43 protein-coding genes and 2 tRNA genes (1 of these 45 running past the window's edge) are annotated in these 48,016 nt (G+C 61.0%); 31 read left to right on the top strand and 14 right to left on the bottom strand.

Annotation, left to right across the window (positions count from 1 at the left end; all coding sequences use genetic code 11):
• On the bottom strand, positions 1 to 207 hold a 207-nt coding region (locus SOP95_RS15175), incomplete at its 3' end, for a hypothetical protein (RefSeq protein ID WP_323607468.1).
• A 64-nt stretch (positions 208 to 271) separates the two neighbouring features.
• Here SOP95_RS15175 and SOP95_RS15170 point away from each other — a divergent pair.
• The 6 genes from SOP95_RS15170 (at position 272) to SOP95_RS15145 (ending at position 7,506) form a co-directional block, all read left to right on the top strand.
• The gene (locus tag SOP95_RS15170) at positions 272 to 880 is read left to right on the top strand and encodes a YqiA/YcfP family alpha/beta fold hydrolase (protein ID WP_274076779.1); all 609 of its coding nucleotides are present in this window, start codon (positions 272 to 274) and stop codon (positions 878 to 880) included.
• A 43-nt stretch (positions 881 to 923) separates the two neighbouring features.
• A complete protein-coding gene (parE, locus tag SOP95_RS15165; RefSeq protein WP_274076780.1) occupies positions 924 to 2,831 on the top strand; it encodes a DNA topoisomerase IV subunit B in 1,908 nt (635 codons plus the stop codon).
• Positions 2,831 to 3,820 carry an esterase-like activity of phytase family protein gene (locus tag SOP95_RS15160; protein WP_274076781.1) on the top strand — a complete coding sequence of 330 codons (990 nt, stop codon included), beginning with the start codon at positions 2,831 to 2,833 and terminating at the stop codon, positions 3,818 to 3,820. Before parE ends, SOP95_RS15160 begins: the two co-directional genes overlap by 1 nt.
• Positions 3,817 to 4,341, top strand: a complete 525-nt coding sequence (locus SOP95_RS15155) for a retropepsin-like aspartic protease family protein (protein ID WP_046819858.1) — start codon at positions 3,817 to 3,819, stop codon at positions 4,339 to 4,341. Before SOP95_RS15160 ends, SOP95_RS15155 begins: the two co-directional genes overlap by 4 nt.
• A gap of 7 nt (positions 4,342 to 4,348) precedes the next feature.
• Complete coding sequence (parC, locus tag SOP95_RS15150; RefSeq protein WP_323607467.1) at positions 4,349 to 6,616, top strand: DNA topoisomerase IV subunit A; 2,268 nt, start codon at positions 4,349 to 4,351, stop codon at positions 6,614 to 6,616.
• Positions 6,617 to 6,792: 176 nt separating this feature from the next.
• The gene (locus SOP95_RS15145) at positions 6,793 to 7,506 is read left to right on the top strand and encodes a PqiC family protein (protein ID WP_274076783.1); all 714 of its coding nucleotides are present in this window, start codon (positions 6,793 to 6,795) and stop codon (positions 7,504 to 7,506) included.
• A 248-nt stretch (positions 7,507 to 7,754) separates the two neighbouring features.
• On the opposite strand, the gene SOP95_RS15140 is transcribed toward SOP95_RS15145, so the two are convergent.
• Positions 7,755 to 9,269 carry an AhpA/YtjB family protein gene (locus SOP95_RS15140; protein ID WP_323607466.1) on the bottom strand — a complete coding sequence of 505 codons (1,515 nt, stop codon included), beginning with the start codon at positions 9,267 to 9,269 and terminating at the stop codon, positions 7,755 to 7,757.
• Between the two features lie 135 nt (positions 9,270 to 9,404).
• Between SOP95_RS15140 and serB the strand changes: the two genes are divergently transcribed.
• Positions 9,405 to 10,619, top strand: coding sequence for a phosphoserine phosphatase SerB (gene serB / locus SOP95_RS15135; protein WP_095192149.1), 1,215 nt, complete (start codon positions 9,405 to 9,407; stop codon positions 10,617 to 10,619).
• 99 nt (positions 10,620 to 10,718) lie between these two features.
• Here serB and asd read toward each other — a convergent pair whose 3' ends face one another.
• Genes asd through SOP95_RS15120 form a run of 3 tightly spaced genes read right to left on the bottom strand, consistent with a single transcriptional unit; the run spans position 10,719 to position 13,994 of the window.
• A complete protein-coding gene (asd, locus tag SOP95_RS15130) occupies positions 10,719 to 11,579 on the bottom strand; it encodes an archaetidylserine decarboxylase (RefSeq protein WP_323607465.1) in 861 nt (286 codons plus the stop codon).
• A gap of 18 nt (positions 11,580 to 11,597) precedes the next feature.
• On the bottom strand, positions 11,598 to 12,413 hold the full coding sequence (rhdA, locus tag SOP95_RS15125; RefSeq protein WP_323607464.1) for a thiosulfate sulfurtransferase: 816 nt from the start codon (positions 12,411 to 12,413) through the stop codon (positions 11,598 to 11,600).
• A gap of 42 nt (positions 12,414 to 12,455) precedes the next feature.
• Entirely contained in the window at positions 12,456 to 13,994 is a 1,539-nt protein-coding gene (locus tag SOP95_RS15120) for an HDOD domain-containing protein (protein ID WP_274076787.1), read from the bottom strand.
• 166 nt (positions 13,995 to 14,160) lie between these two features.
• Between SOP95_RS15120 and motA the strand changes: the two genes are divergently transcribed.
• Complete coding sequence (motA, locus tag SOP95_RS15115; protein WP_008063575.1) at positions 14,161 to 15,012, top strand: flagellar motor stator protein MotA; 852 nt, start codon at positions 14,161 to 14,163, stop codon at positions 15,010 to 15,012.
• A 3-nt stretch (positions 15,013 to 15,015) separates the two neighbouring features.
• A complete protein-coding gene (motB, locus tag SOP95_RS15110) occupies positions 15,016 to 16,062 on the top strand; it encodes a flagellar motor protein MotB (protein ID WP_274076788.1) in 1,047 nt (348 codons plus the stop codon).
• Between the two features lie 48 nt (positions 16,063 to 16,110).
• On the opposite strand, the gene SOP95_RS15105 is transcribed toward motB, so the two are convergent.
• The 4 genes from SOP95_RS15105 to rsgA all read right to left on the bottom strand — a co-directional run bounded on the left by SOP95_RS15105 (position 16,111) and on the right by rsgA (position 19,202).
• Positions 16,111 to 16,602, bottom strand: a complete 492-nt coding sequence (locus SOP95_RS15105; protein ID WP_274076791.1) for a toll/interleukin-1 receptor domain-containing protein — start codon at positions 16,600 to 16,602, stop codon at positions 16,111 to 16,113.
• The gene (locus SOP95_RS15100) at positions 16,602 to 17,561 is read right to left on the bottom strand and encodes a caspase family protein (RefSeq protein ID WP_323607463.1); all 960 of its coding nucleotides are present in this window, start codon (positions 17,559 to 17,561) and stop codon (positions 16,602 to 16,604) included. The genes SOP95_RS15105 and SOP95_RS15100 overlap by 1 nt, the downstream gene beginning before the upstream one ends.
• Positions 17,562 to 17,563: 2 nt before the next feature.
• Positions 17,564 to 17,971, bottom strand: a complete 408-nt coding sequence (locus SOP95_RS15095; RefSeq protein ID WP_274076793.1) for a TIR domain-containing protein — start codon at positions 17,969 to 17,971, stop codon at positions 17,564 to 17,566.
• A gap of 199 nt (positions 17,972 to 18,170) precedes the next feature.
• Positions 18,171 to 19,202, bottom strand: coding sequence for a small ribosomal subunit biogenesis GTPase RsgA (rsgA, locus tag SOP95_RS15090; protein ID WP_008064125.1), 1,032 nt, complete (start codon positions 19,200 to 19,202; stop codon positions 18,171 to 18,173).
• A 107-nt stretch (positions 19,203 to 19,309) separates the two neighbouring features.
• Here rsgA and orn point away from each other — a divergent pair, with 107 nt between their 5' ends.
• Both orn and SOP95_RS15080 read left to right on the top strand, forming a co-directional pair.
• Positions 19,310 to 19,852, top strand: coding sequence for an oligoribonuclease (gene orn / locus SOP95_RS15085; protein ID WP_179057346.1), 543 nt, complete (start codon positions 19,310 to 19,312; stop codon positions 19,850 to 19,852).
• Between the two features lie 200 nt (positions 19,853 to 20,052).
• A complete protein-coding gene (locus SOP95_RS15080; RefSeq protein WP_274076794.1) occupies positions 20,053 to 20,664 on the top strand; it encodes a trimeric intracellular cation channel family protein in 612 nt (203 codons plus the stop codon).
• Here SOP95_RS15080 and queG read toward each other — a convergent pair.
• Positions 20,646 to 21,725, bottom strand: a complete 1,080-nt coding sequence (gene queG, locus SOP95_RS15075; protein WP_323607462.1) for a tRNA epoxyqueuosine(34) reductase QueG — start codon at positions 21,723 to 21,725, stop codon at positions 20,646 to 20,648. The two genes, SOP95_RS15080 and queG, sit on opposite strands and share 19 nt — an antisense overlap.
• 63 nt (positions 21,726 to 21,788) lie before the next feature.
• On the opposite strand from queG, the gene SOP95_RS15070 reads away from it, so the two are divergent.
• The 12 genes from SOP95_RS15070 (at position 21,789) to SOP95_RS15015 (ending at position 36,791) form a co-directional block, all read left to right on the top strand.
• Complete coding sequence (locus SOP95_RS15070; protein WP_323607461.1) at positions 21,789 to 23,288, top strand: NAD(P)H-hydrate dehydratase; 1,500 nt, start codon at positions 21,789 to 21,791, stop codon at positions 23,286 to 23,288.
• Positions 23,276 to 23,746: a tRNA (adenosine(37)-N6)-threonylcarbamoyltransferase complex ATPase subunit type 1 TsaE gene (gene tsaE / locus SOP95_RS15065; protein WP_274076797.1), complete on the top strand. Its 471-nt coding sequence runs from the start codon at positions 23,276 to 23,278 to the stop codon at positions 23,744 to 23,746. Before SOP95_RS15070 ends, tsaE begins: the two co-directional genes overlap by 13 nt.
• Complete coding sequence (locus SOP95_RS15060) at positions 23,747 to 25,177, top strand: N-acetylmuramoyl-L-alanine amidase (RefSeq protein WP_323607460.1); 1,431 nt, start codon at positions 23,747 to 23,749, stop codon at positions 25,175 to 25,177.
• On the top strand, positions 25,174 to 27,084 hold the full coding sequence (gene mutL, locus SOP95_RS15055; protein WP_442967740.1) for a DNA mismatch repair endonuclease MutL: 1,911 nt from the start codon (positions 25,174 to 25,176) through the stop codon (positions 27,082 to 27,084). The genes SOP95_RS15060 and mutL overlap by 4 nt, the downstream gene beginning before the upstream one ends.
• Positions 27,084 to 28,055, top strand: coding sequence for a tRNA (adenosine(37)-N6)-dimethylallyltransferase MiaA (gene miaA, locus SOP95_RS15050; RefSeq protein WP_274076799.1), 972 nt, complete (start codon positions 27,084 to 27,086; stop codon positions 28,053 to 28,055). The genes mutL and miaA overlap by 1 nt, the downstream gene beginning before the upstream one ends.
• Before the next feature lie 94 nt (positions 28,056 to 28,149).
• The gene (gene hfq, locus SOP95_RS15045) at positions 28,150 to 28,410 is read left to right on the top strand and encodes an RNA chaperone Hfq (protein WP_007902656.1); all 261 of its coding nucleotides are present in this window, start codon (positions 28,150 to 28,152) and stop codon (positions 28,408 to 28,410) included.
• A 12-nt stretch (positions 28,411 to 28,422) separates the two neighbouring features.
• The gene (hflX, locus tag SOP95_RS15040) at positions 28,423 to 29,724 is read left to right on the top strand and encodes a ribosome rescue GTPase HflX (protein ID WP_274076800.1); all 1,302 of its coding nucleotides are present in this window, start codon (positions 28,423 to 28,425) and stop codon (positions 29,722 to 29,724) included.
• Positions 29,725 to 29,820: 96 nt separating this feature from the next.
• The gene (gene hflK, locus SOP95_RS15035; protein WP_323607459.1) at positions 29,821 to 30,993 is read left to right on the top strand and encodes an FtsH protease activity modulator HflK; all 1,173 of its coding nucleotides are present in this window, start codon (positions 29,821 to 29,823) and stop codon (positions 30,991 to 30,993) included.
• Positions 30,993 to 31,862 carry a protease modulator HflC gene (gene hflC, locus SOP95_RS15030; RefSeq protein ID WP_008064109.1) on the top strand — a complete coding sequence of 290 codons (870 nt, stop codon included), beginning with the start codon at positions 30,993 to 30,995 and terminating at the stop codon, positions 31,860 to 31,862. Before hflK ends, hflC begins: the two co-directional genes overlap by 1 nt.
• A gap of 311 nt (positions 31,863 to 32,173) precedes the next feature.
• Positions 32,174 to 33,361, top strand: coding sequence for an ATP phosphoribosyltransferase regulatory subunit (locus SOP95_RS15025; protein WP_090328525.1), 1,188 nt, complete (start codon positions 32,174 to 32,176; stop codon positions 33,359 to 33,361).
• 54 nt (positions 33,362 to 33,415) lie between these two features.
• On the top strand, positions 33,416 to 34,705 hold the full coding sequence (locus tag SOP95_RS15020; protein WP_016984782.1) for an adenylosuccinate synthase: 1,290 nt from the start codon (positions 33,416 to 33,418) through the stop codon (positions 34,703 to 34,705).
• Between the two features lie 151 nt (positions 34,706 to 34,856).
• Complete coding sequence (locus SOP95_RS15015; RefSeq protein WP_274076803.1) at positions 34,857 to 36,791, top strand: methyl-accepting chemotaxis protein; 1,935 nt, start codon at positions 34,857 to 34,859, stop codon at positions 36,789 to 36,791.
• Positions 36,792 to 36,888: 97 nt separating this feature from the next.
• Here SOP95_RS15015 and SOP95_RS15010 read toward each other — a convergent pair whose 3' ends face one another.
• The 4 genes from SOP95_RS15010 to SOP95_RS14995 all read right to left on the bottom strand — a co-directional run bounded on the left by SOP95_RS15010 (position 36,889) and on the right by SOP95_RS14995 (position 40,086).
• Positions 36,889 to 38,454 carry an ABC transporter permease gene (locus SOP95_RS15010; protein WP_323607458.1) on the bottom strand — a complete coding sequence of 522 codons (1,566 nt, stop codon included), beginning with the start codon at positions 38,452 to 38,454 and terminating at the stop codon, positions 36,889 to 36,891.
• A complete protein-coding gene (locus SOP95_RS15005; protein ID WP_274076805.1) occupies positions 38,454 to 39,464 on the bottom strand; it encodes an extracellular solute-binding protein in 1,011 nt (336 codons plus the stop codon). Before SOP95_RS15005 ends, SOP95_RS15010 begins: the two co-directional genes overlap by 1 nt.
• Positions 39,465 to 39,723: 259 nt before the next feature.
• A tRNA-Leu gene (locus SOP95_RS15000) sits at positions 39,724 to 39,810 on the bottom strand.
• 189 nt (positions 39,811 to 39,999) lie between these two features.
• Positions 40,000 to 40,086: transfer RNA gene (locus tag SOP95_RS14995), tRNA-Leu, on the bottom strand.
• Positions 40,087 to 40,311: 225 nt separating this feature from the next.
• Between SOP95_RS14995 and rnr the strand changes: the two genes are divergently transcribed.
• The 8 genes from rnr to SOP95_RS14955 form a co-directional block, all read left to right on the top strand.
• Positions 40,312 to 42,939, top strand: a complete 2,628-nt coding sequence (gene rnr, locus SOP95_RS14990) for a ribonuclease R (protein ID WP_274076806.1) — start codon at positions 40,312 to 40,314, stop codon at positions 42,937 to 42,939.
• A complete protein-coding gene (gene rlmB, locus SOP95_RS14985; protein ID WP_007973273.1) occupies positions 42,936 to 43,703 on the top strand; it encodes a 23S rRNA (guanosine(2251)-2'-O)-methyltransferase RlmB in 768 nt (255 codons plus the stop codon). The genes rnr and rlmB overlap by 4 nt, the downstream gene beginning before the upstream one ends.
• A gap of 307 nt (positions 43,704 to 44,010) precedes the next feature.
• The gene (rpsF, locus tag SOP95_RS14980) at positions 44,011 to 44,433 is read left to right on the top strand and encodes a 30S ribosomal protein S6 (protein WP_003217491.1); all 423 of its coding nucleotides are present in this window, start codon (positions 44,011 to 44,013) and stop codon (positions 44,431 to 44,433) included.
• Between the two features lie 28 nt (positions 44,434 to 44,461).
• Positions 44,462 to 44,692 carry a 30S ribosomal protein S18 gene (rpsR, locus tag SOP95_RS14975; RefSeq protein ID WP_002551829.1) on the top strand — a complete coding sequence of 77 codons (231 nt, stop codon included), beginning with the start codon at positions 44,462 to 44,464 and terminating at the stop codon, positions 44,690 to 44,692.
• A 36-nt stretch (positions 44,693 to 44,728) separates the two neighbouring features.
• Entirely contained in the window at positions 44,729 to 45,622 is an 894-nt protein-coding gene (locus tag SOP95_RS14970; protein WP_046819829.1) for a hypothetical protein, read from the top strand.
• A 19-nt stretch (positions 45,623 to 45,641) separates the two neighbouring features.
• Positions 45,642 to 46,088: a 50S ribosomal protein L9 gene (gene rplI / locus SOP95_RS14965; RefSeq protein WP_008058981.1), complete on the top strand. Its 447-nt coding sequence runs from the start codon at positions 45,642 to 45,644 to the stop codon at positions 46,086 to 46,088.
• A 135-nt stretch (positions 46,089 to 46,223) separates the two neighbouring features.
• Positions 46,224 to 47,621, top strand: coding sequence for a replicative DNA helicase (dnaB, locus tag SOP95_RS14960; protein ID WP_008058980.1), 1,398 nt, complete (start codon positions 46,224 to 46,226; stop codon positions 47,619 to 47,621).
• Between the two features lie 190 nt (positions 47,622 to 47,811).
• On the top strand, positions 47,812 to 48,016 hold the 5' end (the start) of the coding sequence (locus tag SOP95_RS14955) for a YgiQ family radical SAM protein (RefSeq protein ID WP_274076807.1). Its footprint extends 2,099 nt past the window's final position; 205 of the gene's 2,304 nt are visible here — the first part of the coding sequence; its start codon is at positions 47,812 to 47,814; its stop codon lies beyond the right edge, outside the window.

The raw sequence follows: 48,016 nt of genomic DNA, 5'->3' as shown, positions 1-48,016 counted from the left end.
TTGGCCAGAAGCCGAAGACGGCTTCCACGAATAGGCCTTATACATAGATGCAACGGGGCGACGGTTTTTTAAAAGCGGGTAGACAGTGGGGGCGAGTCCATACATAGGAGCTGGCTTGCCAGCGAAGAGGCCGTCACGATCAACATCAATGTTGTTTGATAATCCGCTTTCGCTGGCAAGCAAGCTCCTACAGGCATCGCATTTCATCGGCACCCAACGTGCCAAAGTCCCTGTAAACTCCGCCTCTTTACCCGAAGCTCAGGGAGTTCAAATGTCCGGCTCGATCCTTTATATCCACGGTTTCAACAGCGCGCCTGCGTCGAAAAAGGCCACCCAGTTGAGCGAAGTGATGGAACGCCTGGGCTTGAGCGACCAATTGCGCGTGCCGGCCCTGCATCACCACCCCCGCGAGGCCATCGGTCAGCTGGAGCAGGCGATTGAAGCGCTCGGACGGCCACTGCTGGTCGGCAGCTCGCTCGGCGGCTACTATGCGACTCACCTGGCCGAGCGCCATGGCTTGAAAGCCCTGTTGATCAACCCTGCCGTCAGTCCGCACCGGATGTTCGACGGGTTCCTGGGTACACAGAAGAACCTGTATACCGACGAGGCCTGGGAAATGACCCACGACCATGTGACGGCCCTCGCCGAGCTGGAAGTGCCGGCACCCCAGGACCCGCAGCGCTATCAGGTATGGTTGCAGACCGGTGACGAAACACTGGACTATCGCCTCGCCCAACAGTATTACCGGGCCTGTGCCTTGCGCATCCAGGCCGGTGGCGACCATGGTTTCCAGGGTTTTGCCGAGCAGCTTCCGGCCATGCTGAGTTTTGCCGGCATTGGCGCAGATTTGTATCAGGCGATTGATTTCACCGCGCTGTGAAACCTTGCCCCTATTTTCAATGAAAGACTGACGACGAGACCCCATGGCCACTCCCAGCGCTAGCTCTTATAACGCCGACGCCATCGAAGTCCTCTCGGGCCTCGACCCGGTGCGCAAACGCCCCGGCATGTACACCGACACCAGTCGGCCGAACCACCTCGCCCAGGAAGTCATCGACAACAGTGTCGACGAAGCCTTGGCCGGGCATGCCAAATCGGTGCAGGTCATCCTCCACGCCGATCACTCGCTGGAAGTCAGCGATGACGGCCGTGGCATGCCAGTGGACATTCACCCCGAAGAAGGCGTTTCCGGGGTCGAACTGATCCTCACCAAGCTTCACGCGGGTGGCAAGTTTTCCAACAAGAACTACCAGTTCTCCGGCGGTCTGCACGGGGTGGGTATTTCGGTGGTCAACGCCTTGTCGACCGAAGTCCGGGTGCGTGTAAAACGTGACGGCAACGAATACCAGATGACCTTCGCCGACGGTTTCAAGAAAACCGAGCTGGAAATTCTCGGTACGGTCGGCAAACGCAATACCGGCACCAGCGTGTTCTTCGCGCCGGACCCGAAATACTTCGATTCACCGAAATTCTCCATCAGCCGCCTCAAGCACGTGCTCAAGGCCAAGGCCGTCCTGTGCCCGGGGCTGCTGGTCAGTTTTGAAGACAAGGCCAGCGGCGAGAAAGTCGAATGGCATTACGAAGACGGCCTGCGTTCCTATCTGGTCGACGCGGTCAGCGAATTCGAGCGCCTGCCGGACGAGCCGTTCTGCGGCAGCCTGGCCGGTAACAAGGAAGCCGTGGACTGGGCGCTGCTGTGGCTGCCGGAAGGTGGCGACGCGGTGCAGGAAAGCTACGTCAACCTGATCCCGACCGCCCAGGGCGGTACCCACGTCAACGGTTTGCGCCAAGGCCTGCTCGACGCCATGCGCGAGTTCTGCGAATTCCGCAGCCTGTTGCCACGCGGCGTGAAGCTGGCGCCGGAAGACGTCTGGGAACGCATCGCTTTTGTGCTGTCGATGAAAATGCAGGAGCCGCAGTTCTCCGGCCAGACCAAGGAACGCCTGTCGTCCCGTGAAGCGGCGGCGTTCGTCTCCGGTGTAGTCAAGGATGCGTTCAGCCTGTGGCTCAACGCGCACCCGGAAACCGGCCTGGCGCTGGCGGAACTGGCGATCAACAACGCTGGTCGTCGCCTCAAGGCCAGCAAGAAGGTCGAGCGCAAGCGCATCACCCAGGGGCCGGCGTTGCCGGGCAAGCTCGCCGACTGCGCCGGGCAGGACCCGATGCGTTCCGAGCTGTTCCTGGTGGAAGGTGATTCCGCCGGTGGTTCTGCCAAGCAGGCGCGGGACAAAGAGTTCCAGGCGATCCTGCCGTTGCGCGGCAAGATCCTCAATACCTGGGAAGTCGACGGCAGCGAAGTGCTGGCCAGCCAGGAAGTGCACAACATTGCCGTGGCCATCGGTGTCGATCCGGGTGCCGCGGACATGAGCCAGTTGCGCTACGGCAAGATCTGCATCCTCGCCGACGCCGACTCCGACGGCCTGCACATTGCGACCCTGCTCTGCGCGCTGTTCGTCCAGCATTTCCGCCCGCTGGTGGATGCCGGTCACGTCTACGTCGCCATGCCGCCGCTGTACCGCATCGACCTGGGCAAAGAGATCTACTACGCCCTCGACGAAGCCGAGCGCGACGGCATTCTCGATCGCCTGGTGGCCGAGAAGAAGCGCGGCAAGCCGCAGGTCACCCGATTCAAGGGCCTGGGTGAAATGAACCCGCCGCAGCTGCGCGAAACCACCATGGACCCGAACACCCGGCGCCTGGTGCAACTGACCCTGGGCGATAATTTCGACGCGACCTCGGAAATGATGGACATGCTGCTGGCGAAAAAACGCGCTGGCGACCGCAAGACCTGGCTGGAGTCCAAGGGCAACCTGGCGGAGGTGCTGGGCTGATGCGGCTGGGCTTTGCCCTGGCGTGTGCGTTGCTGCTGACCTCGATGACGGTGTCTGCCAAGCCGACACCGCAGCTGCGCCTGTTGTCCGAGCACGCCGTGGACGGCATGCGCGGCGGCAACCTGTCCGGGCTGGCCCAGTGCGGCACGGAGTTGTGGACGGTCTCCGACCGCGACGACGACCAGATCTACCGCCTCGAGACGGGCGCGGGTGTCTGGCGTGCGGAAGCGGTGGGCATCGGCGTGCCGCCCGTGCCGGAAAGCGGCTTGCCCTGGGGCCTGCGTTCGCGGGCCTGGGTGTCGTCGTTCGTGCGTGGCGGTGACCTGGATTTCGAAGGGATCACCTGCGACAGCGCTGGCAATCGCTACGTGGTCAGCGAGTCCCATGCGGCGGTGCTGCAAATTCCGCCAACCGGGCCAACCTTCTGGCTGAAGATTTCGCCGCTCATGGTGCGCGAGGCGCGGGCCAGCGGTATGTTGCTGCGCTTTAATGCATTGTTCGAAGGCCTGGCGATCAATCCGCAAGGTGACCAGTTGTGGTTGGCTGCCGAGCGCGAGAGCCGCGGGTTGCTGCTGGTCAAGCGCAAGCAGACCGTCTGGGACTGCGATGGCGGCTGTGTGCTGCTGAGCGAAGGCGCAAAGGAGATGCAACCGGCACAATTTCCCAGCGCCAGGCCGATGCCCCGGGATTTTGCCGACCTGTCATGGTTCGACGGCAAGCTGTTTACCCTCGAGCGCAATGCGTACCAGATTTGCCGTCGTGATGCGGTGACAGCCAAGGTCGAGCGCTGCTGGTCGTTTGCCGATGAGGCGTTGCAGGAAAATCGTCGTTATCCCCAGGACTTTGCCCTGACGGAAGCCTTGATCGTGGACGCCGAGGGCGCCTGGATCGGCATCGACAACAACACCGGCGCCCGCGCCGATGGCGAGGTCCGTCCGATCGTCTGGCGCTTTGCTGTACCTGAAGGTGGCTGGAGTGCCAAGTCATGAGCCAGCAAACGCCGGGCAAACGTGCCGGTCGGGTATTGATGGTACTGGCCTGGTGCGCCGCTTTGTTTCTGGCGACGCGGTTTTTCGGCCAGTGGGAAGAGCGTCAGCAAAATCCGAATGTGGTCGTCAGCTCGGAACGCGGCGAGGGTTTCGTCGAGGTGAAACTGGTCAGCAATGGCCAGGGGCATTTCGTTGCCAGCGGCCATATCAATGGCCAGCCGGTGAATTTCATGCTCGATACCGGGGCGACCGATGTGGCGATCCCGGCGCAAATGGCCGAACGGCTGAAACTGGAACAAGGCTTCGGGGTGACCCTGAGCACCGCCAACGGTCGCACCGAGGGTTATCGAACCCGGGTCGACCGGCTGCAACTGGGCGATATTGTGTTGCGTGATGTGCGCGCCATCGTCGTGCCAGGCCTGGATGGCGAGCAAGTGCTGCTCGGTATGAGCGCGCTGAACAAACTTGAATTTACCCAGCGCGGTGGCACCATGCTGCTGCGCCAGACAACGAACCGATGAGGCCCGCATGAGCGACTCCCTTGATCTCAGCCTGGACGGTGTAGAACGCCGGTCACTGGCTGACTTCACCGAAAATGCCTACCTCAACTACTCCATGTACGTGATCATGGACCGTGCCTTGCCGCATATCGGCGACGGCCTGAAACCGGTACAGCGCCGCATCATTTATGCGATGAGCGAGTTGGGGCTGGACGCCGATTCCAAGCACAAGAAATCGGCGCGTACCGTCGGTGACGTGCTCGGTAAATTCCACCCCCACGGCGACTCGGCCTGTTACGAAGCCATGGTCCTGATGGCCCAGCCGTTCAGCTATCGCTATACGCTGGTGGATGGCCAGGGTAACTGGGGTGCGCCGGACGATCCCAAGTCCTTCGCCGCCATGCGTTACACCGAGGCACGGCTGTCGCGCTACTCCGAAGTGCTGCTCAGCGAACTGGGCCAGGGCACGGCGGACTGGGGCCCGAACTTCGACGGCACCCTCGACGAACCGCTGGTGTTGCCGGCACGTTTACCGAATATCCTCCTCAACGGCACCACCGGTATCGCCGTGGGCATGGCCACCGACGTGCCGCCGCACAACCTGCGCGAAGTCGCCAGCGCCTGCGTGCGTTTGCTCGACGAGCCCAAGGCCACGGTCGAACAGCTCTGTGAACACATCCAGGGTCCGGATTACCCGACCGAAGCGGAAATCATCACGCCGCGCGCCGACCTGCTGAAAATCTACGAGACCGGCCGCGGTTCGGTGCGCATGCGCGCCGTTTATTACATTGAAGACGGCGACATCATCGTCACCGCGCTGCCACATCAGGTTTCCGGCGCCAAGGTGTTGGAACAGATCGCGGCGATGATGCAGGCCAAACCCTCGAAAGCTCCGCAAATTGCCGATTTGCGCGACGAGTCGGACCACGAGAACCCGTGCCGGATCGTGATTATTCCGGGCGCCCGGAAAAACTTTGACCACGATGCGTTGATGCAGCACCTGTTCGCCAGCACCGAGCTGGAGTCGAGCTACCGGGTCAACATCAACATCATCGGCCTGGACGGCAAGCCGCAGCTGAAAAACCTGCGGGCCCTGCTGGTCGAGTGGCTGGAATTCCGGGTCCGGACCGTACGCCGCCGCCTGCAATTCCGCCTGGACAAGGTCGAGCGTCGCCTGCACCTGTTGGACGGTTTGTTGATCGCTTACCTCAACCTGGATGAAGTGATCCACATCATCCGTACCGAGGAGCAGCCTAAAGCCGCGCTGATCGAGCGTTTCGCCCTGAGCGAAATCCAGGCCGACTACATCCTCGACACGCGTTTGCGCCAATTGGCGCGGCTGGAAGAAATGAAGCTGCGTTCCGAGCAGGACGAACTGCTCAAGGAACAAGCCAAGCTGCAAGCCCTGCTGAGCAGCGAAGCCAAGCTGAAGAAGCTGGTACGCACCGAGCTGATCAAGGATGCCGAGACCTATGGCGACGACCGTCGCTCACCAATCGTCGAGCGCGCCGAAGCCAAGGCGCTGACCGAGCACGATTTGCTGCCGAACGAGAAAGTCACTGTCGTGCTGTCGGAAAAAGGCTGGGTGCGCTCCGCCAAAGGTCACGACATCGACGCCACCGGTCTCTCCTACAAGGCTGGGGATGGTTTCAAGGCGTTGGCGGCGGGGCGTTCCAACCAGTTTGCGGTGTTCATCGACTCCACCGGGCGCAGTTACTCGGTGGCGGCACACACCTTGCCTTCGGCCCGTGGTCAGGGCGAGCCGCTGACCGGCCGTCTGACGCCGCCGCCAGGGGCGAGTTTCGAATGCGTGCTGATGCCCGAAGACGATGCGCTGTACGTCATCGCCTCGGACGCCGGTTACGGTTTCGTGGTCAAGGGTGAAGACCTGCAGGCCAAGAACAAGGCGGGCAAGGCCCTGCTGAGCCTGCCGAACAACGCCAAGGTGATCCTGCCGCGTCCGGTGGCCGATCGTGAGCATAACTGGTTGGCTTCGGTGACCACCGAAGGTCGCCTGCTGATCTTCAAGATCAGCGATCTGCCACAATTAGGTAAGGGCAAAGGCAACAAGATCATCGGGATTCCCGGTGAGCGTGTGGCCAGTCGCGAAGAATATGTCACGGACATCGCCGTTGTGCCGGAGGGCGCCACTTTGGTGCTGCAGGCCGGAAAACGTACCTTGTCACTGAAAGCGGACGACCTCGAGCACTACAAGGGTGAGCGTGGTCGTCGTGGGAACAAACTGCCACGTGGCTTCCAGCGGGTAGATGCGCTGTTCGTCGAAAACCTCAATTAAGCGTCCTAGAGGCCTCGATCTACGATTTAACGCGTAGATCGACGCTTTGGCGCTGGAGTCGGAACGCATATTCACGGATGATATGGCCTTTCAAGCGCCGGCGTGGCCGAGCGTTCTTCATATTTATTGAGTATTTTCACTGTGATTAGCCTTGTGGCAATCACCTGGATGGGACGATGACTGCTCTGCGCCTTCCTTTTATTTTGATGCTCGCCGGCGTACTTGGCCTGGCGGGTTGCAGCGTTCACCAGCCGGTGTCGCTGTATCAACTGGACAGCGGAAGTCCGGTTCAGCCTGCGCAAAGCGCGGGCATGGCGGTTTTGTTGGGCCCGGTAACCGTGGCGGACTACCTGCAGCGCGAAACCCTGTTGCAGCGTCAGCCCGATGGCAGCCTGCAAGCCTCGGCCGACGGCCGTTGGGCTGGCAGCCTCTCTTCCGACATCGACCAGCTGTTGCTGCGTCAGGTGGCTGGCCACCTGGACAGCCAGCGTGTCGTGCTGGCGCCTGCGACCACAGGCTTCACGCCGGATGTCCAAGTGCTGTTGACCATCACGCGCCTGGATTCGGGGAAGTCGCAACCGGCGATTCTCGATGCGCAATGGCGTTTGATCGATCGTCGTGGCCAGGTGCGTGATAACCGCATCATTCACCTGCAGGAACAGCACGCCGGCAACACGGCGGCTCAGGTCCAGGCACAGGGTGTATTGCTGCAGAAGCTCGCTGAACAGCTCTCGGTAGCGCTCAAGCCACTGGCCAACCAGCCACCGATCGCCGAAGCACCACGCAAGCCGGCCGCCAAGCCTGCAGCACCGGCGGCGGAACAGGAAAAACAGCCGAAGATCCCGATGGCTGCGCCGATTCGTACGGATATGGAAGTGTTTCGCTTCTAAAGCTCGATGGATTGGAAACAAGGCCCGCGTTGATGCGGGCCTTGTTGTTTCTGCCGGTTGGAGATCTCTAGTGCCTGTCCCGGCCTCTTCGCGGGCAAGCCCGCTCCTACAGTGATTGATGTCGTACACAAGACCTGCGTTCGGCATGGAACCCTGTAGGAGCTGGCTTGCCAGCGATAGCGAAAGGACAGGCAACAAAAAAGCCCGCAGACGATCACTCGCCTGCGGGCTTCTTCATGACAGGGCTTTTACGCCCGACGTTCGTGCATCCGCGCCAGCTGTCGTTCCAGCATCGACGGATAAGGCTCCATCAGCCGCTCCACGCAGCAGGCGCCTTCAGGGCTTGCAATCGGGCGGATCCGTGCGCGCTGGCGGATCAACGCGTCGTCACTGATCTTGCGCTCCACCAGCAGCAGGTTGCGGCTGTGTTGCGACAGGGCCAGGGCATCCTGCGCGGCGTCGGTCAGCAACAGGTCGATCTGGCTCAGGCCGAACAACTCCTCGCCCAGAGTCAGGCCCAGCTGCAATTGCAAGGTGATGCCGCTGTCGGCGACTTCGATCTGCAATTGATGCCCCAGCGCTCGCAGCAGCTCACCACAGCAGATGGCGTTGGTCAGGTAATCGTCGCCACTGTCTTCGGCGTGGAACAGCATCAGGGTGCTGCCATCGTTCAGGGTGTGCAGTTCGCTCTGGTAGAGCGAGGCCGCCTGGTCGAGGCAGTCGCGGTAGCGCTTGAGCAGTTCTTCCAGGCGTGTCCGCGGCAGGCGTCGCAGTTGTTCCTGCGAGCCCAGCTGCACGGCCAGCACGGCGCTGTGCTGCGGCACGTTGGAAGCTACGGGTTTGGCCAGCGGTTTCGCCACACTGTCTGGCGCATCGAGCAAGTCTGCGAACGCATCGTCATCGTCATCGTCTTCAACGGTGCTGACGACACGCCGTGGCGCGGCTTTCATCGCGGCCATCGGGCGACTTTCATCGAAACTCGGATCACGCAGGTTGCGCACTTCGAAGCCCGGTTCGCCGTCGTCGTCATCGTCGTATTCGGGTTCCGGCTCGGGTTCCGGTTCGGCCGGTTCCGGCGCGAAGTCGGCATGCAGCTGGCGCGCCAGGTCGCCGATCTCGTCATTACGCTCGGTGGCCGGCGTGTATTCGTCGATGTTGCGCAGCCACACCCGCAATTGCAGCAGTGGTGTGGAGAGGTATCGACCCATGCGCAGGCTCAAGGCCAGGGACAGGGCCAGCAGGATCGCGCTCAAGATGCCCATGCTTTGCAGGCTGATGGTCATCGGCTGCTGGAACTGATCCATGTCCAGGCTGATGCGCAGCTGACCGGCGGTCACATCCTGGAACGTGATCTTGCTCTGGTACATGCCCTCGGCTTCGCCCAACAAACCATGCTTGGGACGCTGGCCGGCTTCGGCGAGGATGCGGTTGTCCACGCTGTAGATGGCGGCGTGGGCCACCAGCTTGTTCTTGGTCAGGTTGTTGAGCAGCACGTTGAGGCTGAGGATGTCGTTGGACACCAGCAGCTCGGTGGCCGAGGTGGCCGTCTGCATGGTCAGGCTTTCACCCAACGCATCCGCCTGCTCGTGCATGGCCTGCTTGAACTGCAAACCCATCACGCAGGCGTAGATCACCAGGGCCAGAGCGACCAGGATCACGTTATGGCTGGCAATGCGCAATGCAATCGGTACACGGCGGTGGCGCAGTGCACGGAAGATCAGCAGGAAGAAGTTATCGGTTTTTACTGGCGTGGGCCGGTTCACTTGAGCTCGGCTCTTTTGTCCGTGAAGTTGACGCGCAGTATAGCGACAGGCCCTAGGCCGTCAAAGCGCTCACGGTGCCCGATGGTCACTGAATGTGGGTAGAATGCGGTTTTTTTCCACCTGCGGGGGTGCGCCTTGCGCGAAATCGTCCTGATAAACATCACGGGAGTCGACCGTCCGGGTCTGACTGCGGCCATTACCGGCGTTCTGGCCCAGGGTGGTGTGAACATTCTCGACATCGGTCAGGCGGTGATCCACGACACCCTGTCGTTCGGCATCCTGGTTGAAATTCCTGATACCGAACAAGGCAAGTCGGTGCTCAAGGACATCCTGTTCAAGGGCTATGAGCTGGATCAACAGGTGCGTTTCACGCCGGTGTCCGAAGAGGATTACCAGCAGTGGGTCGGCAACCAGGGTAAAAAACGCCACATCGTGACCCTGCTGACGCGCAAGGTCACCGCCGGGCAATTGCAGGCCGTGAGTTCGATTACCGCCAAATATGGTCTGAACATCGACCATATCGATCGCCTGTCCGGGCGCATGCCGCTGGACACCCCGGCTGATAAAGGCAAGGGCTGCATCGAGTTTTCCGTGCGTGGCGAGGCGGCTGATCCGCAGGCGCTGCGGGCCGAATTTCTCAGCGTCGCCCAGGAACTGAACGTCGACATCGCCTTCCAGGAAGATTCGCTGTTCCGTCGTAATCGCCGCCTGGCGGTGTTCGACATGGACTCGACCCTGATTGAAGCCGAAGTCATCGACGAGCTGGCCAAGGCGGCCGGTGTGGGCGACAAGGTGTCGGAAATCACCGAGCGGGCGATGGCCGGTGAACTGGACTTCCGCGCCAGCTTCAAGGAACGCCTGGCGTTGCTCAAGGGGCTGGATGTCGGCGTGCTGGACTCGATCGGCGCCTCGCTGCGCCTGACCGAAGGCGCTGAAACCCTGTTCGCCGAACTCAAGCGCCTGGGTTACAAGACCGCCATCCTGTCGGGCGGCTTCACCTACTTCGCCAAGCAATTGCAGGCCAAGCTGGGTATCGACTATGTGTTCGCCAACGAACTGGAAGTGGTCGACGGCAAGGTGACCGGCGTGGCGGTCGAGCCGATTGTCGATGCCCAGCGCAAAGCGGATCTGCTGAAAGAACTGGCACACAAGGAAGGCTTGCGTCTGGAGCAGACCATTGCGGTCGGCGACGGTGCCAATGACTTGCCGATGCTGGCGATTGCCGGGTTGGGCGTGGCGTTCCGGGCCAAGCCGCTGGTCAAGCAGTCGGCGAAACAGGCGATTTCCACCCTTGGGCTGGATGGCGTGCTGTATCTGCTGGGCTTTCGCGATCGCGACGGACAACTCTAACAGCACCGCAAATCCACTGTAGGAGCTGGCTTGCCAGCGATGGGGACCTCAAGGACGCCATCGCCAGCAAGCCGGCTCCTACAGATTTGGGCTGCGCACTTATGCCTTCGGCAGCCCCATACCCTGACCCATCCGCACCGGCGAACCGGCCAGCAACTCTGCATCCCACTGCACTTGATCCGGCCCGAACAGCACGACAGCGGTCGAACCCAGTTTGAAGCGGCCCAGCTCCGCACCTTTTTCCAGGTGGATCGGCGCACGCGCGGTTTCGTCGTAGCGGAAGGTTTTCAGCTCGCGTTTCGGCGGCGTCACCAGCCCGGCCCACACGGTTTCGATCGACGCCACGATCATCGCGCCCACCAGCACCACGGCCATCGGCCCGCGCTCGGTGTCGAAAATGCACGCTACGCGCTCATTGCGGGCAAACAGTTCCGGAACGTTTTCAGCGGTGGTCTGGTTGACCGAGAACAGCCGACCCGGGATGTAGACCATCTCGCGCAGGGTGCCGGCCAGCGGCATGTGCACGCGGTGGTAGTCCTTCGGCGACAGGTAGATGGTCGCGAAATCACCGCCCATGAACGGCGCAGCGTTTGCCGCATCGCCACCCAGCAGTTCCAGCACACTGAAGCTGTGGCCCTTGGCCTGGAACACCCGACCGTGTTCGATCGGGCCGAGCTGGCTGACCGCGCCGTCGGCCGGGCTGAGGATGGCACCCGGAGTCTCGTCCAGCGGACGGGCACCGTCTTTCAATGCGCGGGTGAAAAACGCGTTGAAGTGCTCGTAGGCGGTGAGGTCTTCGACCAGCGCCTCGGACATGTTCACCTGGTAACGCTTGGCGAACCACGCGGTGAACGCATTCTTGAACCAGCGCATGCGGCATTCGGCGATGCAGCCGGCCAGTCGCGAGAGCAGGTTGTGGGGCAGCAGGTATTGGCTGACGATAAACAGACGCTTGTTCATTAACTGTCCTTAAAAACCTTAAATCTCTACGGGCGTGTCGGGGTGGTTGCCCCATTCGCCCCAGGAGCCGGCGTAGCCTTTGACCCGCGGATAACCGAGAGCCTTGGCCACCAGATAGGTGAAGCCAGATCGATGGTGAGTCTGGCAGTGGGTAATCACTTCTTTGTCAGGCGTAATGCCGAGCTGTTCGAGGATCTGCGGCATGTCGCTGCGGATGCGCAGCTGGCGAGACTTGTCCATGCCGGCGGTCCATTCGAAATTGACCGCGCCAGGGATGTGCCCGGCCTTGGCCGCGAGGACTTTCTCGCCGGAATACTCCAGCGGCCCGCGCGCATCCCAGATCGCCAGGTCGGCAGCGCCGAGACGGCTTTGCAGGTACTCGCGGGTGGCGATGGGTTCGTCGTGCAGGGTCAACGCGACCGGGCCGCCTGCAGGAGCGGGGACCTGGATCGACATGGGCATGCCTTCAGCCAGCCAGGCCGTCAGGCCGCCGTCGAGATAGTGGTATTGGCTGTGGCCAATGACATCCAGCAGCCAGATAAAGCGCCCGGCCCAACCGCCGCCTTCGTCGTCATAGACCACATAGACGGCATCGGGGTTGTGTCCCAGCTCACCGAACAATGCTTCGAGCGCCGCTTGCGGCGGCATCAGCCCCGGCGCGGGTGCCTGGCCGAGTTGTGTGCGTTTCGGATCGACAAACCGCGCACCGGGAATATGCCCTTCGGTGTAGCGGGCATGGCTGGTCAGGTCCACCAGGATCAGTTGGCGGGCTTCGAGGCGAGGGAGCAAGTCGCTCGGCTCGATCACCAGCGGCAAGCCAGAGAAGTCAGACATGTGAGGTCTCCAGGGCACAAAAGGGAGGATTGTAGCGCAGCCTTATTGGCCGCGCTGACTAAAGCTGTGCAGCGCTTTTTCGATGCATTGCGCGGTTTTGCCGAAGGCTTGCACGGCGATGTCCGAGAATGGCCCGCCACCCTGATCCGCCACGACGATCATGATCACTCGCCCATTGTTGAGCAGCGAGCGCAGCAACAGGTGCTCGCCGCTGAACTGGCTACGCAGGTTGTTGGGCAGCAAGGCGGAAAATTGCGCGTTGTTGAGCGGCGTCAGGCGTACCTGGGCCTGTTGCGAGAGCAGGCGTTGCAATAGCGCGCTTTGACTGACGTTAAAATTCAGCCCGGCCACTTCATCAGGCAGGCCGGCCGTCTGGTGCACACGCAGATTGGCGTGGGTGCGGTCGGCCATCAGGATCATCACCCGACGCATGCCACTGGCCACCAGCGCGTCGCGGGCAGAGGTGGTCAGGTGGATGGCATTGGTGAAACGACTTGGCTCGTGCAACAGCTCGGCACATTGTTTGCGCCATTTCGCCAGGTCGTCGGCAGTGGGTGCCGGGGCTGGCTGCAAACCGGCATGTACAGGGTTCGTACCCCATGGCCAGATCAGTGCGACAGCGGGATGCCAAAGATCGGGCATGGCGTGATAACGCGCACTGTTGGCGGCTTGCTGGTGCAATTGTTGTTGCACCTCGTCCATCGGTATTTGCAGGTAAAGGCCGGTCAAGTACTGCCAGCGCTCACTGTGCGGACTGTCCCAGGCCTGCTGCGCCGAGAGGGCCAGGCCGTTGGCCAATAACACCGTGTTGGCCGGTTGATTAAGCCAGCGACGCAGGGTCGGGTGGTCATCCAAGCGGTTCTGCTGGCGTAGCGGATGTTCGCTGTCGCGGGCAATGCGCAGCACTTTCACCAGTTCCCGTTGCTCGGTGAGCAGCAGTCGATAGCCCTGTTGCACCCAGATCGGCAGGTGCCAGAGATCCACCAGGGCCTGGCCGATTTCCAGCAGGCGCGCGCCAAACAGTTGCTGTTCGACTGCGCGCGCCGACTCGCCTTTATGAATGACCCGCAGCTCCCAGTCTTCGAGCAGCTGCGGATGCGTCATGGCAAGCGGCCACAGCGGCGACAGGAACAGCAGGCTGCCCCAGTGGATGTCCTGCCACAGGCGCGCCAGGCGGCCGGCAAAAAAACCGTTGGCCTGTTGGCTGGCGTGTTGGCTGATCATCTGCAACTGGCGCAGGGCTTTCGGGATCTCGGCCTGGGGCATTGCGGGCAATCGCGCGAGCAGCTCCTCGGTGCGCTTCAAGCCAAGGCGGTTGATGGCGACCTCAAGGTTTTCCGCAGGCTCGCTCATGGCGCCATGGCTGTGCCGGTTGGCTTCGCGAATCACGCTCAAGGCCAGGGCCGGGCTGCCCTGCATCAAGTCGGCGATGTTGCGCAGCGAGCTGCGACTGTCGCGCATGGCCCGGCACACTTGATCGTGACTGGCCTGCGGAACCGGCAGGCGCACGCCGTCGAGAAGCTTGACCCAGCCTTCGAGCGTGTTCGGTGTTGGCGTCGGGGCGTTCGTTTGTCTAGCCATGTCTGGAGGCGATCATCGTCAACAATACCTGGGCCCGGAGGGGGTCAAATTGGCTTTTCGCCTGAACTGGCTATAGTCTGGCGCAGTTTTGCCGATAAGTAGAAGAAGAGATTTTTTAACTTCCGAATATGACCTTGAACCCGACTCAGTAAGTGCTCTCCTACCTATGGCTAAAATTATCGGCATCATCGTCGTATTCGCGAGCGTGCTCGGCGGATACGTGCTCTCCCATGGCAAGATTGCCGCCCTGATCCAGCCTTTCGAGGTCATGATTATCGGTGGTGCGGCCCTCGGTGCATTCCTGCAGGCCAACCCCGGTTACATGACCATGCACGTGCTCAAGAAGTCCCTGAGCATGTTCGGTTCGCGTTTCAGCCATGCCTTCTATCTTGAAGTGCTGGGCCTGATCTACGAGATTCTCAACAAGAGCCGCCGCGAAGGCATGATGGCCATCGAAGCGGACATCGAAGATGCTGCGGCGAGCCCGATCTTCGCCAAGTACCCGACGGTCCTGAAGGATGAGCGCATGACCGCGTTCATCTGTGATTACCTGCGCATCATGTCCTCCGGCAACATGGCGCCCCATGAGCTGGAGGGCCTGTTCGACATGGAACTCTACAGCCTCAAGGAAGACCTGGAGCACCCGTCCCACGCGGTGAACGGCATCGCCGACGCCATGCCCGGTTTCGGTATCGTCGCGGCGGTCCTGGGTATCGTGGTGACCATGGCCTCGCTGGGCGAGGGCGACCAGAAGTCGATCGGTCTGCACGTCGGTGCGGCACTGGTGGGTACCTTCTTCGGTATTCTCGCCGCCTACGGTTTCTTCGGCCCGCTGGCGCATTCCCTGGCCCACGATGCCAAAGAAGAACTCAACGTCTACGAAGCCATCAAGGCCTCGCTGGTGGCTTCCGCCTCGGGCATGCCGCCATCGCTGGCCGTGGAGTTCGGGCGCAAGGTCCTGTACCCGGCGCACCGGCCAAGCTTCGCCGAGCTGGAACAAGCGGTTCGTGGTCGTTAAGTAATGGAAAATAACCAGCCGATAATCATCAAGCGCGTCAAGCGCATCGCCGGTGGGCATCACGGGGGCGCCTGGAAAATCGCCTTCGCCGACTTCGCCACGGCGATGATGGCGTTCTTCCTGGTGTTGTGGCTGTTGTCCACCGCCACCCCGGAACAGAAAATCGCCATCGCCGGCTACTTCAAGGACCCGATCGGCTTTTCCGAAAGTGGCACACCCTACATCATCGATCTGGGCGGCACGCCGACCATGGCGCCGGAAAATACCCTCAACCCCGAGGTGAAGACCCAGCCGCAGCCGGACAAGCTGACGGTCGACGTCGATCAGGTCGAGGGCATGGCCGAGACGGTGGAGAAGGAGCGTCTGGAACTGCTGCTGCAAGAACTGCAGAACAAGGTCGAAGAGAACCCGCAACTGCAGAAATTCAAAGACCAGATCCTGTTCGAAATCACCCCGGACGGTTTGCGCATCCAGATCGTGGACGCCGAAAACCGGCCGATGTTCGACTCGGGCTCGGCCCGCCTGAAACCGTATTTCGAAGACATCCTGCTGGCCATGGCCGACACCATCAAGGCGGTGCCGAACAAGATCAGCATCAGCGGCCACACCGATGCCACGCCGTACAGCGGCAGCGGCGAATTCGGTAACTGGGAGCTGTCGGCCAACCGTGCCAACGCCGCGCGCCGTGCGCTGGTGGCGGGCAGCTACCCGGAGGCACAGGTGGCGCGTGTGGTTGGTTATGCCTCGTCGGCCCTGTTCGACCGCGAGCATCCGTTCAATCCGGTCAACCGCCGTATCGACATTGTCGTGCTGACCAAGAAGGCCCAGCGTGCCATCGAAGGTTCGCAAGGGGCGGAACCTACTCCTGATGCGCCGCAAGATTCGGCTGCTCCAAATGCCGCACCGGCTGCGCCAGTCGATCCAAACGCGTTGCCAGCGGACAAGGAGCCGCTGCCGGCGCATGAGCTTCGGGAGCGTCTGAACCTGTTTGACGATCCTGCACCAAAACCGGGTGAGCCAGCCAAATCGGCTGAACCAACCAGGCAGTGACCGAAAAAAGCCGACAGCAATGTCGGCTTTTTGTGGGCGTTTCCTGCCTTAAAACCCACGGATGATTCTGGATTTGAGATCCGTGTGGAATCGGTCGGCGTTACTCCTGTTGACGCTGCGTGCCGATTCGCTGCCATTCACGGATTCCAGTGACATCGAACGCTTGAGCGTCGATTCGTTGCGATACGCATCGATAAAGAACTCGATATCTCTGTCGCTGGTCAGCTTCGGCCACTTATCGAGATACAGCGGCAGCTCTGTCGGGCCGGTCTTGAACGAGCAGATACGCCGATTTGTGATGGTCGCCTCGCCGATTTCGAATGGCACCCACCAGGACAGCGCGGTTTTCTCGGATACCACTGCCAGCAGGTGCGTGCATTCGCTGATGTTGCGGGTGATTACCCCGGTAATGTCGTCGGTGGTCTGGGATTCGGCATCCAGTACATCAAGGTAGGTCTTGATGTTGGCCTGCATCAGGCGCGTGTTGATGTTGATCGCATAAGCGCGATCCATGTGGCGGTAGCTGATAAACACTGGCATCAAAAATGTCCCTTGATCGCGAGTTCGCGGTAATAGGCGCCGAGGGCGGTGAGGCGGCAGCCGGTGGCGTGGATGGCGGCGTAGTACATATGTTCGGCGTCCACCGGTTCGATGAGACTGTGGCGGTTGCACTTTTGCAGCTGGGCAAAGACTTCGCCCTGTTCAGGGTTGAACTCGGGTTCGGTGGGTTCAAAGCTGGGGGTGAGGGGGTATATCGACTCTGCTTCGGCAAACCATTCAGGAAGTTTGCGCAGGATTTCCTTGGGGATCAGCGGCGAAACTTCGCGCAGGGAAATGAACTGCGACACGTTGGTCTTGAACACCGGGCGCTGTTCCCAGGCGTCGAGGGCGTTGTCGACAAACGAATAGAGGCTGCCGGGGGTGATCTTGCCCAGGATGTTCGCAGCTCCGCCGTGCAGGGCCTGGAGCAACAGTCCGGTGAACACGCCGTGCTGTGCGCCCTCCATTGCCGGCTCTGCCTTTTTGCAGGCGGTCAGAATGGTCATGCCTTCGCCAATCACGGCACACTCGCTGCGCAAGGCACGCAATTCGCCGGCCGAGCCGCTCTGGCAGCAATCGAGAATGATCACTTTGTTCTTGATCTTGGTGGCCTTGGTTGCCCAGTTGAGGATGTCGCTGAGGCGAATCCCATCCTTGGCGCTCTTGTAATCCTGCGGGATCAACATGCCTTCGTCGGTGTCGGTATCGAAGCTGCCGTGGCCAGCGAAATACAGCAGTGCGACATTGCAGTCCCCGGAAAACAGCTCGCGGATCTGGTCTTCGAGCTTTTCCCTGCCCAGGTAGTCCTCGGCGGAGGTCAGGACGATGTTCTTGAAGTTCGGATCGCCATTGGCGTCGGTCTTCAGCACGGAAGCCATGGCCATGGCGTCATTGCTGCAGCCGCTCAGGCGCGAAACGTGGGTGTAGTCGTTGATGCCGATAAAAAGTCCCTTGCGCATGGTTACACCGCCGTGTGCTGGCGAATGGCGCTGATGATGCTGTTGGTGTTCCACGCACATTCGGTGTGCGACGCGTCACGCACCACCTTGGAAATGCGGTCGGCGCCGAACGGCTTGATCGCAATGATGACCTTGCCCATGCGCCTGGCTATCTCGATTTCCTTGTTGATCCACTTGCTGTAGGTGGAATACATCCCGGCCATGATCAATACCGCCGAGCACGGGCGGATCTTGTCTTCGATGGCCTCCTCAAGTTGTTTGTCGGTTTTCGCGCCCACAATCGGCTTGTCGGGTGGCACCGAAAAGTTCTTGTACTTGAAGTCGGGCCGAGCGTTGAGCAAGCGCACGAGATTGTCGTGGGCGTGGGGGTAATTCCACGAGTGGCTGATAAACAAATGGTAGGTCTGCATGGGTATCCCTCGGTGTCGCTTGAGTGCGAAGAGGGTTTGAACCTAGGCGATTGCAGCGCGGCCACAAGGGATTGGCGCGAAAAGAGAAATGCCCTACAAGCGCGTGTGCACAAGCCTTACAGAAAGGTCTGACGTTTAAATGGAGAAGGGATCCAGCCGCCGGCCGCCCCGCTGTAGTCAGGGCGGCCGGCGCGTCTGTTTAGTAACCGTTTTCCGGCAGGCTGGCGATGATCGAGCGGTAGCTGTTCATCCGTTGCTGTTGCACGCGGCCGTCTTCCAGGGCCTTGAGCAGGGCGCAACCGGGTTCGCGGTCGTGCTTGCAGTCGCGGAAGCGGCAGGTGCCGAGCAGGTCGTTGAACTCGATGAAACCGGCTTCGACGTCGGCGCGGCTGACGTGGCCCAGGCCGAATTCGCGGATGCCCGGGGAGTCGATCAGCTCACCGCCACCGGGGAAGTGGAACAGGCGTGCGGTGGTCGTGGTGTGGGTGCCCTGGCCGGACAGCTCGGACAACGGGCCGACGCGGGTTTCGACCTCTGGCAGCAAACTGTTGACCAGCGACGACTTGCCGACGCCGGACTGGCCGACGAACACGCTGATGCGCCCGTCCAGTTGCTTCTGAAGCTGTTCCATGCCGTTGCCGTGGTGGGCCGATACTTCCAGCACCGGGTAACCCAGGGTGCGGTAGACCGCGAGCAAGGCGTTCAGGGCCGGGGCGTTGTGCTCGTCGATCAGGTCGAACTTGTTCAGCAGCAACAGCGGCTTGATGCCCGCATGTTCGGCGGCGACGAGGTAGCGGTCGATCAGGTTGGCATGGGGCTCAGGCAGCGGCGCAAACACGATGACAATCATGTCGACGTTCGCGGCTACCGGTTTGAGCTGGCCACGACTGTCCGGGCGGCAGAGTTCGGTATTGCGCGGCAATTGCGCCACGATCACGCCGATGCCCTGGTTGCCGGCACGCCAGACCACCTGGTCGCCGGTCACCAATGCGGGCAGGTTCGCCCGCAGGTGGCAACGAAACACCTGGCCGGCCAGCTCGCCATCACGGGCTTCGACTTCGACCTGCACACCGAAGTGGGCGATCACCAGGCCGTGTTGTTCCGGGCCCAGGTCGCCACCCTCTAGTGCCTCGACAGCCGAGGACTCGCGTTTGGCGGCGCGGGCAGCGCGTTCGCCCTGAATCTTTTCGATGCGCCAGTTTTGACGACGATTGAGTTGGCGTTTGGCCATGGGTGTTCCGTATCAAGAATGCAGCGATTAGGTAAAACGGCCGCGAGTTTAGCACGCCCGGCCACCGGCCTAGGCTAAACTGCGCAGCATTGCCTAGGAGCCGACTCATGCAAAACCCGCAGAACCTGATCTGGATCGACCTGGAAATGACCGGTCTGAACCCGGATACCGACGTCATCATCGAAATGGCCACTATTGTCACCGACAGCGACCTCAATACCCTGGCTGAAGGTCCGGTGATCGCCATTCACCACAGCGACGAAATCCTTGCCGGCATGGACGAGTGGAACACCCGTCAACACGGCGGTTCGGGCCTGACCCAGCGCGTGCGCGACAGTCGCATCAGCATGGCTGAAGCCGAAGCCCAGACCATCGCCTTCCTGGAAAAGTGGGTGCCGAAGGGCAAATCGCCGATCTGCGGCAACAGCATCTGCCAGGATCGTCGCTTCCTTTATACCCACATGAAATCCCTGGAAAGCTATTTCCACTACCGCAACCTCGACGTGTCCACACTCAAAGAGCTGGCTGCGCGCTGGGCACCGGACGTGCGTGACAGCTTCAAGAAGGGCAGCACCCACCTGGCGCTGGACGACATCCGCGAGTCGATCGCCGAGCTGCAGCACTACCGCCAGCACTTCATCAAGGCCTGATTGTGTAGCGTCTGTTATGGCCCTTTCGCTGGCAAGCCAGCTCCTACAGGTTTGCGCGGTTCTGTAGGAGCTGGCTTGCCAGCGAAGGGGGGCTTTGAAGACGCTATCGCCAGCGAGCCGCCCCCGACAGATGGCGGCGCCCTCTTTTGGTGCCTCGGCGAAGTGCGTAGACTGCGCGCCTTTTTGCAAGGATCGCCACCATGTTGCTGATGCTCTACCTGATCGCCATCACCGCCGAGGCCATGACCGGTGCGCTGTCTGCCGGTCGTCGCGGCATGGACTGGTTCGGCGTGGTGCTGATCGCGTGCGTCACGGCGCTGGGCGGTGGTTCGGTGCGCGATGTGTTGCTTGGCCACTATCCGCTGACCTGGGTGAAACACCCGGAATACCTGGTGCTGACCACTATCGCGGCGATGATCACGGTATTCACCGCGCGCTGGATGCGCCATCTGCGTTCATTGTTCCTGGTGCTCGACGCCGTCGGTCTGGTGGCGTTCACCCTGATCGGCTGCATGACCGCTCTGGAAATGGGGCATGGCATGTTGGTCGCGTCGGTCAGCGGGGTGATCACCGGCGTTTTCGGTGGCATCCTGCGGGACATCTTCTGCAATGATATTCCGCTGATCTTCCGGCGCGAGCTGTACGCCAGCGTGTCGTTCGCGGCGGCGTGGTGCTACATGTTTTGCCTATACCTGAACTTGCCGGGAGAGCAGGCGATCTTGATCACCCTGTTCGGCGGTTTCCTGCTGCGCTTGCTGGCGATCCGCTTCCATTGGGAAATGCCCAAATTCGTCTACAACGACGAGGCCTGACGCTCGGCGTGCTGCTGCAACGCCCACTCGACATGCTCGCGGACCAATTCGGACGGATGTTCACGCCTGGCCTTCAACGCTTCCAGCACCGGAATGGTTGAAGGCGCATTGCCGAGACCGACGGCCAGGTTGCGCAGCCAGTTCTCGTACCCTGTCCGGCGTAGCGGCGAGCCTTCGGTGCTGCTCAGGAATTTATCCTCGTCCCACATGAACAGCTCGGCCAGTTCGGCGTTGTCCAGGTTGTGCCGCGGCTTGAAGTCGCTTTCCCCGGACGGGCGGGCAAAGCGGTTCCACGGGCAGACGATCTGGCAATCATCGCAACCGAACACCCGATTGCCGATCAGCGGCCGCAGTTCCTGCGGAATCGCACCTTTGAGTTCGATGGTCAGGTAGGAAATACAGCGCCGGGCGTCCAGCACATAGGGCCCGACGAAGGCATTGGTCGGGCAGATGTCGAGGCAGGCGCTGCAGCGGCCGCAGTGTTCGGTGGCATGGGGCGGGTCCACTGGCAGCGGCAGGTCGACGAACAGTTCGGCGAGGAAGAAGTAACTGCCGGCCTTGCGATTCAAGACCAGGGTGTTTTTACCGATCCAGCCCAGGCCTGCCTGTTCGGCGATGGCTTTTTCCAGCACCGGGGCACTGTCGACAAAAGCCCGGAAACCAAACGGGCCGATTTCTGCCTGAATCTTGTCCGCCAGTTGTTGTACGCGTTTACGGATCAATTTGTGGTAATCGCGGCCCAAGGCATAACGCGAGACGTAGGCTTTTTCCGGCTGGGCGAGCAGATGCGCCATTCTGGTATCGCCCGACAGGTAGTCCATGCGCAGCGACACCACGCGCAAAGTGCCCGGCACCAGTTCTTCGGGGTGCGAGCGTTTGCTGCCGTGGGCGCCCATGTACTCCATTTCACCGTGGTAGCCGGCGGCGAGCCAGCGTTCCAGGTGCTGCTCATGCTCGGCGAGGTCGAGGCCGCTGATGCCGACTTGCTGAAAGCCCAGCTCGCGGCCCCAGTCCTTGATGGATTGGGCGAGGGCGGGCAAATCTGTGGTAATAGCGGGCATGAGGCGAGAGAAACCGGAGCTGAGGTGCGTATAATTCTGCCAGACATCGGAGCCCATAGACGCATGCCGCACGCTAAAGATGATTTACCCGACGCGCTGTACAGCGCCGCGCAGGTCCGCGGGCTCGATGCGAGCCTGATCGCGGCCGGCACACCGGGCTTCGAACTGATGCAGCGCGCCGCACGGGCCACCTGGCGGGCGCTGGTCCGGCAATGGCCGACGGTAAGCGAACTGACGGTGGTTACCGGTCACGGCAATAACGCGGGCGACGGTTATCTGGTCGCCGTGCTGGCCAAGCGTGCCGGGTGGACGGTACGGGTGCTGGCGGCGGGCGATCCGCAGCAACTGCGAGGTGATGCGGCTTCGGCCCATGCCGAAGCGGTAGCGGAGAAGGTTGTGATCGATGCATGGAGTGCGCAATCGGACTTGCGTGGAATCACTCTGGACGCATTGCTGGGTACCGGCCTCACTGGCGAGGTGCGCGAGCCGTACGCCAGTGTCATCGCCGCGATCAACGCCAGCGGCCTTCCCGTGGCGGCAGTGGATATCCCCTCGGGGCTTTGCGCTGATACCGGTCGCGTCCTCGGTTGCGCGGTGCGCGCCAATCTGACGGTGACCTTTATCGGGCTGAAACTGGGGTTGTTCACCGGTGACGCGGCGGATGTCGTGGGTGAGCTGGTTTTCAACGACCTGCACTCTGATCCGCAGCTGCTTGAGGGGGCGCCGACTACTGCCCGTCTCCTCATGGCTGGCAATCTGGCGCGCCTGGCCCCTCGGACTCCGGCTTCCCATAAAGGCAGATTTGGCCATGTCCTGCTGATCGGTGGCGATCGCGGGCTGGGCGGGGCGATCCTGTTGAGCGCGCAAAGTGCACTGCGCAGCGGCGCGGGCATGGTGTCGGTGGCGACCCGCCCCGAGCATGTGCCCGCTGCGCTGGCGCGGATCCCTGAGGCGATGGTGTTAGGCACAACGTCGGCCAATCAATTGATGGATTTGCTTCAAAAGGTGTCCGTGTTGGTGGTTGGCCCTGGACTGGGGCAGGGCGCCTGGGGACGAAGCCTGTTATCGGCGGCCGCCAACGCACCCCTGCCGCAAGTCTGGGACGCCGATGCGTTGAACCTGCTGGCCGAGGGCCGGGTCAGCTTGCCCAAGGGCTGTGTGATCACGCCGCACCCGGGGGAAGCCGCGCGGTTGCTGGGGCTCAGCACTGCCGAGGTTCAGGCGGATCGCCCGGCGGCGGTCCATGCACTGAGCAAAAAATACAACGCCGTGGTCGTGCTCAAGGGCGCCGGCAGTCTGATCGCCTGCCCTGACGGGCGGCTGGCCCTTTGTCATCAGGGCCATCCGGCGATGGCCACCGCGGGGCTGGGCGATGTGATGGCCGGTCTGGTCGGTGCACTGCTTGCACAGGGCATGGCGGCGTTTGACGCGACTTGCCTGGCGGTCTGGCTGCACGCCAACGCCGGTGAGCAACAAGGAAAATTCGGCCGTGGGCTGGCGGCCAGTGATCTGATACCAGCCATTCGTCAGTTGTTGGAGGAGCAAGCACCGTGTCTGAAGTAACCCTGTACCTGGCCGATGAGCAGGCCATGAGCGACTTTGGCGCACGCATCGCCCGTATCACCGAGGGGCATGGCCTGATCTTCCTTGAAGGTAATCTTGGCATGGGCAAAACCACCTTATCCCGGGGTATCATCCGGGGCCTGGGGCATGTCGGCGCGGTCAAGAGCCCGACCTTCACCCTGGTCGAGCCCTACGAGATCGGCGACATTCGCGCCTTCCATTTCGACCTGTATCGCCTGGTCGATCCGGAGGAGCTGGAGTTTCTCGGCATCCGCGACTATTTCGAAGACGATGCCCTGTGCCTGATCGAGTGGCCCGATAAAGGTGCAGGCTTTTTGCCAAAGCCCGACCTGACCATTACCATTAGCCCGCAAGACAGCGGGCGTTCGCTGAAAATTTTATCCCAGGGCTCGCGTGGCGAGGCCTGGTGTGCCGCATTGGCATTGGAATCCAAATAGATGATGGGGTTAGGTATGCGCTTTCGCGCGTTGGTGGCTGCCGTAGGGGTGTTGTTTCTGGCGGTGACCGTCGACGCTGTGGCCGAGACGAAGGTCAACAGTGTTCGCCTGTGGCGGGCGCCGGATAACACGCGACTGGTGTTTGACCTGACCGGCCCCGTGCAGCACAGCGTCTTTACGCTGACGTCCCCGGATCGCCTGGTCATCGACATCAATGGCGCGAGCCTCGGTGCGCCGTTGAACGTCAACAGCGCGAACACCCCGATCACCGCCATGCGCTCGGCACAGCGTACGCCGACCGACCTGCGGGTGGTCATCGACCTGAAAAAGGCCGTGACGCCAAAAAGCTTCTCCCTGGCGCCCAACGCCCAGTATGGCAATCGACTGGTGGTCGATCTGTTCGACAACCCGGCCGACGCCGCGCCGCCGCCAGCGCCGACCCCATCGGTCGCCACAGTGCCGGCCGTGCCGGTCACGCCCTCGGAGCCGGCCATCAAGTTGCCGCCAGCACCGGCTGGCAAGCGCGACATCATTGTGGTGATCGACGCCGGTCACGGTGGCGAAGACCCGGGCGCCTCCGGCTCCCGCGGTCAGCGCGAGAAAGACGTGGTATTGGCCATCGCTCGCGAACTGCAGCGCCAGGTCAATGGCATGAAGGGTTTCCGTGCCGAGCTGACCCGCACCGGCGACTACTTCATTCCTCTGCGTGGCCGTACGGAAATCGCCCGCAAGAAAGGCGCCGACCTGTTCGTCTCGATTCACGCCGACGCCGCACCCTCTACCGCGGCCTTCGGTGCCTCGGTGTTCGCCCTGTCCGATCGCGGCGCCACTTCGGAAACCGCGCGCTGGCTGGCCGACAGTGAAAACCGTTCCGACCTGATCGGTGGTGCCGGCAACGTCAGCCTCGACGACAAGGACCGCATGCTGGCCGGTGTGTTGCTCGATCTGTCGATGACTGCGTCCCTGACCTCCAGCCTGAACGTCGGCCAGAAAGTCCTGAGCAACATCGGCCGGGTCACGCCGTTGCACAAGCAACGGGTCGAGCAGGCTGGGTTCATGGTGCTGAAGTCGCCGGACATCCCGTCGATCCTGGTCGAAACCGGGTTTATCTCCAACGCCAACGAGGCCTCGAAACTGGCTGCCGCGAGCCACCAGCAGGCGCTGGCACGTTCCATCAGCAGCGGCGTGCGCCAGTTCTTCCAGCAGAATCCGCCACCGGGCACCTACGTTGCCTGGCTGCGTGACTCCGGGAAGATCGCCCAAGGCCCCCGTGACCATCGGGTCAACCCGGGCGAGACGCTGGCGATGATCGCCGTGCGTTATCAAGTGTCTCCAGCCGCTGTGCGCAATGCGAACAACCTGTCGAGCGATGAGCTGAAGGTTGGTCAGCACCTGACCATCCCGGGTAATGATCTGGCGGCCAAAGAATGAATCAGGTCGTGAACAACGGCGCTCGCATCGAGCTGCTCAGCCCGCGACTGGCGAACCAGATTGCTGCGGGTGAGGTGGTCGAGCGCCCGGCTTCGGTGATCAAGGAGCTGCTGGAAAACAGCCTTGACTCCGGTGCCAAGCGCATCGATGTCGACGTGGAGCAGGGCGGCGTCAAGTTGCTGCGGGTGCGCGACGATGGCAGCGGCATTTCCGCCGATGACCTGCCGCTGGCCCTGGCGCGCCACGCCACCAGCAAGATCCGTAACCTGGAAGACCTTGAACAGGTCATGAGCCTGGGTTTTCGTGGTGAGGCCCTGGCATCGATCAGTTCGGTGGCGCGCCTGACCCTGACGTCGCGCACCCGTGATGCCGACCAGGCCTGGCAAGTGGAAACCGAAGGCCGTGACATGGCGCCCCGGGTGCAACCTGCGGCCCATCCGGTGGGCACCTCGGTCGAGGTGCGCGACCTGTTCTTCAATACTCCGGCGCGCCGCAAGTTTCTCAAGACCGAGAAAACCGAATTCGATCACCTGCAGGAAGTCATCCGGCGCCTGGCGCTGGCGCGGTTCGACGTGGCCTTTCATCTGCGTCATAACGGCAAGACCATCCTCAGCCTGCACGAAGCCCACGACGACGCGGCTCGCGCCCGGCGCGTGGCGGCAATCTGCGGGCCGGGTTTCCTGGAGCAGGCGCTGCCGATCGAAATCGAACGCAATGGCCTGCACCTGTGGGGCTGGGTCGGGTTGCCGACCTTCAACCGCAGCCAGGCGGATTTGCAGTATTTCTTCGTCAATGGCCGTGCCGTGCGCGACAAACTGGTGGCCCACGCCGTGCGCCAGGCTTATCGCGACGTGCTGTTCAATGGCCGGCATCCGACGTTCGTGCTGTTTTTCGAGGTCGATCCAACGGGCGTCGACGTCAACGTGCACCCCACCAAGCACGAAGTGCGCTTCCGTGAAGGGCGCATGGTCCATGATTTCCTCTATGGCACCTTGCACCGTGCCTTGGGCGATGTGCGCCCGGATGATCAGCTGGCGGCGCCGGTTACCACGGCCATTGTCCGGCCTACCGGCCTCGAAGCCGGTGAGTTCGGCCCTCAAGGCGAAATGCGCCTGGCCGCCAATGCGCTGCTGGAGCAACCCCAGGCCCAGCCGTCGTTCAATACGCCAGCCGGTTCAGGCTCTGGCGCCGGATATCAGTATCAATACACTCCGCGACCGCAGTCAGCGGTTCCGGCTGCAGAAGCGCAGGCGGCCTATCGCGAGTTCTTCGCGCCGTTGCCCGAGGCCAACGCGGTTGCGCTGCCAGCCGGACAGGACGACATCCCGCCGCTGGGCTATGCGCTGGCCCAGCTCAAGGGCATCTACATCCTCTCGGAAAACGCCCAGGGGCTGGTGCTGGTGGACATGCATGCCGCTCATGAGCGGATCATGTACGAACGCCTGAAAGTCGCCATGGCCAGCGAGGGCTTGAGCGGGCAACCGCTGCTGGTGCCCGAATCCCTGGCGGTCAGCCAGCGTGAAGCCGATTGCGCCGAAGAACATATCACCTGGTTCCAGCGCCTGGGCTTCGAGCTGCAGCGTCTCGGCCCGGAAACCCTGGCCATTCGGCAGATACCGGCCTTGCTCAAACAGGCTGAGGCCAATCGCCTGGTGGGTGACGTGTTGGCCGACCTGATGGAATATGGCACCAGCGACCGGATCCAGGCGCACCTGAACGAACTGCTCGGGACCATGGCCTGCCACGGTGCGGTCCGGGCCAATCGGCGTCTGGCCCTGCCGGAAATGAACGGTCTGCTGCGTGACATGGAAAACACCGAGCGCAGCGGTCAATGCAACCATGGCCGACCGACCTGGACCCAGCTGGGCCTGGACGATCTGGACAAACTGTTCTTGCGCGGTCGTTGATGAGCCAGCTCCCTCCTGCGATTTTCCTGATGGGCCCGACCGCCGCCGGCAAGACCGACCTGGCCATCGAACTCACCAAGGTCCTGCCTTGCGAGCTGATCAGCGTCGATTCGGCGCTGGTCTACCGCGGAATGGACATCGGCACCGCCAAGCCATCAAAAGAGCTGTTGGCGGAGTTTCCGCACCGTTTGATCGATATTCTCGATCCGGCCGAGGCTTATTCGGCGGCGGATTTCCGTCGCGATGCCCTGCAAGCCATGGCCGAGATCACCGCACGGGGTAAAATTCCGCTGTTGGTGGGCGGCACGATGCTCTATTACAAGGCCTTGGTCGAAGGGCTCGCGGATATGCCAGCCGCCGATCCGGATGTCCGCGCACAGATCGAGGAAGAGGCCGCCCGCCTTGGCTGGCAGGCGTTGCACGATCAGTTGGCGATCATTGACCCGGTTTCTGCGGCGCGTATTCATCCGAACGATCCCCAGCGTCTGAGTCGAGCACTGGAAGTTTTTCGTGTTAGCGGTCAGAGCATGACCGAGCTACGCTTGCAACAATCTGCGCAAAGTACTGAAGCAGCCGCTTCGGGACGGCAACAATTGCCCTATACTGTCGCGAACTTGGCCATTGCTCCGGCGAATCGCCTGGTACTGCACGAACGAATTAAACAAAGATTCACCTTAATGTTGGAACAGGGGTTCATTGACGAGGTCGTAGCCCTGCGTAATAGAAGTGACCTGCATACCGGGTTGCCGTCTATACGTGCGGTAGGCTATCGCCAAGTCTGGGATTACCTGGATGGCAAGCTGACGTCAGCCGAGATGCAGGAGCGTGGAATCATTGCCACGCGCCAATTGGCGAAGCGCCAGTTCACCTGGCTTCGCAGTTGGGCTGATTTACACTGGCTGGACAGCCTCGATTGCGACAATCTGCCGCGCGCCTTGAAATACCTGGGGACCATCTCCATATTGAGCTGAGTCCTTGCAATTGCCGTCTATCCTTGGGGGTGGGGCGGCCAAAGCCATCTGTTTACCTATTTTTTTATTTTGAATCCTTAAAGGAGTGCGGCACATGTCAAAAGGGCATTCGCTACAAGACCCTTACTTGAATACTTTACGTAAAGAGAAAGTTGGGGTGTCCATCTACCTGGTCAACGGTATCAAACTGCAAGGTACGATCGAGTCTTTCGACCAGTTCGTTATCCTGCTGAAAAACACCGTCAGCCAAATGGTCTACAAACACGCTATCTCTACAGTAGTGCCGGTTCGTCCAATTCGTCTGCCTAGCGCAACCGAATCGGAAGCGGGTGATGCTGAGCCAGGTAACGCCTGATAGGAGTCTCCTTTGTTCTTTGAGCGCCACGGTGGTGGTGAGCGAGTCATACTCGTTCACTTGGATGGACAGGACCCTGAGGCGCGCGAAGACCCGCAGGAGTTTCAGGAATTGGCTAATTCGGCCGGCGCCGAGACCGTTGCGTTTTTTAACGTGCCGCGTCATCGGCCAACCGCCAAATTCCTGATTGGCAGCGGCAAGGTCGAGGAACTGCGCGACCTGGTCAAGGCCGAAGAAGCCGATCTGGTGATTTTCAATCACGTCCTCACGCCCAGTCAGGAACGTAACCTCGAACGTGTTTTCGAGTGTCGCGTGATCGACCGTACCGGTCTGATTCTCGATATTTTCGCCCAGCGCGCCCGTACCCATGAAGGCAAGCTCCAGGTAGAACTGGCCCAGCTTGACCACATGAGCACCCGGCTGGTTCGCGGATGGACTCACCTTGAGCGCCAGGGTGGCGGTATCGGCATGCGTGGCCCGGGTGAAACCCAACTGGAAACCGACCGCCGCTTGCTGCGGGTTCGCCTGCGCCAGATCAAGGGCCGGCTGGAGAAGGTGCGCAGCCAGCGCGAACAGTCGCGCCGTGGTCGTTCGCGTGCGGATATCCCTACCGTGTCGCTGGTGGGCTATACCAACGCCGGTAAGTCCACGCTGTTCAACAATGTGACGAAATCCGACGTCTACGCGGCTGACCAATTGTTCGCCACGCTGGACCCGACCCTGCGTCGTCTGGAACTGGACGATCTGGGGCCGATTGTCCTGGCGGACACGGTAGGTTTCATTCGCCACTTGCCCCACAAGCTGGTCGAGGCATTTCGGTCTACCCTCGAAGAATCGAGCAACTCCGACCTGTTGTTGCACGTGATCGATGCGGCGGAACCGGATCGCATGTTGCAGATCGAGCAGGTGATGGTGGTGCTGGGCGAGATTGGTGCCCAGGACTTGCCGATCCTCGAGGTCTATAACAAACTCGATTTGCTTGAAGGCGTTGAGCCACAAATCCAGCGCGACGAAAATGGCAAACCCCAGCGGGTCTGGCTGTCGGCGCGTGATGGCACTGGTCTGGAATTGCTTGAGCAAGCCATTGCCGAATTGCTTGGCAGTGATTTGTTTATCGGTACCCTGCGCTTGCCGCAACGATTCGCCCGACTGCGTGCGCAGTTTTTCGAACTCGGTGCGGTGCAAAAAGAAGAGCACGACGAAGAAGGCATCAGTTTGCTGGCCGTTCGTTTGCCCCGGGTCGAGTTGAATCGACTGGTAAGCCGCGAAGGATTGCAGCCGATGGAATTCATCGAGCAACACACTTTGCAATAAAAGCCTGAGAAAGCGGTTGTGCCGTGGTGACAGGCATTCTGTAGCATTGGTCGGCGCGCCGTGGGTGCGTCTTTGCTTTATCAGATGGAGAGCGCTATGGCTTGGAATGAGCCGGGTGGCAACTCGAATAATCAGGATCCTTGGGGTGGCAAGCGCCGCAATAACGGCGACCGCAAGGGACCACCAGATCTCGACGAGGCCTTCCGAAAGCTGCAGGAAAGCCTGAACGGGTTGTTCGGTGGTGGCAAGAAACGCGGGGATGATGGGGGCGGTTCGGGCAAGAGCGGCGGCTTCGGCGGCCTGCTGGGCATCGGCCTGGTCGTGTTGGCGGCCGTTTGGCTGTACAGCGCGGTCTATGTCGTCGACGAGCAGGAGCAAGCTGTGGTGCTGCGCTTCGGCAAGTACTACGAAACCGTCGGTCCCGGCCTGAATATCTACTTCCCGCCGATCGACAAGAAGTACATGGAAAACGTCACGCGTGAGCGGGCGTACACCAAGCAGGGTCAAATGCTGACTGAAGACGAGAACATCGTCGAAGTGCCGCTGACCGTGCAGTACAAGATCAGCAACCTGCAGGACTTCGTGCTGAGCGTCGATCAGCCGGAAATCAGCCTGCAGCACGCGACCGACAGCGCCCTGCGCCATGTGGTGGGTTCCACCGCGATGGACCAGGTGCTGACCGAAGGTCGTGAGTTGATGGCCAGCGAAATCAAGGAGCGCCTGCAACGCTTCATGGATACCTATCGCACCGGTATCACCGTCACCCAGGTCAACGTACAGAGCGCAGCGGCACCGCGTGAAGTGCAGGAAGCCTTCGATGACGTGATCCGCGCCCGTGAAGACGAGCAGCGTTCGCGCAACCAGGCTGAAACCTATGCCAACGGCGTCGTGCCGGAAGCCCGTGGTCAGGCCCAGCGCATCCTTGAAGATGCCAATGGCTACCGTGACGAAACCGTCTCGCGCGCCAAGGGTGAGGCCGATCGCTTCACCAAACTGGTCGCCGAGTACCGCAAGGCACCTGAAGTCACCCGCCAGCGTCTGTACCTGGACACCATGCAGGAAGTCTTCAGCAACACCAGCAAGGTTCTCGTGACCGGCAACAAAAATGGCCAGAGCAACCTGCTGTACCTGCCTCTGGACAAGATGGTCGAAAGTGGTCGCAGCACCAGCACCCAGGTGACCGGCGCGGCAGCCAGCAGCAATGAAGCGAATGCGCGTGCGGCAGCTGATCTGCAGCAACAGCAAGCACGTACCAGGGAGAGTCGCTGATGAGCAATAAATCGCTGATCGCCCTTATTGTCGGCGTCGTCGTGGCGATCGCTGCCTGGAACTGCTTCTACATCGTGGCTCAGACCGAGCGTGCGGTGTTGCTGCAGTTCGGTCGCGTGGTCCAGACCGATGTTCAGCCAGGCCTGCATGTGAAAGTGCCCTACGTTAACCAGGTGCGTAAATTTGACGCACGCCTGATGACGCTGGATGCACCGACGCAACGCTTCCTGACGCTGGAAAAGAAAGCCGTGATGGTCGATGCCTACGCCAAGTGGCGGGTGAAGGACGCCGAGCGTTTCTACACCGCGACTTCCGGTCTGAAGCAGATTGCCGACGAGCGTCTGTCCCGTCGTCTCGAGTCGGGCCTGCGTGACCAGTTCGGTAAGCGCACCTTGCACGAAGTGGTGTCCGGTGAGCGTGATGCGCTGATGGCGGATATCACCGCTTCGCTGAATAAGATGGCCGAAAAAGAGCTGGGCATCGAGGTTGTCGATGTTCGGGTCAAGACCATCGACCTGCCGAAGGAAGTGAACCGCAGCGTGTTCGAACGTATGAGCACCGAGCGTGAGCGTGAAGCTCGCGAGCACCGCGCCAAGGGTAACGAGCTGGCTGAAGGCATCCGTGCCGACGCCGATCGTCAACGCCGCGTGCTGCTGGCCGAAGCCTATCGTGAATCCGAAGAGATTCGCGGTGACGGTGACGCCCAGGCCGCTTCGATCTATTCCAAGGCCTACGGTCAGGATCAGGAGTTCTACGCGTTCTACCGTAGCCTGCGCGCCTACCGTGAAAGCTTCGCGAACAAATCCGACGTCATGGTCCTGGACCCAAGCAGTGACTTCTTCCACTACCTGGAAAAAGCCAAGCCTTGATACGACGTTGACCTGATTCATCCCGCCGGGCGGCTAAAACCTCTGGCGGGGTGATCCTTTGGGAAAACGTGTGTATGATGCGGCAGCCGGGAAATTCCCGGCTTTTTTGCGTCTGCACGTTTGATTGCTGTTTTGTGCAGGTGCCCGAGCTGAATGCTCGACAGGTTTTTCGAGGAAAGTGATTGGCGAAGCCGGTAGCAGGCGTTTCGCTTCGTTGCTCCTGCGTCCGATTTATGACCATGGGCTGATCATTTTCTGCTTCACTCAAGGCTCGGCCAAAGGCTGACCGCCCGGATACAGGGGAAGGCGTAATGGCAACGGTAGACCGCTGGCTTCTGCCAGATGGCATCGAAGAAGTACTGCCACCTGAAGCGGCGCGCATTGAAGTTGCGCGTCGTCAGGTGTTGGATCTGTTCCAGAGCTGGGGTTACGAGTTTGTCGTGACTCCCCATATCGAGTACCTGGAATCCCTGCTGACCGGCGCGGGCCAGGACCTGGACCTGCGGACCTTCAAGGTCATCGACCCGCAATCGGGCCGGCAGATGGGTTTCCGTGCCGACATCACGCCGCAAGTGGCGCGCATCGATGCGCACACCCTGCGTCGCGAAGGTCCGAGCCGCCTGTGTTACGCCGGCAGCGTGCTGCATGCCCAGCCGCGTGCCTTGTCGTCCTCGCGCAGCCCGATCCAGTTGGGCGCCGAGTTGTATGGCGATGCCAGCCCGAGCAGCGACGTGGAAGTCATCAGCCTGATGCTTGCCATGCTGCAACTGGCCGATGTGCCGGATGTGCACATGGACCTGGGGCATGTCGGTATCTACCGCGGCCTGGCCCGCGCCGCCGGTCTGTCCGGCGAAGTTGAACAACAGTTGTTCGATGCGTTGCAACGCAAGGCCATCGACGAGGTCATTACCTTGACCGAAGGCTTGCCGGCTGATCTATCGGGCATGCTGCGTGCGTTGGTCGATCTGTGTGGCGGCCGTGAAGTGCTGGCGGCCGCGCGTGAGCGACTGGCCAAGGCCCCGGCCCCGGTGCTGGCGGCACTGGATGACTTGCTGGCGATTGCCGAGCGTTTGTCCGTGCGTTTCCCGGAGTTGCCGCTGTACTTCGACCTGGGCGAGTTGCGCGGTTACCACTACCACACCGGTGTGGTGTTCGCGGTGTTCGTGCCGGGTGTTGGCCAGTCCATCGCCCAGGGCGGTCGCTACGACGACATCGGCGCCGACTTCGGTCGTGCCCGTCCGGCCACCGGCTTCTCCACCGATTTGAAAACCCTGGTGACCCTGGGGCGTGCTGAGATCGAGCTACCGTCTGGCGGTATCTGGATGCCTGACAGTACGGATGCGGCACTCTGGCAGCAGGTTTGCCAGTTGCGCAGTGAGGGTCAGCGTGTCGTCCAGGCGTTGCCTGGGCAGCCATTGGCCGCCGCCCGTGAAGCGGACTGCGACCGGCAATTGATTCAGCAGAACGGGCTTTGGCAAGTATCGCCACTGGCTTCTTGAGTTTTCCTGCCGGCTGCCGCCGGCACCAAGTTTGCGCGAATGAGGACAAGTGTTATGGGTAAGAATGTCGTAGTCCTGGGCACCCAATGGGGTGATGAGGGCAAAGGCAAGATCGTTGATCTGCTGACCGAACATGCTGCCGCCGTAGTGCGCTACCAGGGTGGCCACAACGCAGGTCACACTCTGGTGATCGATGGCGAAAAAACTGTCTTGCACCTGATCCCGTCGGGCGTACTGCGCGAAGGCGTGCAGTGCCTGATCGGCAACGGCGTGGTGGTTGCACCTGACGCCCTGCTGCGCGAGATCACCAAGCTGGAAGAAAAAGGCGTACCGGTGCGCGAGCGCCTGCGTATCAGCCCGTCCTGCCCACTGATCCTGTCCTTCCACGTAGCGCTGGACCAGGCCCGTGAAAAGGCCCGCGGCGAGCTGAAGATCGGCACCACCGGTCGCGGCATCGGCCCGGCCTACGAAGACAAGGTTGCACGTCGTGGCCTGCGTGTGGGCGACCTGCTCAACATGCCGCGCTTTGAAGACAAACTGCGTGAACTGGTGGATTACCACAACTTCATGCTGGTGGGTTACTACAAAGAGCCAGCCATCGAATTCGAAAAGACCCTGGCCGAATGCAAAGAATACGCGGAGCTGCTCAAGCCGCTGATGCTGGACGTGACTGCCGAGCTGCACGACCTGCGTCGCGCTGGCAAAGACATCATGTTCGAAGGCGCCCAAGGCTCCCTGCTGGACATCGACCACGGTACCTACCCGTACGTGACCAGCTCTAACACCACCGCTGGCGGCGTAGCGACCGGTTCGGGTGTTGGCCCCATGTTCCTGGACTACATCCTGGGCATCACCAAGGCTTACACCACGCGTGTAGGTTCGGGTCCATTCCCGACTGAGTTGTTCGACGAAGTCGGTGCGCATCTGGCTAAACAAGGTCACGAGTTCGGCGCAACTACCGGCCGTGCCCGTCGTTGTGGCTGGTTCGACGCCGTTATCCTGCGTCGCGCTATCGACGTGAACAGCATCTCGGGCATCTGCCTGACCAAGCTGGACGTGCTCGACGGTCTGGAAACCATCAACATCTGCGTCGGCTATAAAGATGCAGAAGGCAACGCCGTTGCCCCGACTGATGCTGACAGCTACGTGGGCCTGCAGCCTGTGTACGAAGAAGTGCCGGGCTGGACCGAGTCGACCGTGGGTGCCAAAACCCTGGAAGAGCTGCCAGCTAACGCCCGTGCTTACATCAAACGCGTCGAAGAGCTGATCGGCGCGCCGATCGACATTATTTCGACGGGTCCGGACCGCAACGAAACCATCGTTCTGCGCCATCCGTTCGCTTGATAAGCTGTTGATGTAAAACACAAAGGCCCCTCAATAGGGGCCTTTGTCGTATATGCCTGTCGAACGGCATGACCTTTGCTATTAGCTTTGCCTAAAGCGTCACTTTCGGGCGTGCCATCAATTTAATGGCGCTAATGCAGAGGGATTTCAAGTGTCGGCCGTTCTCTCATTGTTACAAAGCCGTTTGTTGCGGCCCGTATTCGTTACCCTTGGTATCGCCCTTTTGGTGCAGGTACTGGTGGCGGTCGCGCTGACCCGGAGCACTGTGACGGCGCTTGAAGCCGATCTCGGTCAGCGCCTTGGCGCGGACAGTCAAAAACTTTCCGGTGAGCTCGAGCAGGCGGGACGTGAAGTCACGTCGAGCCTCGACAGCCTGTCTGCCAGTACCCGTCAGCGCCTCACGGCTGGCTTGTCTACACGGCTGAAGGACGAGCAGGCGCAGTTGCGTGCGACCCTGGAAAAAGACCTGAAGGATTCCGCCAGCGACATGGCGCAGCTTCTGGCCTCGGTGGCTCCTCGTGCCATGTGGGACAACGACGTTCCGACCTTGTCCGAGTTCGCCCGTCGGGCTCAGCGCAACCCCAACGTGCTGTTCGTGGTGTATGACGACGCCACCGGCCAGCACCTGACGCGTTACCTCAACCGGGAAAACCCGATCAACAAGGCCCTTTTGGAAAAAGGCCAGGGCGAGCGTGCGCTGGACAAGGTGCTGGATGCGGCGAAGAACGATCCGTCAGTGTTCTACATCGAGGCCTCGATCAACCCGAACGGCGTGGAAATCGGCAAGGTCCTGATGGGCGTCTCGACGGCCTCGGTGGAGGCTGATCTGGCAGCCCTGGACAAGCGCTTCTCGGCCTTGATCGCCAGCGGCGACCAACTGGTGGGCGACAGCCTCAAAGGCGCGGCGGCCGACAGCGCAGCCGCCATGCGTGCGCGTCTGCAATCGGCCCAGTCCACGGCCGCTGAAATGAAAGCCAACACCACCAGCACCGTGCAGGAGGCCGCGGCAACCTTGCGCTGGCGTATCGGTGTGAGTCTGGCGGTGGTGGGCTTTGGTGTCCTGCTGTTGCTGGCGGTGGTGCTCGGCCGTCGAGTGGTCAATCGCCTGAAGATGCTGATTGTCGCCATGGATGACCTGGCGGCGGGTGAGGGCGATCTGACCAAGCGCGTGCAGATCAGCAGCAAGGACGAAATCGGTGATATGGCTTCGGCGGTCAATCGCTTTGTGGATAAATTGCAGCCGATCGTGCGCGAGGCGGGTGATGTCGCACAGCGTACCGGTGTGGAAATCGGTGCCATGACGTTGCGTAACGCCGGGGCCGATGCGGCGGCAGGCATGCAGCGCGATGAGGTGGCGGAAAGCCTGCGGGCCCTGTCGCGAATGGCGGATGAAGCACAGTCTGAAAGTCATGCCATGCAAGCGGCGTTGAAGCAGGTGGTGGATATTCGCCAGGCCACCGACGAAAACACCCGGACCTCGGCCAAAGTCGGCAACCTGATCGAAGCGTTGGCAGGCCAGGTCGAAACCGGCGCGCAAGTGATCGAGCGCCTGGCGCAGCAGAGCGAGCAGATCGAGGTGGTGCTGACGGTGATCCACGGGATTGCCGAGCAGACCAACCTGCTGGCGCTGAACGCGGCCATTGAAGCGGCGCGCGCTGGCGAAACCGGGCGCGGGTTTGCGGTGGTGGCGGATGAGGTGCGCGCATTGGCGAGCAAGACGCAAAGCTCCACCGGCGATATCCAGGCGCACATCGTGGCGTTGCAGCAAGGCGCACGCGAAGCCGTGGCGGCCATCGGCCAGGCCGGGCGTCAGGCCAGCGAGGGCCTGCTGGTCCTGCGTGACAGCGCGCGGTTGCAGCAATCGGTGCAGGCTTCGGTCGAGCAGGTGCACACGGCGATCGGCCTGGCGACCCAGGCCGCCGAGCACCAGGCCCGTGGGGCTCAGGCGGTGCGTGGTCGGGTCGAGACTATTCATGTGCAGGCAGAGAAGGCGGCCCAGGCGGTGGTGGAAACCACGGCCAGCGGCAAGGTGCTCGATGGCCTGGCGGCGCAGCTGAAAGCGAGCCTGGGGCAGTTCAGGGCTTGATGCCTTAAAGATCAAAAGATCGCAGCCTGCGGCAGCTCCTACAAGGGAATACGCGTTTCCCTGTAGGAGCTGCCGCAGGCTGCGATCTTTTGCTTTATCAGCGGCTCAAATACATCCGGGTCGTTAACAGGTACACGGGCAACCCCGACACCAATATCAACAATGCCGCATAAGGCGCCGCCGCCGCAAACTCCACGTTCGCGGTATGCGCCCAGACCTCGGTAGCCAGGGTATTAAGCCCGGTCGGGCTCAACAGCAAGGTCGCCGTCAGCTCCTTCATCGCATCCAGGAACACCAGCGCAAACGCCGCCCCCAACGCCGGGAAAATGATCGGCAACGTCACCCGGCAAAACGCGCTGAACGAAGACGCGCCCAATGTGCGCGCAGCCTCTTCCAGTTGCGGCGCCGCCTTGTTCAACGCCGTACGAATAGGCGCCTGGGCCAGCGGCAAGAACAGCAGCGCGTAAGCGATCAGCAGCAGCGCCGACGTCTGGTACAGCACTGGCACATAGTGCAACGCGAAATACACCAGGGTCAGCGCAATCACCAATCCTGGCAGCGCGTGCAGCAGATACGGCAAGCGTTCAGCCCAGATCGCCAGTTGGCCTTTATAGCGCACCACCAGCAATCCCACCGGCACCGCCAGGACAAGGCATAGCGCCGCGCCGCCCAATGACAGCGCCAGGGATGAAAGCAGCGCCTCACCGATGGCCGCCACCGGAAATGCCGCCGACGAGCCCACAGCCAGCCAGTAGACCAGCATCCCCAACGGGATGCCGCTGCCGATGATCGCCAGCAACAGGCAGTAAAGCTGCCCGGCCACCATCCAACGGCCCAATCGGACCTGTTCTGCCTGTCGCGCCGCACCCTGGCCGGTGCGCACGTGCCGGCCCTTACCGCGAACTCGCAGTTCCAGCCACAGCAACATCAGGCACAGCGCCAGCAGCACCGCCGAGAGCATCGCGGCGTTGGCGTTGCTGAACTCCAGCTCGAACTGCTGATAGATCGCGGTGGTGAAGGTTTGCAGGCCGATGATCGACAGCGCGCCGAATTCCACCAGCATGTGCAGGGCAATCAGCAGCGACCCCGCCAGCAGCGAAGGCCAGAGCAGGGGCAGGGTGACGCGGAAAAATACCCCCCAGCGATTCTGCCCCAGGGTGCGGGCAGACTCTTCCAGCGAGGGGTCGAGATTGCGCAGGGTGGCCGCCACCGGCAAAAAGATCAGCGGGTATTTGGACAGGCTCATTACCAAAATCGCCCCGCCGAGCCCTTCGAAATGCGCGCTCAGCGATACCCAGGTAAAACTGCTGACAAACGCTGGCACGGCGAACGGCAAGCACAGGATCACGCCCCACAAGCGCCGCCCCGGCAGATTGCTGCGCTCCAGCAGCCAGGCCAGCGACAGGCCAATCACGCCGCAGGCCAGCGTAACGCCGATCATCAGCGCCAGGGTATTGCGCAACAGGCCAAACACATAAGGCCGCCACAGCAAGTGCAGCGCCTCGGCCCAACCCGCTTGCCAGGCCTTCAGGCCGACGTAAGCCAAGGGCAGCAAGCTGAGCACCACCAGGAGCAGAACCGGCAGTACCAGCCAGATGGAAGGCCGCTTGCGCCCTGGCACGTACCGCCCATGAGTGGCGGAGGCGGATAGCGAGGCGCTCATCAGTTCAGGCCAACCTCGCGTTCAAGTTCCAGGGCTTCTTCGGCATTGCCCAGGTCGGCGGGCGTGACGTTCGGCGCTTGCAGCTCGCTGAAAGGCTTGAGGCCGCGATCCGATTGCATGCCTTTGTGCAGCGGGTATTCGGCGGTGGTCTGGGTGATCACGCGCTGGCCTTCTTCGCTGGCCATGTAGGCGAGCAATTGCTGGGCTTCTTTTGGATGTTTGCTGGATTTCAGCACGGCCGCACTCGATACGGTAATCAGGCCGCCAACGTCGCCGCCGGTGAAGTAATGCAGTTTCGAATCGAGCTGGCCTTTTTCACGCTGCAAGGCGAACCAGTAGTAGTTGTTCACCAGTACCGTCGCCACTTCGCCGTTTTCAACGGCTTTGAGGGCGACCATGTTGTTGCTGTAGGTCTTGCCGAAGGCGCGCAGGCCGGTCAGCCATTCTTCGGCTGCTTCCATGCCATGCACCTTGATGATCGCCACGGCTTGTTCCTGGAACGCGCCGCTGGTGGGTACGAAGCCGACCTTGCCCTGCCATTTTGGATCGGAGAACTCCATCACCGATTTCGGCAGGTCTTTTTCGTCGATCAGTTTCGGGTTGAACGCGACGACGCGCACCCGGGCAGTGACGCCAATCCAGGTGCTGTCAGCGGCGACATAGTCCTTGGGCAGGACCGCCAGCGTGGCGTCGTCGGCCTTGGCCAGCAGGCCTTGCTCGCCAAGCTTGTTCAGGGGCGGCGACTCTTCGGTGTAGATCACGTCGGCGGGGGAGCGATCACCTTCTTCGACGACCTGGCTGGCGAGCTGGTTGCTGCTGCCTTTGCGCACATTGACGTGAATGCCAGTCTTGGCTTCGAAGGCTTTGGCGACCGCGTCGCCGACTTCCTTGTGTTGGCCGTTATAGAGGGTCAGGGAAACGGGGTCGGCAGCCTGGGTGAGGGGAGTGGCGAGTGCCAGGCCGAGCAGGGTGGTGGTCAGGCCGCGGCGCAGGGTATTTCGAAACATCATTCGCAGGGTTCCTCACTGTCGCATTGCAAAAACTTGCAACAATGATAAACGATATTGTTTCTCAAATGGGCCTTGCGAGGCGCTTTGACCTTGTAGGAGCTGCCGCAGGCTGCGATCTTTTGATCTTAAAAACCAAAATCAAAAGATCGCAGCCTGCGGCAGCTCCTACAGGGGGCGTATGCTTTTCAAAGGCCAGAAACGCAAAAACCCGCTTTCGCGGGTTTCTGTGAAATCCAAGGCCGTAACCTTGAATTTGAATTGGTGCCCAGAAGAAGACTCGAACTTCCACGACCTTGCGGTCACCAGCACCTGAAGCTGGCGTGTCTACCAATTTCACCATCTGGGCATTTCGTCTTCAGCGTTGCCGCTGTTGATGTGGCGCACTATACGGAGCGCAATTTGATCTGTAAACCCCTGATTTAAAATTATTAAATCAGATCTCAAAAATGCTTGAACCAGATCTCGAAAATGCAAAAACCCGCTTTCGCGGGTTTTTGTGTGAGCCTTGAAATTGAACTAATCTCAAGCTCGAAATTGGTGCCCAGAAGAAGACTCGAACTTCCACGACCTTGCGGTCACCAGCACCTGAAGCTGGCGTGTCTACCAATTTCACCATCTGGGCAGTATCGGCAACGTTGTCCGTCGTCGATGGCGCGCACTATACGGAGCGTCTTTTTAACTGTAAACCCCCGACACCAAAAAAACCTGAAAAATTTCACCAGTGGTATTCAAATCAACATTCTGGTGTCGATACAGGGCTTTAGATGGGGCGTCTTAGCCTGAAATTTCCCGTTTCATTACGCCTATGCCAAACTAACCCGTATATAGACAAGGTGAAAACTCTCTAATGGCCGATTGGCAGTCCCTCGATCCCGAGGCCGCTCGTGAAGCGGAAAAATATGAAAACCCCATTCCTAGCCGCGAACTGATCCTTCAGCACCTTGCTGATCGGGGTTCGCCTGCTAACCGCGAGCAACTGGTCGAAGAGTTTGGTCTGACCACGGAAGACCAGATCGAAGCCCTGCGCCGCCGCCTGCGCGCCATGGAGCGCGATGCTCAGCTCATCTATACCCGTCGCGGCACCTATGCGCCGGTGGACAAGCTCGACCTGATCCTGGGCCGCATCAGCGGTCACCGTGACGGCTTCGGTTTCCTGGTGCCGGACGACGGCAGCGACGACCTGTTCATGAGCCCGGCGCAAATGCGCCTGGTGTTCGACGGCGACCGTGCACTGGCGCGTGTTTCCGGGCTGGACCGTCGCGGGCGCCGCGAAGGCATGATCGTCGAAGTGGTGTCCCGTGCCCACGAGACCATCGTCGGTCGCTATTTCGAAGAAGGTGGTATCGGTTTCGTTGTCGCGGATAACCCGAAGATCCAGCAGGAAGTGCTGGTGACGCCGGGCCGTAACGCCAACGCGCAGATCGGTCAGTTCGTTGAAGTGAAGATCACTCACTGGCCGACGCCACGCTTCCAGCCGCAAGGCGACGTGGTCGAAGTCGTGGGCAACTACATGGCGCCGGGCATGGAAATCGACGTTGCCCTGCGCACCTACGATATTCCTCACGTCTGGCCTGACGCCGTGCTCAAGGAAGCCGGCAAGCTCAAGCCGGAAGTCGAAGAGAAAGACAAAGAGAAACGCATCGACCTGCGTCACCTGCCGTTCGTCACCATCGACGGCGAAGATGCCCGCGACTTCGATGACGCGGTCTACTGCGAAGCCCGTCCGGGCAAGCTGCGCCTGTTCTCCGGCGGCTGGAAGTTGTACGTGGCGATTGCCGACGTATCCAGCTACGTGAAGCTCGGTTCGGCGCTGGATGCCGAGGCGCAGGTTCGCGGCAACTCGGTGTACTTCCCCGAGCGCGTGATTCCGATGCTGCCTGAGCAGTTGTCCAACGGCTTGTGCTCGCTGAACCCGCAGGTCGATCGCCTGGCCATGGTTTGCGAGATGACCATCTCCAAATCCGGCGAGATGACCGACTACTGCTTCTATGAAGCGGTGATCCACTCCCACGCCCGCCTGACCTACAACAAGGTCAGCGCGATGCTGGAAACGCCGAAAGCCACCGAGGCGCGCAAGCTGCGTGGCGAATACACCGATGTGGTGCCACACCTCAAACAGCTGTATTCGCTGTACAAGGTGTTGCTGGCCGCTCGTCATGTACGTGGCGCGATCGATTTTGAAACCCAGGAAACCCGGATTATCTTCGGTTCCGAGCGCAAGATCGCGGAAATCCGTCCGACCATCCGCAACGACGCGCACAAGCTGATCGAGGAATGCATGCTGGCGGCCAACGTGGCCACCGCCGAATTCCTCAAGAAGCACGAGATTCCTGCGTTGTACCGCGTGCACGACGGCCCGCCACCGGAGCGCCTGGAAAAACTGCGCGCCTTCCTCGGCGAGCTCGGCCTGTCCCTGCACAAAGGCAAGGACGGCCCGTCGCCGAAGGATTACCAGGCGTTGCTGGCCGGCATCAAGGATCGTCCGGATTTCCACCTGATCCAGACCGTGATGCTGCGTTCGCTGAGCCAGGCGGTGTACAGCGCCGATAACCAGGGCCACTTCGGTCTGAATTACGAGGCGTACACCCACTTTACTTCGCCGATCCGCCGCTACCCGGACTTGCTCACGCACCGGGCGATCCGCAGCGTGATCCATTCGAAGCAGGACACTCCGCACGTTCGCCGTGCCGGTGCGATGACCATTCCGAAGGCGCGCATCTATCCGTACGATGAGGCGGCCCTGGAGCAGCTCGGCGAGCAGTGCTCGATGAGCGAGCGCCGTGCCGACGAAGCGACCCGCGATGTGGTGAACTGGCTCAAGTGCGAGTTCATGAAAGATCGCGTGGGCGAGTCGTTCCCGGGTGTGATCACTGCCGTCACCGGCTTTGGTCTGTTCGTCGAGCTGACCGACATCTACGTCGAAGGCCTGGTGCACGTCACTGCGCTGCCGGGCGACTACTACCACTTCGACCCTGTGCACCACCGCCTGGCCGGTGAGCGTACCGGTCGCAGTTTCCGCCTGGGCGACACCGTTGAAGTGCGGGTCATGCGCGTCGACCTCGACGAGCGCAAGATCGACTTCGAGATGGCTGAAAAAACCATCAGCGCGCCGATCGGCCGCAAAAAGCGTGGCACCGAAACCGCAGCGCCTGCAGCGAAAGCCGAAGCAGAGCCGGCCCCGGCGAAAACCGGTCGTCGTCCTGCCAAGGAAAAGGCAGTCGAGGCTTATCGCCCGAGTGATGCGGCGGCGAAAAACGCTGAAGTGCGCAAGAGCCGTGAAATGAAGCAGGCGTTGCTCGCCGGCGCGAAAAGCGGCGGTAAAGCGGCGTCTGCGGGAAAGACCGGACGGTCGGCGCCTGAAAAGGCTGCCGGCGGCAAGCCAGCCAAACCGAGCAAACATCGTAAAGGCCCGCCAAAAGCGGGCTCGGCTCCAGCCAAGAGTGGCGGGGCGCGTAAACCTAAGGCCAAGCCATGAGTCAGTTGGAAAAAATCTATGGCGTGCATGCTGTAGAAGCGTTGTTGCGTCATCACCCGAAACGCGTCAAGCAGATCTGGCTGGCCGAAGGTCGCAATGACCCTCGGGTCCAGACGCTGATTGAGCTGGCCAACGAAAACCGCGTCCAGGTCGGCCAGGCCGAGCGCCGCGAAATGGACGCCTGGGTTGAAGGCGTGCACCAGGGCGTGGTCGCGGACGTGAGTCCGAGCCAGGTCTGGGGCGAGGCGATGCTCGACGAGTTGCTTGATCGCACCGATGGCGCGCCGTTGTTGCTGGTGCTCGACGGTGTGACCGATCCGCACAACCTTGGCGCCTGCCTGCGTTCCGCCGATGCGGCGGGCGCGCTGGCCGTGATCGTGCCGAAGGATAAGTCGGCGACCCTGACGCCGGTTGTACGAAAAATCGCCTGCGGTGCCGCGGAAGTGATTCCGTTGGTGGCCGTGACCAACCTGGCGCGCACCCTGGAAAAACTCCAGCAGCGTGGTTTGTGGGTTGTCGGTACGGCCGGGGAAGCCGAGGTCAGCCTGTATGACCAGGACCTGACCGGCCCGACCATCCTGATCATGGGCGCCGAAGGCAAAGGCATGCGTCGCCTGACCCGCGAGCATTGCGACTACCTGGTGAACCTGCCGATGGCCGGTAGCGTCAGCAGTCTCAACGTGTCCGTGGCGACGGGCGTATGCCTGTTCGAAGCGCAGCGCCAGCGCAGCGTCAAAGCCAAGGCTGCCGCCAAAAAATCCTGAGCTGAACGCACATCCGTTGTAGGAGCTGGCTTGCCAGCGAAAGCGGAGCAACATTCAGCAACGATGCTGGATTGAATGCCGCTTTCGCGGGCAAGCCCGCTCCTACAGTGTTTTGTGGTGTGGCATGAATTGGGGGTTGTTCAAATAATCACCAATTCCCTTGCGCCTCCCACGCCCCTTCTCTACAATTGCGCCCCTTGCTGTGATGGCAGGCACCCACGTGTCTAGCGTCCTCAAGTCCATAAGTGTCATTCACTCCTTGTCTGACCGCTTTTGAGCGGCAGGCTACAACCCGTAAGGAGCATTCATGCGTCATTACGAAATCATCTTTTTGGTCCACCCGGATCAAAGCGAGCAAGTCGGCGGCATGGTTGAGCGTTACACCAAGCTGATCGAAGAAGACGGCGGCAAAATCCACCGTCTGGAAGATTGGGGCCGTCGTCAACTGGCCTACGCAATCAACAATGTTCACAAGGCTCACTACGTGATGCTGAACGTTGAGTGCACTGGCAAGGCCCTGGCCGAGCTGGAAGACAACTTCCGCTACAACGATGCAGTGATCCGTAACCTGGTCATCCGTCGCGAAGAAGCCGTTACCGGCCAATCCGAGATGCTCAAGGCTGAAGAAAACCGCAGTGAGCGCCGTGAGCGTCGCGACCGTCCTGAGCACGAAGGCGCTGAAAGCGCTGATAGTGATGACAGCGACAACAGCGATAACGCTGACGAGTAATCCACGGACCTTTTAAGGAGCCTATCAAATGGCACGTTTCTTCCGTCGTCGTAAATTCTGCCGCTTCACCGCTGAAGACGTGAAAGAGATCGATTACAAAGATCTCAACACTCTGAAAGCCTACGTATCCGAGACCGGCAAAATCGTTCCAAGCCGCATCACCGGTACCAAAGCACGTTATCAGCGTCAGCTGGCCACCGCTATCAAGCGCGCCCGCTTCCTGGCCCTGCTGGCCTACACCGACAGCCACGGCCGCTGAGACCGGGCAGTCGACACGTAGCAAAGGATTGAATGTATGCGTGCCTTAGCTGAGTTCATCATGCGGGGCCGTATGCAGGCCACTCTCGTAGTGGCTGGATGCGCGGCATTGCCGTTGTTGTATTGGTTGGGTGCTGCCGCCGGATGCCTTGTGCTCCTGCGGCGCGGATTGAAGGACGCCCTGGGCGTTCTTGCTCTGGGACTGCTGCCGGCATTGATCTGGTGGCTTTACTCCGACGACCCACGGGCACTTCTGGTGCTGCTGGGGTCTGCGAGCCTTGCGTTGGTTTTGCGCGCAAGCGAGTCCTGGAACCGCGTGCTGCTGGTCAGCATAGCGATGGGAGTGGTGTTTTCAGTGGTGCTGGGGATGGCTTTTGGTCCCCAGATCGAGATGCTGGCGCAGGCTTTGATAAAAGTCATGCCGTCGCTACTCGGTGATGTCTACCAGCAGATGTCGGTAGACGAGCAAGCGCGTTTCGCGTCCCTGATTACACCGATCCTGACCGGCCTGATTGCGGCCCTGTTGCAAATCGTCAGTGTGCTGAGCCTGATTGTCGGGCGCTACTGGCAGGCGTTGTTGTACAACCCCGGTGGTTTTGGTCGCGAGTTTCGCGCCGTCCGAATCCCGCTGGGTCCCGCGATGTTGCTGCTGGCGGGCATGGTTGTGTCACCGAATCTCGGTGTCCAGATGTCCATGCTTGTACCGTTGTGCAGCGTACCGCTGGTTTTCGCCGGGCTGGCCCTGATTCACGGGCTGGTGGCGCAAAAGCGACTGGCCAAATTCTGGCTGGTGGGGTTGTACGTCACGCTGTTGCTGTTCATGCAGCTGATCTATCCGTTGCTGGTGGTCCTGGCCATCGTCGACAGCCTGATTGATTTTCGCGGTCGTCTGGCGCCGAAAGACGCCGATGATGCGAACGGTGAAGGTTAAAAGTTAAGAGGATTTTCACATGCAACTGATCCTTCTGGAAAAAGTCACCAACCTGGGCAACCTGGGTGACAAAGTGAACGTTAAGGCTGGTTACGGTCGTAACTACCTGCTGCCTTACGGCAAAGCTACCGCTGCGACCCCAGCCAACCTGGCTGCGTTCGAAGAGCGTCGTGCCGAGCTGGAAAAAGCCGCAGCAGATCGTAAATCGTCGGCTGAAAGCCGCGCTGCCCAACTGGCCGAGCTGGAAGTGACCATCACTGCCACCGCTGGCGACGAAGGCAAGCTGTTCGGTTCGATCGGTACTCACGACATCGCTGACGCACTGACCGCCTCCGGCGTTGAAGTAGCGAAAAGCGAAGTTCGTCTGCCGAACGGCACTATCCGTAACGTAGGTGAATTCGACGTAGCCGTGCACCTGCACGCCGAAGTTGAAGCCACCGTACGCGTTGTCGTGGTAGCAGCTTAAGCAGCACTTGTCGGCTGGCACCCTCGGGTGCTTGCCGGTAACATCGGGCACGATCCTGTTCACAGGTCGTGCCCTTTGTCTTTCTGGTAACACCTGTTTTCAAACCCCTGCTTTTCCTTAACAAACCAAGTGGCCATGAACGAAATTTCCGCTCCTGAGCAATACGATCTGCAAACCGCCGCGCTGAAGGTGCCGCCGCATTCCATCGAAGCCGAACAGGCTGTACTCGGTGGTCTGATGCTGGACAACAACGCTTGGGAGCGCGTGCTCGATCAAGTCTCCGACGGCGATTTCTATCGACATGACCACCGTCTGATCTTCCGTGCGATCGCCAAGCTGGCCGATCAAAACATGCCGATCGACGTCGTGACCCTGTCCGAGCAACTGGACAAGGAAGGCCAGACGTCCCAGGTCGGCGGCCTTGGTTACCTGGGCGAACTGGCGAAAAACACGCCATCGGTCGCCAACATCAAGGCCTATGCGCAGATCGTTCGTGAGCGGGCCACCTTGCGCCAGCTGATCGGCATCAGCACCGAAATCGCCGATAGCGCGTTCAACCCGGAAGGCCGTACCGCCGCCGAGATTCTCGACGAGGCCGAGCGGCAGATCTTCCAGATCGCCGAGGCCCGGCCGAAAACCGGTGGCCCGGTGGGTGTGAATGACCTGTTGACCAAGGCCATCGACCGCATCGACACCCTGTTCAACACCGACAACGCCATCACCGGCCTGTCCACTGGCTATACCGACCTCGACGAGAAGACCAGCGGCCTGCAGCCGGCCGACTTGATCATCGTCGCCGGCCGTCCGTCCATGGGTAAGACCACCTTTGCCATGAACCTGGTGGAAAACGCCGTGTTGCGCAGCGAGAAGGCGGTTCTGGTTTACTCGCTGGAGATGCCAGGCGAATCGCTGATCATGCGTATGCTGTCGTCCCTGGGGCGTATCGACCAGACCAAGGTCCGTTCCGGTCAGCTGGAAGACGACGATTGGCCACGCCTGACCTCAGCGGTCAACCTGCTCAACGATCGCAAGCTGTTCATCGACGATACCGCGGGCATCAGTCCGTCGGAAATGCGTGCGCGGACCCGGCGTCTGGTGCGTGAGCATGGCGAAGTCGGCCTGATCATGATCGACTACCTGCAGCTGATGCAGATCCCGGGTTCCAGCGGTGACAACCGGACCAACGAGATTTCCGAGATCTCCCGGTCCCTGAAAGCCCTGGCCAAGGAATTCAACTGCCCGGTGGTGGCACTGTCCCAGCTCAACCGTTCCCTGGAACAACGCCCGAACAAGCGCCCGGTGAACTCCGACTTGCGCGAATCCGGAGCGATCGAGCAGGACGCCGACGTGATCATGTTCGTGTATCGCGACGAGGTGTATCACCCCGAGACCGAGCACAAGGGCATTGCCGAGATCATCATCGGCAAGCAGCGGAACGGGCCGATCGGCTTTATTCGCCTGGCCTTTATCGGCAAGTACACGCGGTTCGAGAACCTGGCGCCGGGTAGCTATAACTTCGACGACGACGAATAAGTTTTATGGCGTCCTGAAGGGCCCCATCGCTGGCAAGCCAGCGCCTGCAGGGCGCGCGTCGTACCTGTAGGAGCAAGCTTGCTCGCGATAGGGGCGACGCAATTTCCGACCACAGCCGTCGGAATTGGTCAAAATTTGTGCTATATTCCGCGCCCGCGAAATTCAATGAAAGCCAACACCGGTTATCGACATGCAAGCAGCCAAGCCGTTATTTGACTATCCCAAGTACTGGGCCGAATGTTTCGGGCCAGCGCCATTCCTGCCCATGAGCAGGGAGGAGATGGATCAGCTTGGCTGGGATTCCTGCGACATCATCATCGTCACCGGTGATGCGTACGTCGATCACCCGTCGTTCGGCATGGCGATCATCGGCCGACTGCTGGAGTCCCAGGGCT

Source organism: Pseudomonas sp. YuFO8, assembly GCF_035065025.1.
Taxonomy (GTDB): Bacteria; Pseudomonadota; Gammaproteobacteria; order Pseudomonadales; family Pseudomonadaceae; genus Aquipseudomonas; species Aquipseudomonas putida_AE.
Note: the sequence above shows the minus strand (reverse complement) of the source record. Positions and strands in the feature narration are given on the sequence as shown.

Bases quoted from the DNA above. Each gene is read 5' to 3' on its own strand.
- SOP95_RS15020 (WP_016984782.1), top strand. From the start codon at position 33,416: ATGGGTAAGAATGTCGTAGTCCTGGGCACCCAATGGGGTGATGAGGGC.
- miaA (WP_274076799.1), top strand. From the start codon at position 27,084: ATGAGCCAGCTCCCTCCTGCGATTTTCCTGATGGGCCCGACCGCCGCC.
- rnr (WP_274076806.1), top strand. From the start codon at position 40,312: ATGGCCGATTGGCAGTCCCTCGATCCCGAGGCCGCTCGTGAAGCGGAA.
- SOP95_RS15120 (WP_274076787.1), bottom strand. From the start codon at position 13,994: ATGGCTAGACAAACGAACGCCCCGACGCCAACACCGAACACGCTCGAA.
- hfq (WP_007902656.1), top strand. From the start codon at position 28,150: ATGTCAAAAGGGCATTCGCTACAAGACCCTTACTTGAATACTTTACGT.
- mutL (WP_442967740.1), top strand. From the start codon at position 25,174: ATGAATCAGGTCGTGAACAACGGCGCTCGCATCGAGCTGCTCAGCCCG.
- SOP95_RS15005 (WP_274076805.1), bottom strand. From the start codon at position 39,464: ATGATGTTTCGAAATACCCTGCGCCGCGGCCTGACCACCACCCTGCTC.
- motB (WP_274076788.1), top strand. From the start codon at position 15,016: ATGGAAAATAACCAGCCGATAATCATCAAGCGCGTCAAGCGCATCGCC.
- rlmB (WP_007973273.1), top strand. From the start codon at position 42,936: ATGAGTCAGTTGGAAAAAATCTATGGCGTGCATGCTGTAGAAGCGTTG.
- SOP95_RS15025 (WP_090328525.1), top strand. From the start codon at position 32,174: ATGGCAACGGTAGACCGCTGGCTTCTGCCAGATGGCATCGAAGAAGTA.
- rpsR (WP_002551829.1), top strand. From the start codon at position 44,462: ATGGCACGTTTCTTCCGTCGTCGTAAATTCTGCCGCTTCACCGCTGAA.
- asd (WP_323607465.1), bottom strand. From the start codon at position 11,579: ATGAACAAGCGTCTGTTTATCGTCAGCCAATACCTGCTGCCCCACAAC.
- hflC (WP_008064109.1), top strand. From the start codon at position 30,993: ATGAGCAATAAATCGCTGATCGCCCTTATTGTCGGCGTCGTCGTGGCG.
- parE (WP_274076780.1), top strand. From the start codon at position 924: ATGGCCACTCCCAGCGCTAGCTCTTATAACGCCGACGCCATCGAAGTC.
- SOP95_RS15145 (WP_274076783.1), top strand. From the start codon at position 6,793: ATGACTGCTCTGCGCCTTCCTTTTATTTTGATGCTCGCCGGCGTACTT.
- SOP95_RS15170 (WP_274076779.1), top strand. From the start codon at position 272: ATGTCCGGCTCGATCCTTTATATCCACGGTTTCAACAGCGCGCCTGCG.
- hflK (WP_323607459.1), top strand. From the start codon at position 29,821: ATGGCTTGGAATGAGCCGGGTGGCAACTCGAATAATCAGGATCCTTGG.
- parC (WP_323607467.1), top strand. From the start codon at position 4,349: ATGAGCGACTCCCTTGATCTCAGCCTGGACGGTGTAGAACGCCGGTCA.
- SOP95_RS15095 (WP_274076793.1), bottom strand. From the start codon at position 17,971: ATGCAGACCTACCATTTGTTTATCAGCCACTCGTGGAATTACCCCCAC.
- SOP95_RS15070 (WP_323607461.1), top strand. From the start codon at position 21,789: ATGCCGCACGCTAAAGATGATTTACCCGACGCGCTGTACAGCGCCGCG.
- SOP95_RS15060 (WP_323607460.1), top strand. From the start codon at position 23,747: ATGATGGGGTTAGGTATGCGCTTTCGCGCGTTGGTGGCTGCCGTAGGG.
- SOP95_RS15010 (WP_323607458.1), bottom strand. From the start codon at position 38,454: ATGAGCGCCTCGCTATCCGCCTCCGCCACTCATGGGCGGTACGTGCCA.
- SOP95_RS15160 (WP_274076781.1), top strand. From the start codon at position 2,831: ATGCGGCTGGGCTTTGCCCTGGCGTGTGCGTTGCTGCTGACCTCGATG.
- SOP95_RS15080 (WP_274076794.1), top strand. From the start codon at position 20,053: ATGTTGCTGATGCTCTACCTGATCGCCATCACCGCCGAGGCCATGACC.
- SOP95_RS15100 (WP_323607463.1), bottom strand. From the start codon at position 17,561: ATGCGCAAGGGACTTTTTATCGGCATCAACGACTACACCCACGTTTCG.
- SOP95_RS15105 (WP_274076791.1), bottom strand. From the start codon at position 16,602: ATGCCAGTGTTTATCAGCTACCGCCACATGGATCGCGCTTATGCGATC.
- rplI (WP_008058981.1), top strand. From the start codon at position 45,642: ATGCAACTGATCCTTCTGGAAAAAGTCACCAACCTGGGCAACCTGGGT.
- rpsF (WP_003217491.1), top strand. From the start codon at position 44,011: ATGCGTCATTACGAAATCATCTTTTTGGTCCACCCGGATCAAAGCGAG.
- rhdA (WP_323607464.1), bottom strand. From the start codon at position 12,413: ATGTCTGACTTCTCTGGCTTGCCGCTGGTGATCGAGCCGAGCGACTTG.
- rsgA (WP_008064125.1), bottom strand. From the start codon at position 19,202: ATGGCCAAACGCCAACTCAATCGTCGTCAAAACTGGCGCATCGAAAAG.
- SOP95_RS15155 (WP_046819858.1), top strand. From the start codon at position 3,817: ATGAGCCAGCAAACGCCGGGCAAACGTGCCGGTCGGGTATTGATGGTA.
- dnaB (WP_008058980.1), top strand. From the start codon at position 46,224: ATGAACGAAATTTCCGCTCCTGAGCAATACGATCTGCAAACCGCCGCG.
- queG (WP_323607462.1), bottom strand. From the start codon at position 21,725: ATGCCCGCTATTACCACAGATTTGCCCGCCCTCGCCCAATCCATCAAG.
- SOP95_RS14970 (WP_046819829.1), top strand. From the start codon at position 44,729: ATGCGTGCCTTAGCTGAGTTCATCATGCGGGGCCGTATGCAGGCCACT.
- orn (WP_179057346.1), top strand. From the start codon at position 19,310: ATGCAAAACCCGCAGAACCTGATCTGGATCGACCTGGAAATGACCGGT.
- motA (WP_008063575.1), top strand. From the start codon at position 14,161: ATGGCTAAAATTATCGGCATCATCGTCGTATTCGCGAGCGTGCTCGGC.